Below are 57671 nucleotides of genomic sequence, written 5' to 3'. Positions count from 1 at the left end.
TTGGCAATAAATTATAAAGCTTCTATCAGGCTTTATTTAGCTTTTTAGATTCTATAAATAACTTTTTAAAATTGTCTTAGAAACTCGTTCCATTAAAAACTTGCTCTAGGCAAAGTTGGTATTGTTATAGTTCGTATCTCACCACTTAAAGATTCTAAAAACTCAATAATTTTTGCTATGTCTTTATTCGAGAGATTAATGCCTATTTGTATTCTCCCCATTTCTTTAATCGCATCATCAAGGTTACTAAATCCACCATTATGAAAATATGGTGCAGTTGCAGTGATATTACGCAGTGTTGGGACTTTCAGCATTTTATTAGAATCTGTGCCAAACTTCCCTAAATCACTGAATTTATATTTACCTATAACTTCAAAAGGCTGCATTGTCCCACCAAGATTTACGCCATTATGACATGTTACACAGCCCTTTTCAATAAACATATCAAGCCCTTCAGCTTCACTAATGCTAAGGGCTTTTAGATTCCCATTCAAAAAATCATCAAAGCGAGTAACTACATTTAAACTCATAATAAAACCAGCCAAAGTCTGTGCGATAAGATTCTCATCAACCTTTACTTTCGTGCCATACGCCCTTATGAAATATCGCATATACTCTTTTGAGTTGGTGATACCTTGAATGATTTTTTGCATATTGCCTTTCATTTCATTATCTGCCTTTAGTGCATGTAAAGTCGCCCTAGCAGTAATATTTTTTGATAAAAATTTACTTGTGTTTGTATCTAGTTTATCATGTCTTTTTATTTGTCCTTTGTAGTAGGCAGCATCATTAAAAAGCATGTTATAAATTGTCGGGACATTTAAATGATGGGGGTTATTTTGACTTTTATCAAGTGTGCTTGTGCCTTGCATAGCGATATTATGGCAGGTGTTGCATGAGCGCATACCATCATTACTTAAACGCGGATCAAAGTAGAGAATCTTACCTAACTCAAGTTGTGCCTCTGAAAAGCTAAAATCTGACTTTTTATCAAACATACCTTTTTGCAATGTAGCTAATTCAGCACCCTCACTCACAGGCTTTAATCCCGCTGAATGTGCCTTTTTGGCGATGGCTTCTATCTTTGCCCCTATGTCTTCAAAGCCATAAACAAGCTGTGTAAATACAAAAAAGCTACTGCATATAATAATGCCAAAAAGCATAACTTTTGATCGCACTTGAGATATAAGACTACATAGATTCTGCTTGTTTTTTTTCATAACTACCCTTTTTGTAATTTTTACATAGTCGTCTTTGCATGACACACTTTTTATCACAATAAAACAAAAATTGTTATTATACATTAATGTTATGTAGAATCTTAAAGGCTTAAGCAATCATCGCATATACAATTCACACTCAATAATTCTATCCTTTTTAAGATTATGTTTAAACTTTGGATTCCAATACAGAGAAATTAAAAGGATGCACTATAACCAATTTGAGATATGAATCTATCAAGACTTTGCCTTGCTGCTTCAATGATTGCATTTGATCTATTGTTATAGGTGATTGTTGGGCTACCAAGTGAGGCAGCATAGTCATAATAACCTTGATTTGCAAAGTTAAATGCTTTTCCATTATGATTAAAGCTAAAGGAAATATTGAGAAACACGCGATAAAAAGTCGCAATGCCTTGTGTATTTGTGCCAATGATTGTATCTTGTATATTTTCTACATTAACCTTAAGGATAGAATCTGCCTCGCTCTTATTCGCTATCCTTGAATGAAAACGCGAAACAATCGCCTCATTTACTAAGTCTTTAATCTTTACAGATTCTTCTGGATTCTCTAGATTGACAATGAGTTCTACATAGACTTTCTCACCTAAGGCTTTATTTGCATAATATGACATGGGTTTATAGCCGCAACCACTCACATATATGGCAAAAAATATAAAAAAGATTCTATAAAATAGCATGAATTTACCTAATTATGTATTCAAAAAATGAAGTTGTATTATAGCTAAAAATTATATGTAAAAAATCCCCAATATAAAATCTAAGGCATAGAATCTAACTTGTTTTATCCTATGTGTTGTGATACAATTAATTTATAGAAGAACTATAAGGAATAACATGTTAGGAGATTTGGGCTTAGATATTTATATGATTTTATTTTGTGCGGCTTTTTGTGCTGGATTTATAGATTCTATTGCGGGGGGTGGGGGTATGATTACTATCCCTGCTTTATTTCTTGCTGGGATTCCACCGCATCAAGCCTTAGGGGTGAATAAACTGCAAAGCTGTTTTGGTAGCTTTTCAGCGACTATGCACTTTTATAAAAAAGGACATATAGTTCTTAAAGATAATATTACCCCTGTTATTTGCGTATTTTTATGTGCGGCTGGTGGGACGCTGCTCGTGCAGTTTTTAGAAGCACAATTTTTAGCGAAATGTATCCCCTTTTTGCTGATTGTCTTTGCACTCTATTTTCTGTTTTCTCCAAAGATTACAGAAGAACAAAGTCATGTCCGCTACACTCATGCTTTGCTTTATTTTGTGCTTGGGGCGATTGGCTTTTATGATGGCTTTTTTGGTCCGGGGACTGGCTCATTTTTAATGCTTGCTTTAATCATGCTGGGTGGATATGGACTGAAAAACGCATTAGCTCATGCAAAGCTTTTTAATTTCACTTCAAACCTTGCCTCTATGCTTGTATTTGCCATAGGCGGACAGATTCTATGGGTGCTTGGCTTTCTTATGGGTGCTGGGCAGTTTATCGGTGCAAATCTTGGGTCTAGACTTGCACTTCGCTATGGTATAAAGATAGTCAAACCCCTTGTTGTTGGTGTATCACTTATTGTGTGTGTAAAGTTGCTTTATGATGAGTATTTTTAGAATCTTGTGTGAGTGAAGTATGTCTATTGAGATTCCAAAGCTAAAGCATTTTTTTCCACGCAGTGTGAATATAAAGAGTGATAAAACCTTTATATATGGACCACCACAAAGCGGTAAAACTACATTTGCTTTGTGGTATGCACAAAAGTTTCAGCATGTTTTCTACATGGATTTAGCTACATTATTTTCACAAACTCTTATAGCAAATACAAAAAAAGCCCTATACAATGTAAGTCAAAAGTTAGAATTACTCATTGTTGATAATATCACTCTAGATTCAATAAAATATTGTGATGATATAGCTGTATCTTGTCCTTGTATCTACATAGGTGATATACAGGCATGTCCTAGTGATTTTAGCCCATCGCCTTTGTTACCATTAAGCTTTGAAGAATATCTAAGTATGGATTCTAAGAATCTAAATATTGATGTTTTACTATCAAACTTCATTAAAGAAGGCAATAGTATAGAAATGCTTTCACTCCCAGATTATAAAAAGAGAGAATATAAATGGCGTTCAATGCAGTTTGGCTTAAAAGATGAAGCCAAAGCGTTAAGCTATATGTTAGCCTTGCAATCCTTAAAGACAAGCACCTATGGAATCTATACGCATTTAAAGCAGCATATAAAAATCTCAAAGGACAGAATCTATCCTTTAATGCAAAGTTTGCAAACAAATCATATCGTGCATATTTGCAAGCATATTGATACGCAAAATACGAATAAGAAATATAAACTTTATTTCTATGATTTTACGCTAAGTGAATTTGCAGATTCTAAACATTTTGTGCGAGTGTATGAAAATATGGTATTTTTAGAGTTGGTGTCAATGGGCTTTAAGCTGCAATATAGCCATCATTGTGATTTTATAGATACAACGCAAAATATGATCTTTTTGTGTATGCCATTTGCAAGTATAGAATCTATCGCAAAAAAAATACAGCTTATACGAAAGAGAGAGAAAGAATGTGGTGAGTATTTGATATATATTATTACAATGAGTAGCAATCATAGCTTTGATAGTAAAGCAATCGCACTTGATTTTGCGAGTCTCTCACCGCTTTTGCGTCTTGTTTAGCATTGTAAATAAGATTGGGTTTAACTTTTTGTATAATAGCCTTGAAAATTTATATTATAGGGAGCATATTATGATATTACTGAGTGGTCCATGCGTTATAGAAAATGAAGCAAATATTTATCGCATCGCAAAAGAGCTTGAGTTCGCACACAATGACACAGAGATTGACTTTTACTTTAAGGCAAGTTTTGATAAGGCAAATCGCACTAGCCTTGATGGCTTTAGAGGTCCGGGGCTTGAAAAGGGCTTATTGTTACTAGAGAAGGTAAAAAAGGATTTTGGCTATAAAATCATCACAGATATACATGAAAGCATGCAGGCAGAGCCCATCGCTGAAGTGGCAGATATTATCCAGATTCCAGCGTTTTTATGTAGGCAGACAGATTTGATTGTCGCGGTGGCAAAGACTAAGGCGATTATTAATATCAAAAAAGGGCAGTTTATGAATCCTAGCGATATGCGTTATAGCGTGCTTAAGGCATTAAAGACTAGAGATTCTAATATCAGTGATTCTGGCTTTATGCAGGATTCTTATAACTTAAGCAGTAAGCATAAAATATGGCTTACAGAAAGGGGCAGCACCTTTGGCTATGGGAATCTTGTGGTAGATATGCGATCGCTTGTAATTATGCGTCAATTTGCCCCAGTTATCTTTGATGCGACACATAGTGTGCAAATGCCCGGCGGACTTGGTGGTAAAAGCGGTGGTGATAGTAGCTATGTGCCTTATCTTGCTCGTGCTGCAAGTAGCGTTGGCGTTGATGGCTATTTTATGGAAACACATTTTAATCCACAAGAAGCCCTAAGCGATGGTCCAAATATGATTGAGCTTGGTAAGCTAAAAGCACTCATACCGATATTAAAAGAACTTGATGTGATAGCAGAGAAGAAGTTGTAAAAGTTTATAGATTCTACTTTATTGGGGTGATGTGGGGGGGGGGGGGTGGAATGCAAAAAATAGAACGAGATTCTAAATAGTCACTGCAAAACACCGCTTTAATAAAAATAGAACCTAGATTTTAATCTCGCAAGGCATTATCCAAACGGCAAAAATTCTCTACAATGCAATCTTTTATTATAAACATGTTATATCCATCTTCATAGAGATACTCCAACTCAAAGTTTTGCGTATCAAGTGTTGTTTTTACGATATACATGCCTAAGCCAAAACCTTGTGAGAGTGGATTTTTAATGTCTTTAAAATAAGGTTTAAAATATTCATTTACATCAAGTTTTAACTTTTCGCCTTTATTTTTTATAACTAAGTCTTTAGCTCTAGATTCTATAATCACTTTAGAATCTATGCTATATTTTATGCCATTATCAAGCAAGTTCTTAATACATAATGTAAATAAATGAAAATCCACTTTCACCAAGTCATCATGGTGCAAAAACACTATATTGTCATTATTATTAGAATCAATAAGTAGCATTTGCATAGCTTCTTTTACAATCTCTTGCAGGGGAATCTCTATCTTTTTTGTCATATAATTCTTACTTGCTAGCTGCTCGATTTTTGCAAACTCATCAATAAGTGAATTAAGCCTTTCAAACACGCCACACAATCTCTGCTTTTGTTTAGAATCCATAACCATTTCCGCTACAATTCGCCCTTTTGTAATCGGTGTCTTAAGCTCGTGCATAATAGATCGTAAAAAAAGCGTCCTTGCTTCACCCACTGCTTTTAGCTTCTCAACAGAATGGTTAAATTCACGCACCAATTCACCTATTTCATCTTGATTTTTAGAACCCCAAACAATAGGTCGAATCTCATTTTCATTTGCCATAATCGCTATTTCATTTTTAATATGGCTAAGTGGCATTAGTCGCTTCATAAGTGTAATATAAATAATGACTAAAATAAGCGCGCCCATAAAGGTTAGCATGTGATATTTAGACCAATTAAATGCAATAGGATCTTGATAGACAACAAAATTATCCATAGTCCGCAAGGCAATAAATATATCATTCCCATCTTGTATAACACTCACGCTAAAGCTGCCCGGATGTGGTGCTGGCTCTTGTGCTATTCTCTCTTGCATATACTCTGTTATAGGCACTTCATAAAAATTCTCTTCTTCAAGAAAGCTTTTTATACCCTCCATACTTGCATTATATTGACGCATTTTACCAATGGCTGCAACGATGATATTATACTGCTTTATACTCTCTATACCCGGCTGCACCTTGACATAAAAAAGTGAGACTGCTAGGAAACTAGCAAACGCAATGGCAAATAAAATACTGATTTGGATAAATATAGATGTGCTTCTCCACATATCTAACCTTTAGAATCTAAGTTGAATTACACTGCTTAAAACATGGCATGAAGTGATAAAATAATTTGCAAAATGTGATTATAATGTTAAAAACTCCAATAAAGGAATATAGCCATGATAAAATCTCTAAAAAGTGCGAATGTTTCTAAAAATGCAAATATATATAAAAATGCTAGTATTATTGCGTGTGTAGCCGGTGGTGTAAGCACAACCTTAGCTTATTGTAACAATAAAAAAGAAAAAGGGAAAGAAGTCGCCATGAAACAAGCGATTTTTCATGGGACATTAAATGCGTGCAAGGAAGGTCTAACCTATATCCTAACCACACAAATAAATAAAAGCACAACCAATGTGATGATACAACATAGTGGCAATAAAGCCTTATATCTTATGAAAAATTTTGGCACAACAGCTTTTAAGCTTGGCACACAAATCGCAATGAACTCTGCAAACGACATTTTAAAATGGCAAAAAGGCGAAACAACAAAAAAGGAATGCCTGCAATCTATCAAAAAGAATGCTTGTGGCATTATAGGTGGATTTGTGGTAGCGCGTGGATTCTCTATTGTTTGTGGTGCGGTGATACCGGGTGTTGGTGTATTAGCTGGGGGTATTGCGGGTGCATATATTGGCGAATATGTAGGAAGAAAGATTGCGGAGAGAGTTTGAGATATATATCCCATAATACTTGTTTGCATATTACTTAATATAAAAGATTATTTGTTGGTTTGCATTTTATCCCTGTTTTTATTTTGTGGATTCTGTCTAAACAATTAAATCATAGAAGTAAAACACTACTCAATCCACCTTTCTACAAAAGTTTTAACTTTTTTAATGTGAGAGTGTTTATCTCTACTCATATCATAAACTAAATATTTTATCTTGTATTTAGCCATAATATGATTGATATGCTTTGGGCAGTAAAGATACATAACTATTCCCTCTTTTATACATAAATAGCGAACAATAGAATCTATAATAAGATTATTGTAGAAATAGAATCTAAAACAATCATTTTCTATTGCCATTTTTTTAAGAAAAAAGAAATAATATTGTATCTTGTCCTTACATAGTTTTAAATCATAGCTTTCATTTTTATATAAAGAAGAATCTCTATATGCCTGCGTTACCTTTGTTATCATACCACAAAGTTTCTTTCCCCCAAGCAAAATAGTTTTTGAAACATTGTTAATATATGAGCCACAATAATATTTTACATATTCCTTGAATGATTGAATAATAGCGAGTTCCACCATAATATCATCTTTTAAAATGACAATTTTTTCACCTAAAACAAACATAACACTTTCTTTAAAAATTTCTTGCAAATGGGCTTGCATCATATCAAAAACTTGCTCCTTAGAAAATTTACTAAGCAAAATCAAATCAATATCAGAGTATAAACTCATATCCAACCGCCCAAGCGATCCATACGATATGAGTTTATTAAAACCATTCTTTTTTAATATATTTATCATTTCGCCTGTGTAATGATATTGTTTTAGCGGTAATTTGCTGATTGCCTCCATAAAATCATCTTGTTCTATCGTGTGCCAACCAAGTGCTATCCTATCCCACATTTCATAAAGTTTGCCACTTTTTAAGGTTGTATCAAGCAATCTAATCGTGTCTGCAATCTTTGTGGATTCTGCAAAATGATTATTGCTTTCAAAAATTTTTCTTTTTGCTTCTATTCTCTCTAAACATATTTGTAATGGTGCATTTATATACAAAACAACGCAGCTATTATCTCTCATTTTCTTTAGAATCTCTTTAGCAGCATATCCAAATCCACATAGCTCTACAATAGCATTTTCTGTTTCTAGTATTGTTTTAGCAAAATATCTTGCAATTTTTATCTCACTTTTTTCACTGCCATCACCATATTTCTTACGAAAATCATCAATACGCAAAATTTCATACTTGCCTAATTGACACATTATCTTATAAATAAATTCTGTAAAAGTGCTTTTTCCAGCATTGATATTACCCAAAATAAAAAATCTCATACCAATCCCCTTATATCAAACTCAAACTTTTCTCCACGCCAAGCAAAGCATAATAAATACTCTTCACGCCAGAAAAACACACCTTCAAGCATATACACCCACTCTATCTCACTCATATTTTTTTGTAATAAATAACAAAGTGTTAGCATAATAAGCCCATCGTGGCTTACATATATATCAAGCTCTTTTTTCTTAGAATCTTTTGCTTGTAGCAACTCACTATTTAAGATTCTATGCCCCATATCATCACAAAGTCCCATATATTCTAGTAGCAAATATACGCTTTTTTCCACAGGATATACACCATCTATATGTTCTCTATCAAGCATTTTTTGTAAGAGTAGCTTTATATTCTTATTATAATATTCATAAATATTATGCCATTTGAGAGGATCCAAAACCCACATAGCTTTCAATACATTATGCGTGCTAGTCTCTGCATTAATGCCATAGCCTTTTTGTATATGATTAAGCGTTTCTACACACCGCTTAGATTCACTAGAGACAAGATTACACAATATAAATTCATCTCGTAATCCCCTGCCAAACTCTTCTGCCATTATCTTGCCCTCTCTTGTAAGTCCCCAGTGAAAACCTGCCTCTATCTGTATCATTTCTCCATTATGCTCCACTTTTTCCCCTTCAACACCGGGGCGAATTGAATGTCGCACAAATAGCTTTGCTCTTACTCCACTAGGGATTAAGGCTACACTATCATTCATACTTGCATATATGCTTCTCATTTTTGCTCCTTTCTTATTTCCATAGCACTCATAATGCCCTGAAGTTTTGTAACGCCAACTATTTTTAATCCACTCTTACTTACAATACTTTCATACTCCATCAAACTCCGCTCCATTCCACCCAAGAAATTAAGCAAATGCACTTTAACTTCAATATCTTGCTTTTTCTCATCTTGCAAGGATTCTATAATATATAGCCGACTTTCTTTTGTCATAGAATTTGCGACATTTTGTAGAATCTTAATCGCCTTGCAATCATCATAATCGTGCAAAATCCTACTCATTATAAACACATCTGCTTGAATAGAAAATGGCACAAAAAAGTCAATCTCTATAAAAACACCACTTTTATTCATACGCAAATCTGTTTTATCCGCATAAATAGCGTGTATATTTGGATATTTTTTCACAATAGAATCTAACAAAGCACCACTACCGCAACCTATATCACACACGACTTCATTATTTAATATAGGCATAAAATCGCTATAATCACTCGCATAAAAATGCGCCATAGCTGAAAAAAGCTCCTGCTGCTTAGAATCTTTATGCAACATATCAAAATATCCTGCATTAAAAATACTGCTAAACATTTCTTTATTTTCTCTAAGACTTTCTGGAAGTTTATGTGCTACTAAATAAGGCAAATCAAGCCAATATAAAAAGACCTTTTTAAGCCTTAAAGCTTCTTGTCCTTTTGCTGTGAGAATATAGCTGGATTGTGTGCTTTTATAGATAAAGCCATTTTGTAAAAGCCAATCTATAAGCAAAGTCTGGCTATACCCCTGTGTTTTAAAATCTTTATTAGAATCTTTATCTTGCAAAGATTCTAAAACACCAAGCTCAAACACACTACGCAATATCTGTAATGACATAAAACTAAAAGCAAGTTCTGAAAAATATCTTTGATATGCCACGCTTGTTTTATCTTTAGTCTCACTGGTTTCTATATTCTTGTCATATTGAGTGCGTAAGCACGAAATATCTTTTATAGAATCTAGATTCTGTTTAGATTCTATATCCCATTTTTCGCACCCTAAATCTTGCACCCACCCATTTGGATTAGATTCTAAAACCTCTAAAGAATAATCTTTTTCATTAAGAATACATTGCTTTCCATACATAGTAGTAGCAAATGCCCTGCCATTATAAAAAGGCTCTAGCTTTGTGAATCTGTCCGCATATAATGCCTTGCCGTTTTTGTCAATATGAAAATACCCAAGACTATCTTTAGCGACTGCCACACCCTTATGATAAGGCTCTAGGGATTCAAATAACTTTCCGTGTAAAAATGTGCCATCTTTACAAATATGTGTTGCCTTGCCATTCTCTAGCATTGCTACTGCTATGTTATAAACAAAATCTCCCACATAGCTAAATCTATGCCCATAAAGTGCCTTGCCTTGTGCGTCAATATGAAAATATAAGCCACTTTTATCCCTAACAACGCACGCTCCATTGACAAAGTTTCCACACCAAGCAAAGCGATTATTATATGCTGAATCACCGCTGTCATTGATATGATAGAATCCACTCTCATCACTCACTGCCGCTAAATCTTCATAGAATCCAAAGGCTTTGAAAAAGCTTTTTTGAAATACACCCTTTCCTTGTGTATCTATAAAAAATGCTTCTTCCTTGCCATCTTTTTCTATAAAAACAGGGGCAATTCCATCTTGAAATCTAGTCGTTTTGTGATAGCTTAACACCTTTTTATACCGCTCTTTATAAAGTGGCACTCCATTGCAAATATGATGTGTTTCACAAAGACTTAAGCAAATATCTTTAAGATTTATTTTTTGAGTAAGCATTGTTTGCATACCTCCTTTGTTTGATAGCTTTTTACAAGATTTTGATATTGTGTAGATTCTAAGACTTGCAAAAGTGTGGAATTTTTAATATTGCCAAAGTCGCCAAGCTCTTTTCTTAAATTATCCGGCGCACAACATACGCTTATATCGCCTTTATAATTTATCCATAGCTCTTTGCCTAAAAAAGGGCATTGCTTTTGCGTTGTAGAATCTATGCTTTCATCACCAAATGGCATAAAGTTTTCTAGTCTAATTTTATCTCTATAAGGCACAAGGGATTCTACAAGGGCATTCCACTTTTTCTTATAAGATTCATCTGTATGCAGGGCTTCAGATTCTAACTCTTTATGCGTTATCCATAATTGATGCCCTTTAATGCGATTAATCCCTTTTTTAATCGCATATTCAATGAGCGGAATGATAGAATCTAAATTACTTCGCATAAAAGTCATCTGCAAGGTAATGCTTACATTTTTATTATACATATCTCGCAATAGGCAAAATCTCTCTATACGCTTTATTGTAGATTCTGTATCGCTTTTATACATAATAGACTCATTTATTTTAGAATCTAAGCTATTAAATGAAATCTTAATATCACTTAAGACCGCCAAAAGCTTTTCTTTAATATATGTTTCATCATATCGTTTGCTAAAAAGTTGTGAGCCATTTGTTGTGAGATTTAGCTTTATATCATTATCTTTGCAAAACTCTACAATGTTTTCAAAATATTTATAAAGCGTTGGCTCTCCCATTGTCGTTGGGATAATCTCTTTTACTCCCGCATTTTTTGCCCCTTTTAAAGCAATCTCTAATAACTCCAAAGGCATATCAGGGCGAGTCTTTTTATAATCTTTGTTATAAATACTATGTGTATCACACATCTTGCATTTGAAGTTACAAGTATCTGGATTTGTGTCAATTGTTATTCTATGTAGTTTCATTTTGTCTCCTTTAAAAGTTTTGTATAAATAGAAAATATTGTTTGATGGTCTTGCTGGATAGAATCTACACTATCCCTATTATCTGGCAGGGCATTTAAAATGCTGGGATTTTGTATGATTTTTTCTAACACATTTTTTAGAGATTCTGCATTTCCTGCCTTAAAGCAAAGTCCCTTGTCTCCATCAATTAGCTCAAGCATACCGCCAATATCCGCACTCACAACGGCTACACCTGCTAAAAATGCTTCTTGTATCACAAGTGGCGAGTTTTCAAGCCAAATGGAAGGCACAATTAAGACATCAATCTCTTGTAAGATTCTATCAATTTCCCCATTATCATACCCACCCATAAATTCCACAAAGCTCTCTTGTAAAAATCGCTTACTACTGCCTATATTCCCATAGATTCTAAGCTTTTGTTCTGGATAATTTTGAGTAAGCATTTTAAAAGATTCTAATAAGATTTTTATGCCTTTAGTTGGGATAATCCGCCCCATATATCCAAACCTTATTTTATCCTTTAGTCCAAAAACCCTTTTTTTATAAGTGATACTTGCTTTATCAAAGCCATATTTTTGATAGATAATCTTATCTTCTTGTATGCCATTTTTGATAAAATAATCCCTAAGTGTGTGTGAGGGCGATATAAACATATCTATGCTTTCTCTTATCCCTTTGAGATTTTCTAAGGCTTCTCTCACTTCAGATTCCATAGTGGTATATGGCGAACACGCCTTGCATTTCTCTACGCTAGGACCATCACATAGCAAAAGACTAGAATCTATCAGTTGCCCTCTCACACAATAAAGCCAAAAATCGTGCAAAGTAAAAACGACTGGCTTTTGATATTCTTTTGCAATTTTTACAAGGTTTATTGAGAGATGAGCCAAATGTCCAAAATGCACAATATCTGGCTTCACTTGCTCCAAATACTCCCTAAATGCACTCTCAATCCCTTCATCATAAAACTTATCCTTATATGTATAATCCTTTTTCTTATTTACCCTACGGATAGATAAATGATTATCTTGTGCTACATTGGAATCTTTTACAAACTCCCCATTCACATAGCTTTCATCATAAATTGTGTAAGGCTCATCAAACTCATTTTCAACCCGTGTAAAAACAAATACTTTATGCCCTTCTTTTACAAGTTCTTTACATAGTGTGAAAGAATACACTTCACTTCCTGCCATAAAATCTGGCGGAAACCCGTGTATAACCTTTAGAATCCTAAATTTTGTATCTAGCATACCAACTCCTTTTGTGTGTGTTTTAAAACTACTCTATTTGCTTGACATAATCTCGCATAAAGACTTAAGCCCTGTGTAATATCTTTAAATCTCATATTAAAAAATTTCATTGCCTTTGTATTATCTCCTAGGAAATTTTCCACTTCAAAATTTCGTCTAGACTTATAATCCACCTTTGCCTTTGTTTGCCACTCATTTTCTAGCAATAATACAAGATCTTTTAATCTCACACCTTTAGCGCTTGATAGGATAAACCGCTCACAAATTCTTGTATGAGATAATAAATCTAAGGCTTTTTTAATACAAGAAATCACATCACCGATATACACAAAGTCTAGAATTTGCTCTCCACCATAAATGCAAATCTCTTGTCCAGCCATTAGCTTTGCACTAAAGTTTGGTATCACTCTGCTAGGCTTATCAAAGTAGCCCCCATAGACATTACTAAGCTGAAAAATTATGCAGGGATTATGATTGGTTTTTGCGTAATCTTCTATAATCTGCTGTGATTTAAGCTTACTTTTTCCATATTGATTGATAGGTTGCATTGCTGCATTTTCATTTACCATTTGCCCCTTTGTATCACCATAAACCTCTCGACTGCTTGTAAAGATAATCCCTGCATTTTTTGATATAGATTTACTCAAAGTTTTAAGTAACATCTCACTACCATAGACATTTACCCTATTGCATTCATCTTTATTAGATTCTGCTTCAGCCACACTTGAGATAGCACATAAATGTATAATGCAATTAAACTTTGTCGCGTTTAAAACACTAAATAGCAACTCTTCATCGCAAATATCACCTTTTACCGCTTTTATATGTGAGCTATGTAAAAACTTTGTCTTCTCATATCCATACATCTCACACACACTTCCTATACTCTTTTTATCAAAAATTACAATTTCATTCTCACTTTCTAACGACTGAATGAGATTTAATCCTATAAATCCTAGCCCACCTGTAATGAGAATCTTCATTGACACACCTTTCTTAACTCATAATATTCATTGCTTTCACACAAAAGCATTCTCCCAACTTTTTGTGTCCCATATACAACAACTCTTTTGCCTTTCTCTTTCAAAAAAGTAAGCAAAGGAGTAAAGTCATTATCATCGCTCACTATCACAAGGCAATCAAACTCTCTGTAATGCTCTTTTGCATACTTGCAAATTCGCATATCTGCGATATTTTTTTGCGTATCTATTCTTCCATTTCTACTATAATTTGTGATTCCATACTCACGATAGGTTTGCTGAAGTCTCTTAGATGCAAATCCAAAGGCTGCTTTTAGCACGACATTGCCGTGTCTTAACACACGCTCCATACTTGTTGTAATGCGTTGCCGTGTTTGAGCAGCATTATTTTCACTATCAAATACAATAGCCACTCTTGGTCTTTTAACCGCCATTTATTCTCCTTTCTTTAAAAATACAGCGTAATTCTAGTGCGTTTATTAAGTGATGCAAAGGAATATATTTTCCATACATAAGACCCCACCGCTACAATGCTTTCTGTGTTTTTGAAAAGAAAACATTCTACATTTACCAATGTTTATAAAAGCAAAATTGTAAAATTTTTTCCATTTTATTGTTTTAACCATTCTATTTAGATAGAATTTTGTAAATTTTATTCCAAAAATTGAATTTAAAATTTCAAAAAATTTAAAAATAAGGAAAAATATTCAATGTCTATCAAGCAAACTAGGCAAATATGGTATAGATTCTATATTGAGCCATATTTTGATAAAGGTGATATAAAAAGGCTTAAAGAAGCGATTGTTTCTTATCTTACAAAAGATATTGCAGGTAAAGATAAGACCAGTGGCGTAAAGAAGCAATTTGACACTTTTAAACAAATCCAAGAAGAATATTTTAAAGTTATTCTACCTTTTATGCTTTCAAATGAAAAGTTAGATAATTTTGTGCAAAATTATCTAAACATAGGGATTCATCATCGCAGAAATTTTAGCAACGCTCAAAATATGATACGCGCCAATATCACTCAGCTTGATATTCTAAGCTATAAAGAAGATAGCTTTTATCGCCACTTTGTAGAGTTAGCAAAAATAGACCAAGAGATAAACAAGCTAAATAACAATGCAGATGAAAAACAAGTGCAAGAGATAAGAGACAAATTAGATTCAATAAAGAAGCTATCATTTAAGGATTTTGAGAATACAAAAGAGATTCTACAAGAATACATAAAAGATATAGAATCAAAAAAAGAAACTTATTGAAGCAAAATACATCGCATCTTGGCATATCGCATATATTCGCCTTATTAGCTATGGTGAAAAATACTTAAAAGATGAAACAAAGGAAGCAAAGGATAAAAAGGCAAGAGATGAAGCAGAGAAAGTAGGGAACGAAGAAAAAGCAATAAAAGATTATGAAGATATTTGCCGACAAGTGGATAGCGGTATAGATGAACTTAAAGAATTAGAATCTTGGGATTACGATATAGCAATGCTTTATCTCGCATTGCAAGGATATAAAATTATCGGGGCTAGATTGCATTTTTTAGATAGTCCAAAGGACGACTTGCAAGAAAAATATCAACAAGCCTTTAAAGATTTAGATTCTATATGCAAGGGCAATAACAGCCGAGATAATGAAATTACAAATAAGATACAACCCCACTTAAAGCATCCACACATAAAAGCTTATATAGAATATTATCACTTTTTATATATACAAAGAAAATTTGAGTTAGCCGCACAAGAAAATAATCTAAAAGAGTTTAAACAATATCTTTATGAAGCACAAAATCTCATTGACCAACTTCTTATAGACAACACACAGCATATCTATCTTTTCACAAAAATGAAAAAGCATAAAGCCAATATTATGAATCTCATTTGGCATATAGAGCTAAAAGAGATAGGCAGACAGCTAGAAGACCCATTTAATATTGAGCTTAAAGATAATGCAGACAACAAAGGTGCATACGACATTCTCTCAAAGAGCAATAAACTATATAAACATATAGAATCTATGCTTAAAACAAACACAAATCCTTACCTAAAGAATCCAAAAAACACTTAAACATAAAACCACAAAAGAAAAACAAGAATACCAAACGATTTATAAAATAAGCAAAATATAATATTTGAAAACCAAGAATCTTATTTTTACATAGCAATGCAATATCAACAAGCATTCCAAAATGATTTGGCGTTTCATTGCTAAATTTTAGATTCTATTAATGTTTAACAGCGGATAAATCTAGCATTATGGAATCTAGAAAAGATTTTTCTATATAATCCAAAACAAAATTTCTTAAAAAATGAAAAAATCTAGCTTTTAACTATATTGGTTTCAATAATCTCAAGCTATGTTTTATTGGATTTAGAAATCAATAGCAAAAAATGGTTACAACAACAAATCTAGTGTTGTAAATTTCATAAAACCGGTAGATTCAATGTGAAATATTTAAGGTAAAAATGGCTAACCCTATAATACATCACGCCCCAAATCCCCATAGATTCTATAGAATCTAGCCCTGCCATCATAACACAGGCTTTAAAAATAAATTAAACTTTATCTAACCTATCGCTTTAAGCCATTAACGGTTTGTAGCATGGAATCTGCTGTTTGAATGCTTTTTGAGTTTGCTTCATACGCTCTTTGCCCTGTGATTAGATCAGTCATTTCAGATACTAAACGCACATTGCTTAACTCTAAAAATCCTGCACGAATCTGTCCTAAACCATCTTGTCCAGCTATGCCCTCTATTGGCTCACCACTTGCATTTGTATTCATATAGAGATTATCGCCTAAGCCATGCAAACCAGCTGGATTCACAAAATTTACAAGCTGAATCTGCCCTAAAACTTCCGCCTGTCCGTTGTTACCAAGTGTAACACTCACAGTGCCATCTGCACCGATATTTATGCTTTGTGCTTCTGGTGGCACGGTGATTTGTGGCTGGACTAGATAGCCCTCTGAAGTAACGATATTACCTTGATCATCAAGCTTAAAATTCCCACTTCTTGTATAAGCAATATTGCCATCTGGAAGCTGTATGGGGAAAAATCCTTTACCCATAATCGCTACATCAAGCGGATTTTCTGTCTCTTTTGGACTGCCTTGAGAATAGATTCTATTAATCGCTCCCGTTCTCACACCTACACCCACTTCAATGCCTGTTGGCGTTAGTGTTGTCTCGCTTGTCTGTGTGCCTGCAAACTGCAATGTTTGGTAAAACAAGTCGTTAAACTCCGCTCTTTGTCGCTTAAAGCCCACTGTATTCACATTCGCAATGTTGTTTGAAGTCGTGTCGATTTGTAACTGCTGCCCTAACATTCCTGTTGTCGCAGTATAGAGTGATCTCATCATGCTAACTATCCTTAGTTTGAATTTGAGATAGTAAAAGCAAAAGGTATGCCAACTTTAGAATCTACGCACGATTTACTTCATAATTCACATATATTGATTCTTAAACTCCACATAGCGAATAGCTGAATTTGCGATTTCTTCTATCTCTTCTTCACTAAGTTCTCGCACAAATTTCGCTGGATTCCCAAGAATGAGTGATTTTGGTGGAAACTTTTTACCTTTTGTAACGACTGCTCCCGCCCCAACAATAGAATCTCTCCCAATCCTAGCACCATCCATCACAATGCTACCCATGCCAATAAGGCAATTATCCTCAATATGACACGCATGGATAACGCAGCTGTGTCCTATGGTAACATTATCGCCAATAATCGCGGGATAACCGCTTTCAGCCTCGCCCTTTTCTCTATGCCATACATGTATCATGGTTAAATCTTGTATATTCGTATTTTTACCTATTTTGATATAATTCACATCGCCACGCAACACGCAATTATACCAAATTGACGCATTATCGCCAATGCTTACCTCGCCAATAACCTTTGCCCCATCACATATCAACACTTCTTTACCGATACTAGGCGTAATCCCATTAAATTTTATCAACATGCTTTATCCTTTCCTTGCGTTTTTTATAGATTATAGCATTATTTTAGAGCAATGTTATTTTTATGGAATCTTAATAGATAGATTCGAGTGTGGATAATAAAAGATTCTAAAATTTAGCAATGTCATGCTAAAAATATTTATCTAACTGCAAATATTTGTCATGTTTAAGTCTTTGAGTGAAGTATCTAAAAATATAAAATCTAAACTCATCAAAGCTTAAATTCTAAAATACAGAATCTGGGCTAGGTTTTTTGCTTTTTTCAAAGTTTGCATTGAATGAAGCTATTGATTATACTTGCAAAAATGATAGGAATTAAGAATCTAGAAGTTTAGCTTTATTATAAAGCTAAAATTAGAGAAGATAACAAAATAAAAAGAGTGAATAAGGCTTAATCGTATAGATATAAATTAAGCCTTGTTTAGTGAAGTTTGTAGGTAAGGTTATTTTCCTGTTGTTGCTGAATCGAGCCCCATTAGTAAATCAGCAAAGCCACTTTCAATCATAGGGCAAGTTTTCATTATGCTGTCTTCCACTTCTTCATAATCTATTTTTTTAGCTAAAGCATTTGTATCTTTAGTATCTAGCTTTTTAAAACTAGCACATGCTTTTTTCATTACTTGTATCGCATTATTGGTATAATACTTATCTTTTGTTTTAGACTTCTCATCGTCTTTATCTCTGTGTGGTTCTGCCTTTTCAAGCCATGCACTTACTTCTTTTATTTCTGTGATAAAGTTTTTACAGCTTTGCGTATTGCATGCACTAATCAATGTGTTTGCTTGTTTTGCCATATTCTTATAAATTCTAATATCGTTTTCATCAGCAAACGCCATAGAAGCTACACCAATGCTTAACAAACCAGCCAATATCAACTTTTTCATACCTTATCCTTTATGTAGAAATATATCTTTAGTCTTTATGCCTTAATATAAAAGTAGCTACAAAGCTAAAAGATTGCGAAATAAAAGCATAAAATATTCCTTATTATAGAATCTAAAATGTTATAGAATCTAGCAAGATAGTTATATCTTAAGGGGCATTTTAGTTTCCATATAGCTTTAAAAGTGGCTGATAATGCTCTATGCGTCTATCGCGGAAAAAGGGCCAGATATCTCGCACAGCTTTTGTGCGTTCATAATCGATAAAAGCGTATAGAATCTCATCTTTATCATTACTTGCCTGTGTTAGAATCTCGCCTTGCGGACCGCATACAAAGCTATTGCCAAAAAAGCGGATGCCCTCACCTTCTGCCTGAAGATTAGGCTCAAAGCCTACGCGATTAATGCTTGCAAGGGGGAGTCCATTAGCAATAGCATGTCCCCTTTGTATTGTCTGCCATGCTTCAAGCTGCCGCTTTTTCTCCGCTTCACAATCTGCATCAAACCAGCCAATCGCCGTGGGATAAATCAGCATATCCGCACCATTTAACGCCATAATCCTTGCTGCCTCTGGAAACCACTGATCCCAGCACACAAGCACGCCAAGATTCCCAACACTCGTTTTAATGGGATTAAAGCCTAGATCGCCGGGCGTAAAGTAGAATTTCTCATAAAACTGCGGGTCATCTGGAATGTGCATTTTCCTATATTTTCCCGCTATGCTGCCATCTTTTTCAAACACAACCGCTGTGTTGTGATAAAGCCCCCTTGCCCTTTGCTCAAAAAGCGAGGTAACAAGCACAACGCCGCATTCCTTAGCGATAGTGCTAAAAAATGCAACATTTTCATCAAAGTCCTGTGCGAATGAGAGATATTTCGTCTCTTCGCTTTGACAGAAATACTGCGTTGTGTGAAGCTCTTGCAATAGAATCAGTTCTGCGTTTTTACTTGCTTCAATGATTGCTTGTTTTGTCTTTTCTTTCATTTTCTTTGAGAGTTCTTTTTGCCATGATTCTAGATTTTCACCTATGCCCAAGTGGGCTGTGGGGTTTTTAGAATCTAGATTCTGTGAAAATTCGCCCTTGTCTATGCAATTTGATTTAGAATCTAGTCCCCCATCGCATTTACTCTTCACTAAATCAAACACATAGCTTTGCTGCACTAATGCTACTCTTACTCCATCTTGCTTTATTTGTGGCATATTCTGTCCTTTATGAAAATCTGTTATTCTTCATCATAGTCTAAATCTGGGTTTTCATAATCGTCATCATCATATTGTGCGTAATCCATATCTATGTCATAATCATCATCATAATCTAGTGAATCTTCATCCATTTCAGATTCTGTATCAAAGTTATCGAGTTCATCATCATATATTCCCATGCTATTTTCCTTTTTTCATGTTAATTTGCAGACACATTATACCCCTTAAAGTATTAACAAAAAGCCTTTATTAGTCTAAAAAAATTCTAAAAATTTAGGAATTATTTTTGCTTGTAATACGCAACGCATTCTGTGCAATATTTTTCTAAAGAGGACGAGAAAATGATTGATACCAAACTGAATAACAACTTAGGCTTATATAATGCCAATACGCACTATATCAAGCGAGAGGTTAGCACGCAAAATAGCATTGCAGCAAAGCATAATGAGAAGCAACTCTTAGAATCTAATGGCTTTGAGACAAAAAGGCAGACTTATGGATTAGCTATTTTAGAGTTAATGAGCGATCAAGAGTATCAAGCGTGGCTAAGGGCTACGGCGGGCATGACAGAGACAGAGAAAATGCTAGCAGTCCAAAAGCTATATCCATTAGCTGATATTGAAAAGCTGAAAAACTCAAAAAACTTGCACCCGCAAGAAAAAAAGATATTTGATGATTCTATGCAAAATAAAAGTGACAATATCAGCACAGAACCTTTTATCATTAATGCAAATCGTCTCAATGGTATGCGTGTGTTTAACGCTCATACAGACTTTATACAGCGATACAAAAACGCTTTTGAAAACCTGCATCTTAATGTTGATATGAATGGTTAGTGTTTAGAAACTTTGGAAGTTTGTAGTATATGAGATTCTGGATATGCAAGATTCTCAAACTATGTAGGTTTTTGCCAAAATAGCTTTATAACCTGTGTAAATGAAACATGATTTCATGATTCATTTACCATGATTTACAAAATATGTGCTAAACAAATAGGGCATTGCACTAGTTTATTTTTATATATTCCCTAGTGCTTACCCTAAGTTATTAAGGTTTATTGCAACCTAAGATACGCTTAGAATCTATAGGCATATTTCATCATGATGTTATGTGAAACAAGCACACTTGGTGCGTAAAGTTGGGTTTTAACTATTGCTGTACCTGTTGTTGTGCTAACTCTTTCTATTGTTGTAAAATCAAACATTGAGTTTAAAATAGCACTCAACTCTAAAATATTGTTTGTATTAATATTATACTGCACACCAAAGTTTCCAAACATTGCAAAGTAGTTGTCTGGATTAGTTTCTGTTCTTGTGTTACTTTTGTAGGTAGAACCTATTAGCATATCGCCCAAACCAAAGCCTATAAATATGCCAAGTTTATCAGTTGGACGATAGATTAAATCCACATTGCCATTGAAGATCATGCGACTGCTAGATCTTACGCTATTTGTAGTTGAGTTTATTGGCAATGCAGTTGTAATCATATTTACATAAGCTCTAACGCCTAGATTATCCATAAAGTTAAACTCTAATCCACCCCATAAACCAGTTTGAAGTGATGTTATAGATAAGACTATGGCGCTACCATTAATCGTTGTGCTTGCAGTTTCGGTCAATGTCCCAACCATAAAGCCAACAAAAGGTTTCATGCCTTTTAAATCTGTTGCATTTTCAGCAGGATTATTTGCCAAAGCTACACTACTACATACTAAAGCACTACATACAATAGACAATGATATTTTTCTCATTATTTTCCTTTAATTAATTTATTTGTGCTTACACACATTAAGGCGGGATTTTACAAAAAAAAAAAAAACAAGTCAAGGCATTTTAAAAAATACTATATATTGTTATGTTATATTTTCTGCAACAACCTTTTTTTGTCAAAATGTGTTAGAATAAGCGTTTTATAGATTACACAGAAAGGAACAATATGAAAAAGTTTGATATTGTAAGCACAAGTAATGCACCGCAGGCGATAGGACCATATTCACAGGCTATTGTTGCAAATAGTTTGATTTTTACTTCTGGGCAGATTCCATTGTTACCAAATGGGGAATTTTTGGATTCTGACATAGAAGCACAGACACATCAAGTTTGCAAGAACTTAAAAGCAGTATTAGAAGCGGCTGGAAGTAGCTTAGAGAATGTAATAAAAACAAATGTGTATCTTAGTGATATGTCGTATTTTACGCAATTTAATGAAGTGTATGCCACATATTTTTCACATAAGCCTGCTCGTAGCACGGTTGCTGTTAAAGAATTGCCAAAGGGCAGTAAAATAGAGATTGAATGTATTGCGTTGAAGTCATAGAATATGCGTAGAAACATGCAAGAGTGATAGAATCCATTAAAATATGCAATTTAACTTTATATGTTTGCGGCGTGGCTTTATGGAGTCTTATTGCCAAAATTTGTTTTAACATGGTGTTAATGTGTTAAGGTCTAGTGTTGTTTTCATGTAAGGCTTGTATATGTCTAACGATGGTTTTAGAGTGTCAAGCCTAGATATTATTACAATAGATAGGGTTATGCTAGATTGTTAGTTCGTTATGTATGCAATAAAATTCGGTGTTAAGCCCTGCTTAATAGCGATAATAAAGACTTTCATTAGCGGACAAAAACAATCTTAGAGCGGCTCCTTACGCGTTCAAAATAATCGCTTAGAATCTTTTCTTGGTTATTTGCTATGAGTTTTTGTGCGATATAGTTTTTTGCTTTTTCAAAATCTACTTGTTCGTTTGATATTTTTCCCTTAATATAAAACGCAACGAAATCGCCATTATCAGATTCAAATACCTGTGTAAAAGACTTTGCGTTGGTTGCTAGAAAAATATCAGCTACCTGCGTTGGCAAACTCTCTATTTCTAGCTTCTCTTCAGTGTGTGCTATAGAATCTGGTATAGTGCTATCTATGCCTTGCTGCATAAAAGATTCTAGAATCTCTTTATTGCGACTTACAAATTTTACACCCACAACTTCTTTGGGGATAACAAACTCGTCTAAATGCTCGTTGTAGTATTTACGCAGCTCATCTTCTTGCCCGACATTGCTAGAAAAGAGTATCTTTCGCATAAGTTCTTGTGCTAGCATTTGCTCTTTTAGCTTTGTGCGATATTCTACTAAGCTCATACCCTCTCGCATAATAGCCGCATAGAATTGGTCTAAATTCATGCCATTTTGCTGTGCGATTTGTGCTATTTGTGAATCTAGCTGTATATCATTTATTTCAATTTTTAAACGCTTAATTTCAGCTTCTTTTAGCTTCTCTGTTACAAGTATATCTGTGGCTCGAAGTCTGTCTGTATGCAATGCGTTTTCTACTTGTTTAATCGCATGTAGCGTAATCGGCTCACCATTCACAAAAAGTGCGATACCACCGACAATATTCTTGCTGACAGAATCTAGGCTAGAAGCTGGACTTTGAGAGCTAGATTCTGCATATATAAAAGTGCTACAACATAGAAGCGTGAATATAAAAATTTTCTTAATCATTAATATCCTTAAAATGGAATTTTATATTGTGGAGTTGCTTAATATGTGCTAAGTTACTGCGTGGATTCTAACATAGAAACAAGCAAATATTGTTAAGAAAGGTTAAGTTTTTTAAATAAAAGTTAAATATTTTTGCGTAATTAAACTTTTTTTAAACTCTAAAAGGATAGAATGCAACAATCTCATGGTTAATCGCCAAAATGATACACAAACCCAAAACCTTAGAATACAAAAGGAGCTATAAGACATGCGTGAAATACAATGTGAAACAATCTCAGAAGCCGTTAAAGAGCTTTGCATTAAAGCTTGTTGCATACAGACACCAGATATAAAAAATGCTTTTAAGAAAGCACAAGAAGTTGAGACTTCTGCTATTGGTAAGAATATTTTAGGCACATTAATAAAAAATGGCGAAATCGCACAAACAAATATGATGCCTATCTGTCAAGACACTGGTATGACTGTGGTTTTTGCAGAGATTGGGCAGGATGTGCATATTGTTGGTGGTTTATTTAGCGATGCGATAAATGAAGGGGTAAGACGCGGGTATAAAGATGGTTATTTGAGAAAATCTGTTGTCAATGAGCCTGTTTTTGAACGCAAGAATACAACCGATAACTCGCCTGCGGTTTTGCATACAGAAATGGTTATGGGCGATAAGATTAAAATCACGGTTGCACCAAAGGGTTTTGGCAGTGAGAATAAAAGTTTATTAAAAATGTTTGTGCCAGCAGATGGACTTGAGGGTGTGAAAAGTTTGTTTTTAGAGGCTGTTAAACTTGCTGGACCAAATGCGTGTCCGCCTATGGTGCTTGGTGTAGGCATTGGTGGGACTATGGAAAAGGCTGCGATTTTAGCAAAAAAGGCTGCTATCCGCTCAATAGATTCTAAGAATCCGCATCCAAAATATGCCGCATTAGAAGAAGAGTTATTGGAGCTTGCAAATAAAACAGGTGTTGGACCGCAAGGGCTAGGTGGCAATACTACCGCATTTGGTGTAAATATTGAATGGTATCCAACGCATATTGCGGGTATGCCTGTCGCAATTAATGTGAATTGTCATGCAGCACGGCATTATAGCGTTGAGTTGTAAGATTGTGAATCTATTTGTTGTGTTGTGCGTAGCTACTGGATTGCACTAGAGAGGTTGTTTTAGGCAGAATGGGTATTTAAATGGCAATTAAAGATAAAATGGACTTTATGTATTGTTGCAGGAAAAATCCATTTATTAAAGATTCTCTTATGAAAAGTTTTTTTGTGCCGATGGTGTATGATTTGGGAATGTTCTTTGCATTATTGATTATAAATATGTTATTCTAAAATATCTTGGGTTAAGGAGTAATGAAATGTTGTTGCAGTGGAATGATAAATATAGTGTTAAAAATTATTTGATTGATGAGCAACATAAAAAGCTATTTGAGCTTGCGAATATGGCGGATAATATGATTGGGAAGCAGACTGACCCAGCTGAGATTAAAAAAATGCTTGTCGCCTTGTTTGATTATATGAAAACTCACTTTAGAGATGAAGAAGTCTATATGGAAAGCATACAATATCCCTCTCTTGAGTTACATAAAGAAAGACATAAACAGATTGTGTTTGAGATGACAAATCTTGTAAAAAATATGAAATATGATTTTAAACAACAACTTGTGATTATCATGGAGCAATGGCTTTTAAAGCATATTTTGCAAGAAGATATGGAGTATGCAAAACATTGTGAAGAAATGAATGAAAAGCGATCCATGCAAAAAGCAGCAACACCAGCTGCAAGTAGTGAAGATAATGCGTTGTTAAAACAAGCTGAAATGACTTCAGGGAAAAAGCAAGAAACAAAAAAAGGTATCATGCATATGTATAGCTGTTTGTGCGGGAAGACTTATAATATTAAGCCAGATATACATGCAAAAATACAGGCGGGAGATGGTGTAAAATGTCAGGATTGCACCACATTTATTAAGTATATTACAGACATTGAAGTTTAAGTGTGTTTTTGGATTCTAAAGGATAGTGTGTGCTACCTAAGTGGAGTAAAGAATATAGTGTTCATAACTTTATGATTGATGAACAACATAAAAAGCTATTTGAGCTTGCGAATATAGCAGATAATATGATTGGCAAACAGACAAATCCACTAGAGATTAAGCAGGTTTTGGTTGCTTTATTTGACTATATGAAGACTCATTTTAGAGATGAGGAAGCCTATATGGAAAGCATACAATTTCCAGCATTAGAAACGCATAGAGAACACCACAAAGAGATTGTGTCTGAGATGACCTTGCTTATAAAAAATATGAAATATGACTTTAAGCAGCAACTTGCCATAATTACTGAGCAATGGCTTGTTAGGCATATATTGCAAGAAGATATGCGTATTGGAGAATATCAGCAAGAAATGCTAGAAAAGAAAAGGGCGAAGGAAAACAAAGAGTTAGAATCTGAAAACAATATATTAGAAGATGCGTTTGTAGAATCCGAGCATTCAGCCCAGAGTAAGCCAGAAAATAATCCTACTCTAAATAGCACAAAGGCAATTCAAAAAGATAGCGTGTTGCATATTTATAGCTGCATGTGCGGTAAGGTGTATAACATTTCAGATCCTATCCATGCACAGATACAACAAGGCAAAAAGATATATTGCAAACATTGCAATACAAATATTACTTACATTAATGATATGAAAGTGTAGGTAATACAACTTATTTTAAGGAGATATTATGTCAGAAATTAGATTGCAAGCCCCATTTACTAGAGAAGAAGGCAAGAAGTTACGAGCAGGTGATACGGTATTAATATCTGGGACTATCATTGCAGCAAGAGATGCTGCACATAAGGCACTTACAGAAGCGTTGGCGCGAGGCGAAAAGCTGCCAGTTGATTTGGTAAATCAAACTATTTACTATTTAGGACCAAGCCCTGCAAAGCCCGGTAATGCTATCGGATCTGCAGGACCTACGACAAGTGGCAGAATGGATAAATATACGCCTACAATAATAGAGCAGGGCATAAGCGGTATGATTGGCAAAGGCTATCGTAATCAAGCAGTTATTGATTCTATGAAAAAGCATGGTGTTGTTTATATGGTTGCGGTTGGCGGTGCTGCTGCTTTGATCTCTAAATGTATTCAAAAATATGAAGTCCTTGCGTATGAAGAGCTTGGACCAGAAGCAGTTGCAAGACTGACTATTGTTGATTTTCCAGCTATTGTTGCCATTGATAGTGATGGTAATAATTTTTATGAGCAAGGGCAATCTGCGTATAAGCAAATATAGGAATTTACATTTTGCGTTTTTGCGTTGCAATGTTATGCAACGATGATAATATTATAGTTGCAACTTTTACTTTTAAGGTATTAACTTTTTTATACTAGAATACAGCCCTATATAATCACAAGGAGCGTTTATGCAGTTTTTACAATTGGGTCTCATTTTTGTCGTTTTGATTTGTCTTACCATTATTATCTTTAAGATACTTGGTTTCGTGTTGCCGCTTATTTTATGGCTTATGGGGATTGTTTGCGTTGGTGCTATCATTGCCCTATTTGGTGTGCTTTTTTACAATCTCATGAAGAAATAGCGTATTGTGTTTTTTATAAAATTATTTGAATGCTAATGAATGGGGTGGTTGCCCTTTTATTTTAGTCATGTTTGCATGTGTTACTGGTGATAAAATCTTTATTTAAATATGATTGGTATGTAGAATTTGTGGATAATAGTCCCTTGCATTCTATTGCTTTTACTATATTAAATCTCTTTTTATATGTCGATTGTGCTGGATTTGCTTGTAGTCTAATCATACTGACTTAATGTTTAATTAATTTTTTTGTCTTATTGGGTAGAATCAGTTGCATAATTACATTTATTGTGTTGAAAAAGGAAAAAGATGACGCATGAACAAATCGCAAATGAGTTAAGAATGCTTTGTGCTGATATGGTGCAAGAAGCAAATAGTGGGCATCCGGGTGCACCTATGGGACTTGCTGATATTGCAGTTGTGTTAGCAAATCATATTAATATTTATCCGCAAGAAGCAAATTGGATTAATCGCGATAGGTTAGTATTTAGCGGTGGACATGCGAGTGCCTTGCTTTATGCGTTATTGCATTTGTGGGGTTATGATATAGATACGCAGGATTTGCGTAATTTTCGCAAACTTCATTCAAAAACGCCCGGTCATCCAGAATATAAACACACACATGGTGTAGAGATTACGACAGGTCCATTAGGGCAGGGTGTGGCAAATGCGGTAGGTTTTGCTATGGCGGCAAAACGCGCAAAGGCTATGCTTGGTAGCGATGTGATTAATCATAAGGTGTATTGCTTTTGTGGTGATGGTGATTTAGAAGAGGGCATTAGCTATGAGGCTTGCTCTCTTGCTGGACATCATGGACTTGATAATTTGATTCTCATCTATGATAGCAATAACATCAGTATTGAAGGCGATATAAGTATCGCTTTTAGTGAAGATATTGGGGCGAGATTTAGGGCGCAAGGCTTTTTTGTGATAGAGATTTGCGGACATGATTATGCACAGGTTAATAACGCATTACTAGAAGCAAAACAATCATGTAAGCCAACATTAATCATAGCAAAGACGAAAATTGCAAAAAATGCGATCGGCTTAGAGGGTAGTCATCACGCGCATGGTGCGCCTTTAGGACATGAAGTCATACTTGAGAGTAAGAAGCAAATGGGCTTTAGTAGCGAAACTTTTCGCATAAGTGAAGAGAGTAGAACCCATTTTAAAGAGACTGCAATAAGGGGAGAGAAAGCTTATCAAGCATGGCTCACTACCTTGCAAAAAAACGGACAAGAAAAGAATCTTGAAATGCTATTAAAAAAAGATTTTAGCAATGTTTCATTTCCCATGTTTAATAGCTTAGATTCTAACCACGCAAACGATCTGCAAAAACAAGAGGGTAGGGCAGGGCTATCCTATCAAAACGCAATAGCTACAAGGGCTAGTAATGGCAAGATTCTAAATGCTATTGCACAGGCAAATATGGGCTTTATCGGTGGGAGTGCAGATCTTGCTCCAAGCAATAATACGACATTAAAAGATTCTAAAGATTTTCCACATGGCAACAATATGCACTTTGGTGTGCGAGAACATGCTATGGGTGCGATAAGTAACGCCTTTGCAAATTATGGAATCTTTACGCCGTTTTGTGCGACTTTCTTTGTATTTAGCGATTATTTATCGCCTAGCATTCGTGTGGCAAGTCTTATGAAAGCACAGGTTTTTTACATTTTTACACATGATTCTATCGGTGTTGGTGAAGATGGAGCGACACATCAGCCAATAGAGCAGTTAAGCCATTTACGCGCTATGCCAAATCTATTGAATTGGCGTGTAGCCGATGCGAATGAAAATGCTTTAGCATGGCAGGTCGCGCTCACCTTGCAAACGCCACAAAGCTTTATCCTAACAAGACAGAATCTTCCCTTAATACAATCAGATTCTATGAATCTAGAGAATGTAGCAAAAGGGGCTTATATCATCTCGCATTCTTTATTGCTGACGGATTTTACGCAATCAAAAAGCAATACGCATAAGATTACATTACTAGCAAGTGGGAGTGAAGTGCATTTAGCCATTAAAGCACAAGAAAAGCTAGAGAGTGAAGGCATTGCAACACAGGTTGTATCCATGCCTTGCTTTGAGTTGTTTTTGCAGCAGGGTAGGGCGTATAGCCTAAGTCTTTTTGGAGATTCTAAAGTCTTTGCTATTGAAGCACAAAGGGGATTGGAACTATACAGATTTGCTGATAGTGTGCTAAGTATGGAATCTTTTGGGGCGAGTGGCAAGGGTGATTTATTATTTGAGCATTTTGGCTTTAGTGTTGAGAATATTTGTAATAATGTGAAGTCTTTATTTTAAATATTACTCTGTGCGTATGGACTTGATAGTCTATAAAATTATGATTTTATGCGATTAATTGCAACTATATAAAAGATAAAATGTAGTTTCTATTCTCACAAAATACAATATTTACTCTCTGTTTTGTCATTTTGATATATTAATTTGTTACATTTTTACCACATATTTTCAATTTTTTATACTTTTTCATAATTTTATTATATTGCTTAAGTATGTTATAAGGGGGGGGGGGGGTAGAATACATCGTGCTTGTGAAAAGTAGCTTTGTAATGTGGGACATTGGGATTTTACTTTAAAGTAGCTTTTAGGTGATTGCAATTAATGCAAATGAATTTGCAAGTAAATGCAAAAAGATTGTAAAACTTTAAACAAACACTCTCAATAAGCACTATTTAGCTATCTAGTCCAAGCATATATAAATATGGGAACTCTAACAGGGGAGGGTATACCAACCCTAGAGTAACCCACAACACATTCTAAAATAAGGAGCAGCACATGTTATATCACATTGCAAACAAAGGACATAGAGTTACCTTAGCAGCACTAACAGCCGCATTATTGGTAGCTTTATTCAGCACTAAGGCACAAGCAGAGTATACTTTTAAGAACTCAGACAGGACTATAGAGGCGAGGATTCATGGCATTAATGGGAGCTGGGGGGGGGGGGGATTATATATGTCCTGTCCAACTAAGTGGGCTGGACAGGACACATTCCAACTATTACAGTGTCTACCTTAAACTTAAGGATATGAAGGACGGACACGAAACTAGCATTGCAGACCTAGGGGCAGATGTCTTATTGGATTCTGAAACCCTTAAACTTAAAAAACTAAGTGCTGGACTTCATGACAAGGCTTATGAGGAGGTTATAAGTCAGCAGTAGAAAAGACGGGACTAATGCTACTAGACGGCTGTGCTAAAGGCTGGGATTGTTACAAGGTCATGGGGGGGGGGGGCGAGGAATGTAAAGCAACAGTCAAATATTCCCCACAAGAGTTAATCAAAAGAGCAGAACACTACCTAAAGTAACATAATCAAAACTCAATATTGGAGACATTATACATGACACAAAACACGACAATCAAACTCAAACACAACAAGTATATGTCTCCAAACCTACATTAAGATTTTCTAGTGAAATTCAACTTAAATTTATCGCTTAAAAGCCTTAGCTACAATCTCACCCCGTGTTTCTAATACCTTGTGCGATACCAATGATTGTGCCATGGATTTGTTCCATAAGGCGATGACGCAGGTCTTCATATTGGGCTTGTTTATATTTCCTTACAAGCTCGATTTGCAAAAGGCTTAAAGCTTTAATATTTGGCATACGCGTAAGGATAGTCTCTCTTACTTCCTTATTGCTATCTAAAAGCTCGTTTTCATTACGCGTGATGAGTAGCCACTCAAGTGTTTCATTATATTCATTATGGATTTTACTCCAAATACTTTGCTTTAATCCAAAGTCTTGCACAAAGTCATTATACATTTCTGCTATCTCCATATCAACTTTAATGAAGCCTTGCACGATATTATCAATCGTAGTTTTAAAAAATACAGAATCTTTATAGCAATCTTGCAGCAACTGCTTATCGCCTATTCCCTTTAACGCACTACCTAAGCCATACCATGCTGGGATAATGGATCTATTTTGCGTCCATGCAAATACCCAAGGGATAGCACGCAAGTCTTCTACTCTCTGTGTGTCTTTTCTCTTGCTGGGGCGAGAGCCTAAGTTTAGATTCTGTATAAATTCTATCGGTGTAGCTTGTTTAAAATAGCTTACAAAATTTGGCGTTTCATACACTAAATCTCTATAAGTGCGATATGAGATTCTAGAAAGCTCTTCTAGCTTTGGTAGATAGGGATCTACATCGCATTTAATCTGTATATTTTTATCAACGAGAACAGAATCTAGATTCTTTGTATTTTGCACCCCACCATTTGAGTTAGGATTAAGATTCGCACAAAAGTTATCATGCACCGCTTTTTTCAAAAGACTTGCTAGAGTAAGGGCAAAGCTTCTAATAGCTACGCGTGGATTAAGATAGCGAGATGAGATGATCTCACCTTGTTCTGTTGTCTTCAAAGTTGTGCCGATACTACCGCGTGGAAATGCTAAAAGTGCGCTTTCAAGCTGTCCGCCACCACGACTAATGCTACCACCTTTGCCATGGAAAAGCATGAAGTGAATGCCTAGTCTTTGTTCTAATTTCACAAGGTTTGAAATCGCTTTATAAAGAGAATAATTAGAAGTAAAGATTCCACCATCTTTACTAGAATCAGAGTAGCCTATCATAATCTGTTGTGCGTTGCCAGAATCTTTTAGATATTGTCTGTAATGCTCGTTTTTACTTAGCACTTCTAGAATCTCTTGTGCGTTTTCTAAGTCTTCTATGGTCTCAAATAGCGGTGTGATAAAGATTCCAGACTTGCCATCTTTTATGATACATTCACCATTATCAGTTGTTTTTACCTTGCCTTTTTGCCATAATCCACTGCAGTATGCAAGATATAGCACAGCAAGTAAATCACTAGCGGTTGTTGTCATGGATACAATCACACTTTTTAAAATATCCTTGCTGATTGCCTTTTTCGCCCATAAGATTCTTAAAAACGCATTGAGTGTATGGCGAGTTTGAGAGCTTACTTCCCATAAAATGCTATTTAGATTTAGCGGCGGCTCACTTAAGACTTTATTGAGAATCTCAATTTTTTTTGACTCATGTCTGTGTATAAAATCACTATCAGTATAGCCAAGAAGACATAGGACTTCAGAAACTGCATTCATATACATATCCCTATGCTCTCTAAAGTCAAGCTGCATGAGATGGAAACCACCAAGCAATACAAGATTTCTTAAACTCTTTAGTCGCTTTGCAGCAATAGAATCCAGTGAAGCAATAAGCATATCAATATCTTCTAAAAGTTCTTTTGGATTTTGATAGGTAAAATCTACTTCGCCTACTGCATTGACTTTTAATAAATGATTCTGTAACTTCAATTTAATGAGATTAAGCTTTGCGCGGAATGGCTCTCTTTCATGAAGCTTTAATGATGTTTGATTGAGATAGCTCTTTTCTTTTTGTAACGATTTTTGTAATTCTTTACTTGGAGTGCAAAAATCAACAGATAATGATAGCTCTCTTATGAGTTTATTAATCTCTTTTATATAGGTTTGTATGATTAATTCATGTTGCATTTTCATAACGCGTGTCATCATCTCATTACTTACAAAAGGATTGCCATCTCTATCGCCACCTATCCAGCTACCAAGCTTTATGGGGGATATTTTTAGCGGCTTATTTAGCCTATTTGAGACTTGATTTAGCACCCTTAAGGCACTAGGTAAAATGCTATTTTCAATGATAAATAAAAGATTATCAAGCTCAAAAATTACTTCAAGCTTTTCACTACGCACCAAATGGCTTTTCCACAAAAGGTGTAACCTATACTTAATACTTTCTCTACTTTGGGCTATCTCCCTATCTTTGTAGGGGATTTGCTCACTTGGCATATATGAGAACTGCTCTATTTTTTCCAGCTCTCTTGTAATCTCTTGATGGGCTTCAAGGAATGTGCGGCGGCGAGATTCTGTTGGGTGTGCGGTAAATACAGGATAGAATCTAATAGATTCTAATACTCTATCGCAATCAATTCTATCAAAGCCTTCTTCTTCAAGATTCTTATACGCAGTAGCAATGCTTCTTGATACACTTGCGATTTTTGCTTGTTCTTGCTCTTCATAGATATTTAAGATGATATTATGCAGAGAACATGCTTTGATAACGCCCATTAAATGCTGACTCTCACTTATTTCATGGAAAAGATCTTTAATCTTTGTGGAATCTGTATTTTTATCTCTTAGAGAATTGAAAAGCATGAGAAATGTTTCTTTGACTTCTGGGCTATTTTCTTCAATGACTTCAAGCAGAATTGTTTTTAAAAATTCATATTTGCATAATTCTTGTTGCATTTTGTCCCCTTTTCTCGTGAATTTATGATATTATATACTCAATTTTTATTTTTTAAGATGAAATTTTAAAGGAATGTAACATGGCATTACAAGTATATTACGATAAAGATTGCGATTTAGGGCTAATTCAGGGCAAAAAGGTAGCCGTCATTGGCTTTGGGAGTCAGGGGCACGCACACGCGGAAAACTTGCGAGATTCAGGTGTAGAAGTTATCATCGGGCTGTATAAAGGCGGCTCTAGCTGGGCTAAGGCAGAGGCAAAGGGCTTTAGGGTGCTAGAAGTAGCTGCGGCGACAAAAGAAGCTGATGTGATTATGATCCTAATCCCCGATGAGTTGCAAGCTGATGTGTTTGCTAAAGATATTAAGCCAAATTTGAGTGAAGATAAAATCATCGCCTTTGGACACGGCTTTAATATCCACTTTGGACAGATTCAAGCTCCAAAAGGTGTAGGCGTGATAATGGTTGCCCCTAAAGCTCCCGGACACACGGTGAGAAGCGAGTTTGTAAAAGGTGGTGGAATCCCAGATCTAATCGCCGTGGAGCAAGATACAAGCAGGGGCGATGCAAAGGCGATTGCCCTAAGCTATGCAAGTGCGATTGGCGGTGGCAGAAGTGGCATTATAGAAACAACTTTCAAAGATGAGACAGAAACCGATCTCTTTGGCGAACAAGCCGTGCTTTGCGGTGGCGTTACAAGCCTTGTAAAAGCGGGGTTTGAAACGCTCGTAGAAGCGGGATACCCTGAAGAGATGGCGTATTTTGAGTGTTTGCACGAGCTAAAGTTGATTGTGGATTTAATCTATGAGGGCGGACTTGCAAATATGCGATACTCTATCTCAAATACCGCAGAATACGGCGATATGGTAAGTGGTCCAAGAGTGATAAATGCAGAATCTAAAAAGGCAATGAAAGAGATTCTAAAAGATATACAAGAGGGACGCTTTGCAAAAGACTTTATTTTGGAGCGAAAGGCTGGATATGCTAGAATGAATGCGGAAAGAAAGAATCTAAACGCTCACAAAATTGAAAAAGTCGGCGGCAGACTAAGGGCGATGATGCCTTGGATTGGCGCAAATAAACTTGTGGATAAGGATAAAAACTAGATAGATCTGTTTTTATAGCAAAACGCACATTGTTTAGTGTGATATGCATTGAGTGTTGCACAAGTGCGTATCAACTATAATTGAGCTTTAATTTTGTCTTTGGTGTATAGACTATCAAGAATGTTTCATTGTCGTATCTTATACAAACTTCTAACATATATCTTTTAAATTTTTGCTTCTTTGTTTTTTGGCAATTTCGATTATAAGGATTACGCCTTAAAATCCACATCCACTCAGCTTTGATGCAGAATGCGATTTTTATTCAAATAAGCTAGGTGTAGAGCGCAAGGAGTGCAAAATGGTTCTAAAATAGCTTGTTATATTGAGTGTAAGCAGACATCCAATATAAAATCTAGGCAAAATCTAAATTCCAAAATAAATTCAAATATTTTTTCTCTTTTTACAAAAGCTCGCACAAGCAAAGAACTCTTGCCTACACTTGCAAAAAAAATGATAGAATTCCGGATTCCAAGATAATAAAGACAAAGTTGTAGAATCTTATTGTGAAGCGATTATAGAAAAACATAGAGAGCGAATAGAAAGCAAAGGCTTTAAGATTGTTAAGACAAGCAAGGATACAAAATGGGTAGGTGAAACAGATTGTGATTAAGCTTAAAATCGTGGTAAATATTATTTTGGCTTTGGCATGCAATGTTCTAGTCCCAGTATTAAAAGCAAATATACCTGTTTTTGTGTGCGACTTTTTGGCAAATATACAGACGCAAGGAATCCCCCCCCCCCCCCATTAATACAAAAGCCACAGAGTTTTTAGGTATTAAAATGAATGAATAGTGGCTTAAAATCGGCATACAGACAAAAAGGAAATGCTAGAAAATGAGCTAAAAAAAGGTTTTTAGAAGCTAGAATTTCATGCTTATATTGATAAACTTGTCTTTAAAGCACTTTAATTTATACAAATTCCTACCCCAATAATCTACTGCCGTGTAAAATCCATATCTCCAAAGCCAGTGATTTTTAAATGTGCAATGGTTTTCTCATCATTAAATGGATCATCAATACCCATAAATGTTATACGCAATTGCGGTTGCTTTGGGCTTCTATTTACACCTTGTGGGTCAAGTAGATTGAGTGTAAAGCTATTTAGTCTATAATCCTTATAAAGTATAAATTGATAGGGATAGTTATCATAACGCATAAGGACTACAAGCCCTTGATTACGATATAAAGTCCAACGCAAAGTAAAGTTTTTTGTGGCACTCATACTTTGGGAATCTTTTGATGCACTAATGGTTGCATATACTACTTCATCTTTTTTCAGATCTAGGTCAATCTCTGTTGTCGGCATAATGCCTTTTGTATGGCTTATCGTGTAGCAACATAGCATTATTAATACAATAAAAAGGCTTTTTACATACTTTTTACGGGTCAATAGCATATTGACTACCATCATATAGTCTTTATAGTATCTATTCATTTTCACTGAGAATCTTTGCCATAGATTCAATAGCTAGGCTATTTTTCTTTTCTAAGAATCTTTTCTTAAACTCTGCATCATGGTGGATATTATAGAAAAACTCACGAAGATTTGTAGGCTTTTCTTCCGCTTCAAATGCCATTTCATATAGAGCTAATTCTTCTAATAATCGCTCTATTTCTTTACTAGCAAGTGTGCGACTAGCATTAAAAATAACTTCTTTCCATTTATCGACTGGGCTGCCTTCAAAAACTTCCATGTTGTCAAGTGGATTTTCCCACATGTTTTATCCTTTCTGTTTAGATTAGGGTATTTTTACATATTTTTTGTTTTTATGCAAGGTTTGGAGTTATTTTAAAACCATACAGAGATATTATTGTTGCATTTTGTCTTGCCTTTGCATAATATTCACAATATGTTTTAAGTCATAATCTTTTATTTTTTGCTCCATTGCATTGAGATATGTTTCTATGTTTTCTGCGGTAAGAATATTTGTGTTATTTTTTATGGAATCTAGCTGCATAGAACTTAGGCTTGTGTGATAATGTGTGCCATCGATGAAATTTCCTAGATTATCCGCATAGGCTAAGTCATCAAAGCCATATATTTTCATATTGCTATACCTTGTGCTTTCTACAACAAAATATTTCATAACTTCTCTCCATACATAAAACTCACTTGCTGGCTGTATCCTATATATTAGCCTTGTGTGTGTTGGCATGATAAAGTGAAATGTCGTGTTTGGATTATCCCTTACAAGTGAAAAAATATTGTTTTCAAGATAGTTAATATGTGGTTTCATATCTATATGTTTGGGGTTTATCTCCCATGTTTTTTGTGCTGATTCTAATATTTTAGAATCTAGCTTTTCGTTGCGATTATTCTCTAGCCATTTTATCTCCCCTTGTTCTCTATCAAGGGATATATCATTTTGTCGCATGATTTGCTTATAGCTATCTCTATCGCCAATACATTTTGGACTATTTGACCAAGTTAATGCACAACCTATAAAGTTTAAATCTAGATATAACTTCATATTATTTAGCATTCTATCATCATAAAGATAGTTAAAGCTATCTGTATTGCTATTATGTATAACCTCAATCCAATCAAGTGAGATAATCATTTGCGCTATCTCTTTTTTCTTAAAAGCATACTCTAGCACCACAGCCTTATCGTGCATACTAGAGCCACTCATAGACATATTAACCCAACTTCCGCCAAGCTTTTCTTCTGCTTCCTTATAAGACATGCCAAACATCATTGATGAACCCATAATTATAGAATCAAACTCATAAAAATCCATCAATGCCTTATTCTGCATTCTTGAATGCACTCTTAACTCAAAAAATTTCGTATCTCTAAAATATGGCTTATGCCACACCTGTCCTGCATCATACAAATATAACATTATCCCAATAAACATAATAAAAGGCAGGGGTAAAAGCACTACACCTAAGCAAAATCTTTTATAACTCATCTATTTCCTAAAAGTTAAAATATAAGAATGGCTCATAAGGCTTTAAACCAAGCATTATGATAGGAATATATAGAACAAACATTGTGATAATAAAAGTCAATACATTTGCCTTAAATCTTTGTGTATATTCAATACTATTTTTACAAGCTAAACATAAAATAAAAGCTAACACAAGATATATAATCGTATCATTTCTGCCTTGTATCGCATTTAAAAAATGCGGGATTAATCTCGCATTATAAGGCAACTCCACCCACACAATACCAAACATTCCCTTAAGTAGATTTAACGCCCCCTCTACATTTTCAGCTCTAAAAAACACCCAAGTAATATTGATAAAGTTAAAAGTAATAAACCAGCATAGAATCTTGTATTATCTAGATACCCTGCGTGCTATGGCACTATTTGCTAAGGCTTACACTTGGGATAGTGCAGCAGATTCGTTAGAAGGGATATATGATTGGGCTACTACTAGATTTGGTGATAATAAAACAGAAACAAAGCTTAGAGATATTAATCTATTAGACCAAAAGAATAATGCTAGTATGCAGGTTGTTGGTCGTGGGGCAGAAGCTGATGAGCTTGTAAGAATGTTTAGGATTACTGAAGGGCAGTTAGCAGTAAGCCAAGAGGCTTTTAAGATATACAGACATGAAACAAAGGAAGCTTTACTAGACTACATAAAAGCAGATTCTAAAGATAAAGATAAGAAATGGGAAACTTATCAAAAGTCTTTAAGTAAAGTAAAAGAAGCTTATGATAAATCTCCTGCTAAAGCGTTTGCAAATAATGAGTTAATCTCTAAAGCTATGACAATGAAAAATCAGCATGATTATGGCAGATTTGTATTAAATCTCTTTAAAAACCCTGATGAGAATAGAGAATTAGCACAACAATATATAAATGATTTAGCAGATATATTAAGGCTTGATGATAACTTTAAAGATATAGATGAAGTGGCAATCACAAAAAAAGGGGAAGTTGTTGTAAAAAGGGGTGATTTATACGAGTTGGTAGGCGGTGAAGGTGCTTTAGAAAGTATATTGCACGGAATGCACGATAGCTTGAATGAAATCACTGCTGGTATTTTAACAGGTATGGCAGTTGGCACTAGAACTTATCAAAAAACTAAAAATCCTACTGCTGCACTTGGTGCTGGAATAGTTGGCACTGCGTTTGGCTCTGCTGGTGGTGCTATTGTAGATGAGCATGTAAATGCTATTAAAACAGGGTTTATAAACAAAGACTATGGATTAAAAAGGGCAAATGAAGCATTATTGCTTAGTGCGGTAGCTGATGTTGTTTTGTTAGGTGCTGGGAAAGCTATAAAAACGATTAAAAATGCTAACCTTGATGGCTTAAGTGGAATTGGCAATAAGATTGTAAATGAAACTCAAAAGTTAGCAAATGGCAATGTAAATGCAGTTACAAACTTCCTAGCTAAAAATGCACTTGATAATAACGAGAGAGAGGCTATAAAAGAAGCCGCACAAAAAGAGTTTTTAAATGGAAAAAGTCTTGCTGATTATAAGAGTGATTCAAGCATTCCTAAGCTAGAGAGGCTTAAAAACGCTTGGCAGTATGAAAAGTTTATCAATAAAGAGAGTATGACAAAAGGTAAAGACAAGCTAGAAGCCTTAAGTAAAGAGTTTGAAAGCTTTCAAACTACAAGTATGGAATCTAATCGTCCTATTATGAGTTTAATGCAGGATATGTTTGAGGGCAAGGCTACTTTTGTAATGCGTTGTCTTGCGGACACTTTTAAGGGATTCTTCGCAAAAGTCTGCGGTCATTACCAATTAGGTAACTCCCTTGACTTTTGCTAGAAAACCCTTAAAATTGCCTCGCAATACTGCCGCACAGAGAGTTGGCTTTGTGTCATTTTGACCTTGAGCGAAGCGAAAGGGAAAAATCTCTACTTGCATAAAGGCTAGTTTGCTAACGCTCAACATGACAAGGATAGCATGACAAGGTATTAAACCTTGCAAAACGACAAAACCATATTCTAGCAATTGCATTATGGCTTTTTGCAGGTGTGGGCAAATTGCTTGTGCAATGTGCGTGATTTTTTTAAAATTTTGACTAGGAGTTACCTTTTTGGTAATGACTAGTCAAAATTTTAAAAACTTGCAAAATGTATAATCAAGTGCGAATATTATATTATTAAGAAGCATTCCACATGTAACAAACGCAGGGCAGACTATAAACGCAATGCTACAAAAGCTAGAAGCAAGGGGTATTAAAAGCTTTGATGATGATATGCTTGAGTTCATAGAGCCAAATCTAAATATTGATGATTTACTCAATATCCGCAAATACTACAATGATATATTAAGAAGTAAAGATTTTAAAAATGCAAGTTTCAAACATTTACAAGCCATTAATAAAGAGATAGATTCAGCAGTAGAGAATGCCTTGCAAGATATAGCACAGCAAAGTGGCATTAATACAGCAAAGCTTTTAAAGAATTATAAAGATATAAACAAAGAGTATGCAGACTATGCGAAGTTTAAAGAGAGTGATTTCTATAAAGATAGTGTAAAGACTAAAAAGAGAGAAAAAGACTTAAGCGAAGATAACTTTAATAAAGCTATACTCAAACAAGCACAAAGAGAAGAAGGCTTTAATAACAAAGTCTTTAATCGCATTGCAAATAATACTGATACAAACTTACAAGCCCAAGCTATAAAAGAACTCATACAAAGAAATATAGCCAATGGGAATGGACAATTTAGGGCGGTTAAATGGCAGGAATTAATACAAGATTTAGAGAAGATAGAACATAGCATTACAGATGAAGGCTTAAAGAATCTAGTCTCAAATCTCAAACAAGCACAAAGGCTATATAATGGCGATAATGAGTTTTTACAAGCAATACAGCGAAGTGTAGGAAGCAAACCTGCAAATGTATTAATAAGCAGTGCTAATGGATTATTTGGTAGAACGCTTTTATTATTCTATAACTTCGTGCATAAGATAATGGCTAGATTTGCAGGGGCTTTAAGTGAAAATCTAGCACATCAAAGCTTAGAAGACCAACTAAGCCTTTATAGAAAGGTAAAGATTCTATGCGGAAGTATTGCAAGGCAATTTTAAGGGTTATCGAGTGAAAGGCGAAGGGAGTGTATTAAGCATACATGACCAAGCCTTGAGCGAAGATTCCCTTAAAAGTGTCCGCAAGACAACGCATTTAATTTAAAGAGATACAAAAGACTTTATATATGTCAGCATAGATTCTATCTCTAAGAACTTGCCAAAAGAGGATAAAGAAACAAGCAAGGTATTAAAAGAGTTAGAATACTGGAAAACACAATTTGACAAAGATGATATAGCAAGTTTCTACACCATAAAAGACGCACAAGAAACTCAAATTGCAATCACAGCCAATAAACAAGAATTACAAGAGAGAAAAGAAGTTATAGATAATGCTTTGAGTGAAGCTAGAAAAGATATAGAGACTATACAAAGAGAAGTTATAGAATCTAATCCTAACTTCATGCCTACTAGACAAATAGATGACTTTGACAATGAAGCAACTTATAAAATGGAAGTAGAGTTTGATAAACTCGGTATGCAAGAGTTTCAAAGAAAAATAGAGAGTGGGGAAATACAGCTAGATAAACCTACTCAAAAGACACTAGAGAATGCCTATTCACAATATAATCATTTATTACAAAAAAGAGAACTGCTAGAGAAAGACTTGCAAAGCTTTAAAGCCTTTGATGATAACAATATCTTAAAGACAAATAGCACTCTTATAGCACAAACACAAAGGGTATTACATCAAATACAAGATGATATTAGCTTTACCAAAGAAGCTATAAAAGATATAGAGAGTGAATTAAGCACAAGTAATAAAGCTTTAATACCTTTAAATACTCATGCAGAGACTAAAAAAGAAATCCATGCTTTTAGTAATCTTTTAGTCCCAACACAAACACAAACGAAACCAAGCTTTGCTACAAACTTAATGAAACAAGATACACAAGGCTTAATCCCTTATAACAACACACAAGCAAATAATGCTTTAATCCCTTATAACACACCACAAGACACTAAACTACTAGCATATAATGAAACAAAGCTATTAGAGTATAAAGAGACACTACACGCCTTGCAAAAGCTAGACAAAAGCTTTAAAGACTTTATGAGTATGCCTTTTAGCATTATTGTAGATTCTAAAGGCAATGCACTGCCTTTAACTTCTCAAGCTATAAAGAACTTTATATTTCATAATCTCTATAAAGAGTTTATGAGTGCCACAAAAGCATTAAATAAGCCTTTAGCACAGCTAGACTTTAAACCTTTAAGTAATGAGATAAAAGCACTGCCTTATAAAGCTAATACTAACCTAAAAGCACATTTAAGAGATATTAATGCAAAGACAAATGACTTTTTAGATTCTATGCAGGAGTTTAAAAACACTACAAAAGAGATAAAGCTATTGCCATATAATAAGCCTAGTGAAAATAAAGCAGTAGAAGTGGATAGGTTTAGGAATGTGTTGGGGGAAATATCAAAAACAAGAGAATATCAAGTTATCACAGATAAAAAGGCTTTTATAGAAAATCTTAATGTTTTAAAGTCGGTGGCAGAGCCTATACCGCCAACACTAGACATACATGCTTTCTTAAAAACTTTAGATAATGTAGAAAATAAAGAAAACTTTATCGAGCATTTATCGACTAGACAAGATTCACAGGCAAGACTAGCATATTTAAATCTTGTTGAACCCACACTAAAAAGGGCAGATATTGAACTCACTTTTTTACCAAATAAAAAAGAGTATATTAAATCATTTAAAGATAAGGATAACAATCTATTATATCTACTTGTAACAAAGAATAATGATAAAACTTTAATAACAGGGATTCCAAACGCAAATGAAAGATATGTAAAGAATGAGATAAACAAGGCGGACATTATCCATTCTTTCGTTCCGCTGAACAGACAAACAACCGAAGTTGTGAATGGACTATCAACACAGAATCCTACCACAAAACAAGAAATAAGTAAAGATATAGAGTCTAAAAGCACACAAGAAAAAGAAAAAAAAGAAAGAATGCACAGGGGTGTTTATAGTGTCTATTACGATGACATAATGATTGATTTTCGAAAAAAATACGACCCTGATGATGATTTGTGGTTTATGAAACATGCAAAACTTGAATACAGCGATAATGGAGAAGAAGTTTATGCAGCACTTAAACACCTTAATGAAGTTAGAGATAATGTATCAATCAAATATGATGATTATGTAGCTGCAACAGAACAAGTCAAAAACTCTCTCAATCGTGCTGCTTTAGACATTATTGATGATTTTAAAGCTTGTGATGAAGCACTTGAAGCAATAGAAAAAATACAAACTAAATTGCTTGATGACTATCCATTCACACAATCACAAAAGCATAGATAAGCCAAAAGAGAAAACACAAATCGAAACACTAGCTAATATGCCACACCACCCTGATGATATTAAGCAAATTGAAAATCTTCAAGCAGAAAGGCAAAGTCTATATGATGAATTAGCCGAGATATTTGATAGAGGTGAGAGACAATATTTTTTAAATGGTGTTGGCACATGGTATCACACAGAAGAAGATGCGCTAAAAAGATTCAATGAAATAAAGCAGGATTTAAGAGAGGGCAAAGGAATACGAGATGTCTCAAGTAACACTTTTAATAAAAATGAATATGTTACGAAAGTGAGACAAGCTGATGTTTTAAACATAGAGATAGACTACTTACAAATACCAAGAGGCTTAAGGGAAAAATATCCTAAAGTTGATAAATGGCTTATGGGCGTTTTGGATAATTATACGAGAAAACCTGAAGTATTTAAAGAAAGATTTGGTGATGTAGAAAGTTTTTTTGAAGATGCCGCTAGTTCAAGTATAGAAAAAGCATTAAATCTTTATCCTGTTAATATGATTGGGGGTATTGGAAAGAAAATGGGATATGACTATGCAGTTAAAGACAAAACATTCAAAAAAAGACTTGGAGAATTAGAATATCACAGAGAGCAAATAGAAGCACTTTTAGATATAACACCAATAGCAGAGTTTGGAAAAAACTATGCGGAGTTTTACAGAAAAGGACAAGAAGCTATTCAAAAGCTTATGGCAGAAAAAGAAGGACAAGTGGCAGGGGCATTTTATCGTAAAGAATTAGGCGATATTAATTTAGTTTGGGGACAAGTTAAAGGAAAAGGTAAAAATACAAAGGGCTATGGACTTGCTAAGATTATTGAGAAGCATTTAAACGCAGGGGATTTTGAAGCATTCGGTAAGGGCGAGGCTGGACTTATAAACGCTATGAGTGAGATTATACAAGATGGCAAGGTTATTACTCAAAATGGTGTAGATAGTATTATATTGCGTAAAAATGGAGAAGAATATAGAATTGGTATCTCTAAAGGTTGGGATAATGTGGGCGAAAATAAGTGGATTATCACAAGCTAAAAATAATAAATACAAGGAAGGTGTCGAGACTTCCTACCACGACACTTTTACTTCTAAAGAACCTTTAGAAAACCTTGCTACCAACATTATACCACAACAAACCCTAGAATCTACCATGCAAAAGTTTAATTACGATGAGAAAAAGGCAAAAGATTTACTAGAATGGCATAAAGATTCTAGCCCTTTAACAAAAGATGAAAATGGACTGCCTAAAGTGTTTTATCATGGCACAACACTAAGCAGTATGAAAAGATTGCATAATAAAGAACTTAAAAAACCTTTTGAAGTCTTTAATACTAAAGATAATTCAGTTTCTAATTTTAGCATAGGCAATTGGTTTTCCAATGATAAAAACCTTGCTAAAAACTATGCAGATGATGATGAAGGAAACTTTATATATGAAGTATTTTTAAATATCAAAAAGCCCTTTATTATGGAAAAAGAGCTTACACAAGAAAAAATAAAAGAGATTGATAAAATTTTTAAATTCACTAAAAAAGATAAAGAAAGGGGATTAAGGGCAATAGAAAATCTAAAACAAGCAAAAGCAGAGTTAAAAGAAAGCGGCTTTGAGTTTTTGCAATATGACAGAGAAAGCGTTAAGATAAGGCATATAGAAAGTGGTAAAGAGTTTAGCACACCGCTTTATAATCTAAAAAAGGAAAATTTGCATGAGAGCATAAGAGCTTACGAGGCAGATTTAAAACATAATCCTAATTTAGATGAGAGTTTGCAAGAGTTAAAAGAGCTTGATTCTCTCTTAAAAAAAGATTCGCCCACATTATATGAAGCTGGGTTTGAAAAAGAATTTTTTAAAAATGAAACCGAGCTTTATATCCTAGCCGCTGCAAGAGAGAATGAGAAATTACAGGAAGTAGTGGGCGGACACTATGGTGTATATGGCGGTTATGGAAGAATGTATCAAACAGCTAGAATCTATCCATTGCAACAATTTTATAAAAAAGCAGGATATGATGGCATATTGTTTAATGATAGGGAAATAGTAGCATTTGATTCTAACCAAATAAAACATATTGACAATAAAGGAAGCTATACAGATACAAAAGGCAATATCACAAAGACTAAACCAAAAAATAAAGAATCTACACATACCTACTTTAATGAAAATAGCCCTAATATCATGTATGCTAATCCAAGTCATTTGGGAAGTGGAATAATAAGTGGCACTGCAGCAGGAATTGAGACTGATGAGAATGGAAACATTGTAGGATTTAATCCTGCTAAGTTTGCCGCTGGATTCTTAGGTGGGGCGGTAGGAAGTAAGGCGGTAGCAAAAGGCTTAGAATGGAGAGCAAACAAAGTAGCTAAGAGTTATCCAAATATAGCTAAAGACAATCCAGCTTTAATGAGTGAAATAGCTAAAAGAGATTTGCAAACTTATGCAATGACAAATACACATAATGCCTTAACACGCTTTTTAAATAACAATAAGCTTTTAGATGTAAATCCACAGCTATTCGCAGGGGAAAAGGCTTTAGTAAATGAAGCCTATGCACCACACAAAGCAAGGCTAGAGAGGGCAAAAGAGTTAGAATCTAGTGGGGCAGATGAAATAGAGATATGGGAAAAAACAGGCTGGTATAAAGACAAGGATAAAAAATGGAAGTTTGAGATAAGCCAAAGTGGCGGGGAGCTAAAGCTAAAATACACACCAGAAGACAAGGAAGAGGATTGGTTGATTTATAATATAGGAGTAGAAAAAAGGCTTGTAGATTTTTTAAAAGATGATGAGCTTTTTAAAGCTTATCCGCAGTTGCAAGATATAAAAATAAAGACATTTACACACCAAGAAAGCGCGGAAAGTCCAAGCGTAGTAGGCAGATATAAACAAGACAAAAAAGCGATAAAACTTAATGCAGACAATATAGATACAGATGTAGAAAAAGCAAAAAGCACTCTCTACCACGAAATCCAACACGAATTCCAAGATATAGAGGGCTTTGCTTATGGGGAAAAATTAGAAACACTTAGCAAGGATAATTACAGGCTAAGGCACGGCGAAGTGGAAGCAAGGAATATTCAAGAGAGAATGAAAAGGTATATTGACGCCAAAACGCAATCAAAAGCGAATGAAAGATATATTGTAGATAAATTTGGCAAAGAGGGGGAAAAATTTAACAAGCTTGAGGACAGAGTTATGAATGCGATGATGAAAGGAGTAAATGACGACCTTAGTGAAGCGGAGCGAAAATTTTATGATGATTTTTGGGAGAAAAATATAAAGGGCGGAGCTTTAGGGAATGCACCAAGCTTTTATACATACCCACATCCACACAAAACTATGGATACACCTTTAAAAGATACCATAGCAGAAAGCACAATGCAAGGGGAAGCGTTAAGCAAGGAGCTAGAATCTAGCTTTTTAGATTCTAATGGCAGGATAGATTATAAGGCGTTGGAATCTTATGCAATGCCTTTACCTAAACCTACGGACATACAAACTTTTAGCCAAAATCTACTAAACTCAAAAAACGCTACACCAAACAAGGCTAAAAATAGAGTAGCATATAAAACACCAGCAGGAGTGGTAAATATCTATATCCCTTATGCGTATAGACATTTTGGTAAGCAAGGTAATAAAAAAGAGAATAGATTTAACATTACAGGTGCTTTAATCCGCATCTTATTTGCTTTTTTATATAAGGAAGATTCTAATGCATAAAACCATTTATTAGCAAGATTAGTTATTTTTAATTCCCACGATTATAACAATCATGATTGGCACAGAAATCACTCCGCAAATAATCCAAAGAATTTGAAATGGCTCACCTGCATACCAATAATACGCTTGTTCAAGTCCTTTAACAAACGCTATAAAAGGTAATACAAGAATAGCGACTGCTGTGCCAGCACCAAGCGCAGCAATAAGAAGCGCCAATACGACAAAAAATACAATTAAACCAGCCAATATAGCAAAAATAACAGTAATAGACCACAACATATTTTTATCCTTTCCTACAAATTAAAGTTTCTTTAATAAGCTATCGAGTATTTTTCTTATAGCTGGATTTTTAACAAATGGCAAAGCATAATCACTAATCATTTGCTTTGCAGTATCTTTATTTTCTTTTGCAAGATCTGTAGCAAATTCCCAAGTGGATTTCCACCACGATTTCTCATAATCTTTTTTACCATCATCTGTGCCTTTTTCTTTATTATCTTGTCCTATATACACAAGACGCTTTATAGGTGGGGTTTTCTTTGTGATAAAGTAGAGTAGCTTAGTAATATTATATGGCATCTCTTGTAGTTTATTCTCTTTCTTTAATCCCGCAGAGTAGTATATAGGCTCTACATCTACGCCTGTATCCTTTTTCACCCGCTCTTGTATATCATTGACTTTAGAATCTAAATATTGTATTTGCTCATCGGTTAATTTTCGTCCATTTTCTACAAAATCCACTCTATCAATAACACAATCACATTTATTTAATGCAATAAGGATTCTATCTTTATTTGGCATATTAGGGATTATCACTTTATTGATAAGCTTATATGCGGTTTCTAAATCTTTATTTGTCGCATCAAGGATAACTAGCACTAAATCAATTAAAGCATTGCCATCTTTATCTTTTTCTTGAAGTTTTGCGATTATATTATCTTTATGCTTTTTATCTTTTTCTTCGCCCTCACCAAGTCCTGGTGAATCCCAAAGTGTAATATTGTTGCTAATAACAAATTTTTCTATATTTTGTGTTTGTGGTTTTGAATCTGTGCCAATCTTTACAAAATTCTTACCATTTTTAAAGATAGCGGCAATTGTAGAGCTTTTGCCAACACCCGTAGCACCTACAACAAGGATATTAAGCTTTACTTTTAATTGCCCCATAATCTTTGTTGCCAATGCTATCTTTTGCTCTTCTTCTAAATCATCGCTAATAGTTTCCAAGCTTTCCATTATTTCTTTATGATTTGTTTCCAATTCTTCAATCTCTTTTCTATGTAAATGTCTTTGTCGTAAAAATGCTATTTGCAATGTTGCTGGTGTAGTTACGCGATAGGCTGGTCCCATTAAATCAGACATTAACCATAGCGTTGTCGCACCTGTTAAGATAGGATTTATAAGCCCAACTACTTTACCAATACCTAAAGTCGCACCAAAACTTGCAAATGCTGCTGCACCAGCTGCTGTTGTCATACCAAATGTTTGCATGGCCGCAGAAGTTACAATGGTTGATAGCTGATACATATAGAGCCCATTTGTGCTTTCTGGCTTTACTTCTTTCATTGCTTCCTCTAACTTTTTTGGATCTTCTTTTGCAAGAGATTCTGTAAGGTCTTTAAACATTTTAGTAATTAAAGCTTTCTCAATTGCGATAATATTACTATCTTTAGAGTAATCAACCTTTTGTTTATCGCATACATCACATAGAATCTCTTTATACAAAACACCGCCACCCCTTATTTTATTTACAATTGTGTGTCCGCCAAATGTTTGTAATTCTTCTATAATGTCATCTATATATTCATGATGATTTGGATAATGCTTTTTATAGGAATCTTTACCTGTAAGACTCTCTGCATGCCGCGTTTTACCATCAGTATCTTTTGTTAGCAACTCCACTAATACATCCAACTCTTCACTTGGAATCTCTCTCAAAAATTCCAAATCACTATCTTTCTTGTAAGCCATGATAATCCTTTGTGAAAAATACTAAATGTAATAATTTAGTAAAATCATTTTACAAAAAAAAAAAAAGAAATATAAACATGAAAAATAAAAGTATTTTTTTGTAATTTTTGGGGCAAGTGAGTTGTAGCTGCAAAAATGCGTTTTACACTTGACAAAAAAAGTCCTGTAACATGCACTAAAATATGCTGCAAAAGACATGCAAAACTCTATATAGCCGCTTAGTTTTTCAATGCAGAGATATTAAGATTTATAGGTTTTAGATTATAATATCTAAAAACATAAGGAAATAACAATGAATACTACCGCCTTACTCATACTCTATAACCCATATTATCAAAATGATGTCATAGAATCTCATCTTGAGATTCTAAAACTACATGGAAAAGTCTCGTTTGGTAAAATAAAATCAAAAATGAGAAATCCACAACTAGAAATCATGCAAAATAGCAATGCAAACACAAAATCTAGCCACAACGATACTACAACCCACAGCAAAGATTCCATAAAACACACGCAACATACGGCAATAAACACAATAGAATCTACACAAACAGATTCCATGCAAATACTGATAAATCAAACAAGCACACAGAATCCACTGCAACTTTTTCTTACTGATTATGCAAACCTTTATGTTTGCAAGGTTGTCTCTATATCTAAGGATAAAAATGTCCCTGCTCCTGCATATTATGATGAAAAGGGGCTTTGTGTAGAGTTTTGGTTTGAAATAAGTGATATGCAAGAACTTGTAAGAAATAATTTTGCAAATGTGAGAGATATGTTTTTGGCAAATTTTAAGACATTGCATAACAATCGCACTTTTGCACTCTATGGCAACGACTATACTTATCCACTTGCAATCACGATGAAAAAGCATAGGGATTATTTTGCTACATTTCATGCAAATAAACAGCCTATTCTACATTATCACAATATGTTTAAAACAGAAGAGCAAATTCAAATGCGTAACAATTTGATTGACTTCATCTTTGGTGAAAATTTGATTTATGATTTACTAACAGATTCTGCTGAAAACCTTATTAACGCTGAGCTAGAATACCATGCAAATAAAGGCAATCCACTCTACGACTGCACTGGCATTGTGATGCTATATAGTAAAACTATGGAGCAAGAGATAGGGCGATTTTGCAAGAAATTATTTAAAAACCTAGATATATTTGAAACAAGTCAAAATCAAAATAGCATAGGCGATTACACATACAAAGTGCAAGGGATAGAATCTAGTATAAAAGAATGGCTAGATTCCAAAGCTTTAATAATGCCAAATTTAGGCACATTAAATCACCTTTTAAATACCTTTAGGCAAAATATCTATAACTTTGCAAAGCATGGTATAAAAGATTCTAAAAATATTGGCTTGATGTATTTTATAGCCGAGTTGCAACAATTTATTAGAATCTTGCAGCCCATTAGAAATACCACAGCACACGCTACAAAAGCAAACTTAAAAAATGTCCTAACTTTACGCAAACAGATTTTAGGTATAGGAAGCGATAGCATTTTGGTTAAAATGATGGTTATATATTTGGCATTATTATAGTTAAAGCTGAAATCAGTCCAAAGAAGTATGGAGCTACTCTTTTATTTGTTTAATATGCTAAAAAACCATCAAACAACAAAACTCACTAAAAAACATAGGGACTTGGCAATCAAACACTATCTAAGATATTTCCTAGCAATGATTTATTCATAAATAATCCCTTGCTTTTAAGGAATAGCATGGCAAATCAGTCTTATTGACTTACTTGCATTACTATCAGCTGAATAAAAGCTAGATAAGGGATCTCATTATAGTGATCTTTCATGCTTGAATAAAAATGAATTTCACAAAAAAAGATAATATTTTCGATCTACTTCTTACTTTTTAGCTTTGCCTTGCTTGCTTCTCGCCTTAGTCTCCCTGCTTCAAATCGTCTTTTTTCTTCTTCAGTTTCTGGTGTGAGTGGTGGGACCTTTGTTGGTTTGCCATTAGAATCTAGGGCTACCATTGTAAAGTAAGAGCTATTGCAATGAGTTAGTGTCCGCTTAGCAATATCCTCTGCTACTACGCGGATTCCAACTTCCACACTTGTTGTGCCAGCGTAATTGATCGATGCAAGAAAATGGATAAGATTCCCAATTTTTATCGGGCTTTTAAACAGCACTCTATCGACACTAAGCGTTACCACACCGATACCACAATATCGTGTCGCACACGCATACGCAACGCCATCTAGCATTTTTAATAAATCGCCCCCATGCATTACACCATTAAAATTCACATGTTCGGGTGTCGCCAAAATCGACATTCTTAAAGTTTTATTATCAAAAACAGATTCCATATTTCTCTCCATTGAGTTAAACTGAAAGTAGCATTATAATGTTATAATGTAGGTTTTTAATTTGAGATATGAAGGAAAATTATGAAGATACTTTTTACAGGTGGTTGTGGCTACATTGGCTCACATTGTGCGCTTCATTTTTTACAGCATACGGAAGCTGAAATTATTATTGTAGATAATCTTTCAACAGGATTTTTGAAAAACTATGAATATTTAAAACATCAGTTTGGTGATAGAGTGCGGCTTGTGCGTGAAGATTTGGCAAATTGTGAAGAGGTTTTTAAACAATATAAAATTGATACAGTGTTACATTTTGGTGCATTTATCAGTGTAGCACAATCTGTGGAAGATCCTATTCTTTACTATACAAATAATACTTCTAAAACGCTGCAATTACTCTCATATTGTGCGAAATATAAGGTGAAAAACTTTATCTTTTCAAGCACAGCGGCAGTCTATGGTGAGCCAAATGAAGAGCATATCCCCGTTACAGAATCATGCCCCTTAAAGCCCATTAACCCTTATGGTTGGAGTAAGCTTATGGTGGAGACTATGTTGCAAGACATAGCAGAATCTGCAAAGATCAATTATGTTATTTTGCGATATTTTAATGTAGCAGGGGCAAATATGCTAAATGACTATACAGCAGATAGGGCATTAGGACAGCGTGTTAAGAACGCTACTCATCTTATCAAGGTGGCATGTGAATGTGCGGTAGGTAAGAGAGAGGGTATGAGTATTTATGGGACAAATTATCATACGCAAGATGGCACTTGCATAAGGGATTATATCCATGTTGATGATTTGTCTATGGCACACATTGAAGCTTATAAATTGTTACAAAATGCAGTAGGACCGCTTGGAGAGATATTTAATGTAGGTTATGGAATGGGCTTTAGTGTCAAGGAAGTGATTGAGTGTGTAAAAGAAGTCAGTAAAAATAATTTTAAAGTCTATACCACAGGCAGACGCGCAGGCGATCCAGCGATACTTATCGCAGATAATGCAAAGATTCTAAAAAATACAGAATGGAATCCACAATATAATAATCTCGCAAAGATTGTTGAGAGTGCATACAAGTGGGAGCTTTTTCTTAAAATGCAAGAGCAGGAGAAGTAAGGGGGGGGGGGGTGAAAATTTGGCTTAAATTTGGGATGAAGTGCAAATATAATTGTAGAATCCAATAATTAAAGAGCCATATATCAAAAGATATTCTGTAGTTTATTGGTGGTTTCATTGTAATTGTAGTCCTACCTTACGCACATATGATGGAAAGTTTCACTTTGATTTCATACTCTGTTGGGCGTAAGGGAGTTGCTCAAAATTAGCTTCCAAAAACATTATCACTCTTGTAGCCCCAGATAAGATTCCTGCTCGGAGGCTAAAATAGAAGTGTATTTACCAAATATTTTGTTTTACTAAATGGCGGCAACAATGGGTATTACATAGTTTATTTCATCTTGTTTAATCAAATAAACCTATTCTACGCCCCCCCCCCCCTTACGCCTTTGCCTCAACAAAGACTTCTTTGGAAAGATTAAGCCTTGCAAATAGCATATCATCTCTAGTTGGTGCGGCATTCTCTGTGGTAAGCAATCTATCACCATAAAAGACTGAATTAGCTCCTGCAAAAAAGCATAAAGCCTGCAAGGAATCATCCATTTGCGCTCTACCTGCTGATAAACGAATATAGGATTTTGGCATAAGAATGCGTGCTAGGGCGATAATCCTTACAAAGTCAAAGCAATCAAGCGTTTCGCCATTTTCTAGCGGTGTGCCCGGAATCCTTACAAGCTGATTAATCGGTATAGATTCTGGTGGCGTGGGGAGATTCGCAAGTAAAACTAACATATTGATTCTATCTTCATTGCTTTCACCTAAACCTAAAATCCCGCCGACACAGATTTTAAGCCCTGCATCACGCACATTTTTGATGGTATTTAGTCTATCCTCAAAAGTCCGCGTAGTAATGACATTGCTATAATATTCCTTTGAAGTATCAATGTTATGATTATAGAAATCTAGTCCAGAATCTTTTAGCTTTTGTGCTTGATTTTCATTCAATAAACCCAAAGTTACGCATGTCTCCATACCTAAATCTTTCACCTCGCCTATCACCTCGCAAAGCACCTCAAGGTCTTTATCGCTAGGGCTTCTGCCAGATGCCCCCATGCAAAAACGAGAGCTTCCTTTCTCTTTTGCTGCCTTTGCGTATTTTAGAATCTGTTCTTTATCTAGCATGCTTTCTTTTTTCGTGCCTGTGTTGTAATGGGCTGATTGCGCACAATATGAGCAGTTTTCCGTGCAAGCCCCCGTTTTTACGCTTAAAAGTGTGCTTGTTTGCAGTGAGTTTGGATTGAAGTTTTCTCTATGCAGAGTGTGTGCTTTATAGAGTAATTCCATAAATGGCAATTCAAAAATTTTATGTGCTTCTTCGTAAGTCATTGTTTATCCCTTGAAATTAGTATAAGGCTTTTATTATCTTTTATTTGTGTTAATAAGGCAAATTTTTTAGTGGCATAGCAACTCAATCGTTACAAAAAGTAAGACTTTATGATATTGATATGCTTGGGGCGGAGTTTAGAATTTAATTTAATCAACTCTAGCATTATAGGTTGCGTCAATAATATAGCAGGTATTCCTACACCTTGCATGCAAGTGGCTTTAATGCTTCCAACTGTAAGAGCTTTTAAAAAATATAATGATGATTATCCCATAATGCAAGTTTTAGTTAGCGGCAATGTCTTTAGTGATAGAGGTTTCTCTCTTATTGCTGCACTTAAGCCTAATTCATTCAGGATTAATTCCCCCCCCCCCCCCCAAATCCTAGTAGTTACTAATACACAGAGTAAAAATATTTTAGAATCAAAAATAGCTTATCGTAAGCCTACTTTTATTATCTGCTATAAAATAGATACCTTGCAAAAAACTCCCTCAATATCTATCAATGCAAGATTAATAGCAAAGAAATCAAAAATAACAAAGTATTGCAAGAAAATGATTATAATGATTATAAGGATAAAGATTTTATAAATAAAACATTCTGTATAGTATTTGACAATCACAAAAGGGCATATAGAGATAATAAAGAAGCTACGCAGAATAAAGACTATGGATATGGTCATTTTAAACTACTAGATAATACATATAAGGAATATATATAAGATAGCATATTCTTTAGAGAAATACGGCTTATGTCATCTTACTGCAATAAACTTATGATAAAATTTGGAAATGAATATAAATGAGGATATGCAGAGTAGTTTTAATAGCTACAGTGCTTTATCAAATGTATATGTGAGATAATTATGCAAGATGATAAAAAGCACAACACACAATTACAATTGATAAAGTATTACAGATAAATAGCTATAAAGAATAAAAGATTCTATTGCAAGATTTTTACAATCAGCACAAAACAATAAAAGAAATATAACAATCATTGCCCCTACTGACTTTATCGCAGAGAGATTATATAAGGAATTTAGTGAATATATGGATACTTGCACCATAGAAACCATTTGCTTTTATCCAATTAAACCAGAACATTTAATTTCAAATGACTGCAAAGCAAAAAGAAAGATATGGTAGGAAAAACTAAATATTGCATATATGAATGTAATGAGAATCCACTAGAAGTATTTATAAACAAGGTGACAAAAGAGGCAAATAGGGTAAAAGAAAATAAACAGAAGGAAGTAGGAAAGTCAAATTTTTATATGAATTTGCAAGTGCCTTAGTCTCACCTCTATTGCAGGTTAGCTCTGGCAGGAGTAGGGATTTATATAATATACATTCTGTGAAAGCTAATCAAAAAAATAAGTAATATGGCTTCTTTGAGAACATAGAGCAGCTTGACTACACGAACGCATATATAACAATAGGTTTAATGATGTAGATGATACAGATTCTATAGGGATAAAATATATAAAAGAGTTTTTATTGATGTGATAGAGGGAATAACAAACTATATATAAAGCATATATTACAGATGAATACACCATGAGAGATAAATTGAAAGACATAAAAACAAAGCTTATGAATGCTAGAAATGAAATTCTAAAAAATCTAAGCACACAGAGCAAAATAAATAAGATGATGAGACAAGGGCTGATTTACTTGTTGCATTAAAGTTTGGGATAGTCATTATTAGTATGTGTGTTTATCTCTTGGTAGCGGTGCTACATTCATTTTCTTGCTTTAAGCTTAGGTTCTACTTCAGCTATAAGAGAGATTTATGATATAGCAAAAGAATTGCATGAGATAGGACACAATAGACATTACAGTGCACTTGCATTGCCCAACTTACCGCATTTTTGAGGATATTAGCGAGATCTTGCTATATGTTTGCTAGAATCTCATGTCTTTATGCTATTTGATAGCAGTGGTAATTTTATAGATTTAAGCGGCATTGATGCTGATTTTTTTATACAAAAAAGTCTTTCAATCTTACGCCAGACTTTAATTAAATCTTACAAGGAAAATATCATGGACATATACAAAATATTATAAATATACTCGCTAAAAAAGTCATTTACGATAAATAATAATAGTGAATATTTATATATGTGTATATCCCCATTAAATAAAGATTCTGAAGAAAGCCCATCTTATACCCCATTTAACAAGCTTACAAACTCATATACAAATCTTGTTTATATATCATATAAAAACTTTACATCAAGAATATTAGCAGCTGATATAAAAAGAAAAATATCGCAACACAATCTAGTAAAAACTATCTTATACTCACACAACCACCAAATAAGGAAAAAGCAAGTAGTATGGAGCACAGGCACTAAGTGGGTTAGACATAAAAATACAAGGCAGACCAGAACTACCTAAGCTAACAATGCAAAATAAAACGCAAGATTATAATGCATATAAACATGATGATATGGATTTAAACAATATTTTTTTATGCTTACCTCCATTTGTAAAAATAGATCAAACAAAAAATTGGGGTGGGGTGGGGGGGGGGGGGGAATACAAAAGGAAATAAAGCTTTATCAAATGATGATAGAATATATATATATATATATATAAGTTTATGTTGCAAAATGAAAATACAGAATCCATAAAAGCACTGCAAGAAACTTTTATTAAAGAGCATTTAAGTATTATAGGTTTTTATTTGATTCTATAAAATTCCAAATATATACCAAAAGCGATGATATTGTTTCTGGTGGAGAAAAATATGTCTATACGCCAGAAAATACCTTTTTAAAAGCATTGCGTTTGTATTATTTAGAGCAAGATAGCGTGGAGCTTAAAAAAAAGGGGGGGGGGGTCTTGCAGAATTTTATGCAAAAAGCTAGCAACATAGAGCAAACACTGCAGGGAAAAAAGACGCAAGTTTTAGTTCAGTGCAACAGACAACAAACAATTCCCATTTATTTGAAAGATAAAATTCAAGAGGCTATGAAAGCATATAAAGAAAATGAGTGCAATGAATCTAAATTGTGTTAGGAAATTTCATGGGCAATACAACACTATATCCATTTTCAAATGATATAAATAAGATTAGCTTTGCTTTTATAAGCAATAGCATAAAAGAGCAATATATAGGCTTTAGTAATAAAAATCTCAATGACGCTTTGTTGCTTATTATGCAATCCATTGGAGAAAATATACCAACAAATCTATTGCCTAGCACAAAAATATTTTTCACTAATACGCAAAGTAAAACACTAGAAGCATTAGAGATATCACTAAATAATAAAAAAAAGATTCCATAAAAGCCTCAAATAATATAAAGAGAAATAAACAAATAAATGACTTATTAAAAAAATAGATTTACAGAAATTAAGTCAAAATAGTTTAATCAAACAAGATATGGAGGGCAATAAACTAACCCTAAGCAAAGAAGGCAATAATATCAAAATACGCATTATAAATAATAATATTATAAAGCAACCGACATATATCACAATATCACCGGATAGCATCAAAGCAAAAAAAGTACATATCAAAAACTATTGACAATGATATAAATAAAGCAGTATCAACAGCCATTACACTTGCTTTAGCAGATGCTTCGCTCGCTAAGATTACAGAATCTAAACTTTTGTATTTCAAAATACTAATTTTTTAGGTATAATAGCGAGTTTTATTAAGATTAGAATTTGGATTAGATTCTCTAACTACTATTTATTCGTGATAGTTAAATTATAGGCAAGGAGTTTTTGTGAAGCTATTTACAAAGCATTTTCCTTATGTGCAACATAATTGCAAAAGTTATGCAAATATGGTTGTTTGGGGTATAGGTGCAAATGTTGGTCATTGCATAAAAACTTTTGAGCAACTTTTTTCTTGCTTATATAAACACCCAAAGATTCAGATTCACAGCACAGCATACATTTATAAGAATCCACCTTTTGGATATATAAAACAGCCAGATTTTTACAATACAAGTATTATATTTAGCACATCTTTATGTGTGAGATCGCTTTTTTCTCTTATGTTTTATCTTGAAAGAAAGTTTGGTAGAGAAAGGGTGCGTTTAATGAAAAATGGGGAGCGTAGCTTGGATATTGATTTAATTTTTTATGCGAAAAAGAAGGTAAATTTAGCTCACATGTATCTACCACATAGAGATTATGCTAATAGGCAAAGTGTGTTGCAACCACTTACTTTTCAATTAGGTTTATTTAAATGAAGCTTTATACTTATTCAGGAGAGACACCACCAGAGGCTTTGAAAAAAGCACAGAGTATGCACGGAGATGAAGCATTAATCATTGATAGTAAAGAAATAAGAAAAAAAACTCTAACAGAGCCGGGCTTATATGAAGTCGTAGTCGCAGTCCAAGACGATGCAGCCCCAGTGCCACAGCCAGAAGTAGTTGC

Annotated in this window: 59 protein-coding genes (1 of these 59 cut by a window edge); 32 read left to right on the top strand and 27 right to left on the bottom strand. The window is 34.4% G+C overall.

Translation table 11 applies throughout. The annotated features are described in order from the left end of the window. Positions 1-92: 92 nt before the first annotated feature. Both XJ32_RS00770 and lptE read right to left on the bottom strand, forming a co-directional pair. Positions 93-1220, bottom strand: coding sequence for a cytochrome-c peroxidase (locus tag XJ32_RS00770; RefSeq protein WP_077388008.1), 1128 nt, complete (start codon positions 1218-1220; stop codon positions 93-95). A gap of 197 nt (positions 1221-1417) precedes the next feature. After that, positions 1418-1921 (bottom strand): LPS assembly lipoprotein LptE, encoded by a 504-nt coding sequence (gene lptE, locus XJ32_RS00765; RefSeq protein WP_004088720.1) that lies wholly within the window; start codon positions 1919-1921, stop codon positions 1418-1420. A 157-nt stretch (positions 1922-2078) separates the two neighbouring features. Between lptE and XJ32_RS00760 the strand changes: the two genes are divergently transcribed. The 3 genes from XJ32_RS00760 (at position 2079) to kdsA (ending at position 4816) form a co-directional block, all read left to right on the top strand. Then, on the top strand, positions 2079-2840 hold the full coding sequence (locus XJ32_RS00760) for a TSUP family transporter (protein ID WP_077388007.1): 762 nt from the start codon (positions 2079-2081) through the stop codon (positions 2838-2840). 19 nt (positions 2841-2859) lie between these two features. Continuing rightward, positions 2860-3918 (top strand): ATP-binding protein, encoded by a 1059-nt coding sequence (locus XJ32_RS00755; RefSeq protein WP_077388006.1) that lies wholly within the window; start codon positions 2860-2862, stop codon positions 3916-3918. A gap of 70 nt (positions 3919-3988) precedes the next feature. Continuing rightward, a complete protein-coding gene (gene kdsA / locus XJ32_RS00750) occupies positions 3989-4816 on the top strand; it encodes a 3-deoxy-8-phosphooctulonate synthase (protein ID WP_077388005.1) in 828 nt (275 codons plus the stop codon). Between the two features lie 121 nt (positions 4817-4937). Here the strand turns inward: kdsA and XJ32_RS00745 are convergent, their stop codons facing one another. Further along, positions 4938-6197: an ArsS family sensor histidine kinase gene (locus XJ32_RS00745; RefSeq protein ID WP_077388004.1), complete on the bottom strand. Its 1260-nt coding sequence runs from the start codon at positions 6195-6197 to the stop codon at positions 4938-4940. A gap of 114 nt (positions 6198-6311) precedes the next feature. Between XJ32_RS00745 and XJ32_RS00740 the strand changes: the two genes are divergently transcribed. Next, complete coding sequence (locus tag XJ32_RS00740; protein ID WP_077388003.1) at positions 6312-6866, top strand: hypothetical protein; 555 nt, start codon at positions 6312-6314, stop codon at positions 6864-6866. Positions 6867-6991: 125 nt separating this feature from the next. Here XJ32_RS00740 and XJ32_RS00735 read toward each other — a convergent pair whose 3' ends face one another. From XJ32_RS00735 to XJ32_RS00705, 7 genes are read right to left on the bottom strand one after another with little or no spacing between them, the layout of a single operon-like run. Further along, on the bottom strand, positions 6992-8206 hold the full coding sequence (locus XJ32_RS00735; RefSeq protein ID WP_077388002.1) for a hypothetical protein: 1215 nt from the start codon (positions 8204-8206) through the stop codon (positions 6992-6994). Further along, positions 8203-8949, bottom strand: coding sequence for a histidine phosphatase family protein (locus XJ32_RS00730; protein WP_077388001.1), 747 nt, complete (start codon positions 8947-8949; stop codon positions 8203-8205). The genes XJ32_RS00735 and XJ32_RS00730 overlap by 4 nt, the downstream gene beginning before the upstream one ends. After that, a complete protein-coding gene (locus XJ32_RS00725) occupies positions 8946-10769 on the bottom strand; it encodes a methyltransferase (protein ID WP_077388000.1) in 1824 nt (607 codons plus the stop codon). Before XJ32_RS00725 ends, XJ32_RS00730 begins: the two co-directional genes overlap by 4 nt. Beyond that, positions 10742-11704: a radical SAM protein gene (locus XJ32_RS00720; protein WP_077387999.1), complete on the bottom strand. Its 963-nt coding sequence runs from the start codon at positions 11702-11704 to the stop codon at positions 10742-10744. Before XJ32_RS00720 ends, XJ32_RS00725 begins: the two co-directional genes overlap by 28 nt. Further along, positions 11701-12957, bottom strand: a complete 1257-nt coding sequence (locus tag XJ32_RS00715; RefSeq protein ID WP_077387998.1) for a glycosyltransferase family 4 protein — start codon at positions 12955-12957, stop codon at positions 11701-11703. The genes XJ32_RS00720 and XJ32_RS00715 overlap by 4 nt, the downstream gene beginning before the upstream one ends. After that, positions 12951-13940, bottom strand: coding sequence for an NAD-dependent epimerase/dehydratase family protein (locus tag XJ32_RS00710; protein WP_077387997.1), 990 nt, complete (start codon positions 13938-13940; stop codon positions 12951-12953). Before XJ32_RS00710 ends, XJ32_RS00715 begins: the two co-directional genes overlap by 7 nt. Beyond that, on the bottom strand, positions 13937-14371 hold the full coding sequence (locus XJ32_RS00705; RefSeq protein WP_077387996.1) for an NYN domain-containing protein: 435 nt from the start codon (positions 14369-14371) through the stop codon (positions 13937-13939). The genes XJ32_RS00710 and XJ32_RS00705 overlap by 4 nt, the downstream gene beginning before the upstream one ends. Positions 14372-14647: 276 nt before the next feature. Here XJ32_RS00705 and XJ32_RS00700 point away from each other — a divergent pair, with 276 nt between their 5' ends. Together XJ32_RS00700 and XJ32_RS00695 are read left to right on the top strand one after the other, a co-directional pair. After that, on the top strand, positions 14648-15199 hold the full coding sequence (locus XJ32_RS00700) for a hypothetical protein (protein WP_077387995.1): 552 nt from the start codon (positions 14648-14650) through the stop codon (positions 15197-15199). Positions 15200-15371: 172 nt separating this feature from the next. After that, entirely contained in the window at positions 15372-16007 is a 636-nt protein-coding gene (locus XJ32_RS00695; protein WP_077387994.1) for a hypothetical protein, read from the top strand. Between the two features lie 504 nt (positions 16008-16511). Here XJ32_RS00695 and flgG read toward each other — a convergent pair. From flgG to XJ32_RS12140, 5 genes are all read right to left on the bottom strand, one after another. Further along, positions 16512-17300, bottom strand: coding sequence for a flagellar basal-body rod protein FlgG (gene flgG, locus XJ32_RS00690; RefSeq protein ID WP_004086933.1), 789 nt, complete (start codon positions 17298-17300; stop codon positions 16512-16514). An 84-nt stretch (positions 17301-17384) separates the two neighbouring features. After that, the gene (locus tag XJ32_RS00685; RefSeq protein ID WP_005219806.1) at positions 17385-17909 is read right to left on the bottom strand and encodes a gamma carbonic anhydrase family protein; all 525 of its coding nucleotides are present in this window, start codon (positions 17907-17909) and stop codon (positions 17385-17387) included. 441 nt (positions 17910-18350) lie between these two features. Beyond that, positions 18351-18791 carry a hypothetical protein gene (locus XJ32_RS00680; protein WP_077387993.1) on the bottom strand — a complete coding sequence of 147 codons (441 nt, stop codon included), beginning with the start codon at positions 18789-18791 and terminating at the stop codon, positions 18351-18353. A 160-nt stretch (positions 18792-18951) separates the two neighbouring features. Further along, positions 18952-19989, bottom strand: a complete 1038-nt coding sequence (locus XJ32_RS00675; RefSeq protein WP_302475941.1) for a carbon-nitrogen hydrolase — start codon at positions 19987-19989, stop codon at positions 18952-18954. Positions 19990-20012: 23 nt separating this feature from the next. Then, positions 20013-20171: a hypothetical protein gene (locus XJ32_RS12140; protein WP_005218513.1), complete on the bottom strand. Its 159-nt coding sequence runs from the start codon at positions 20169-20171 to the stop codon at positions 20013-20015. Positions 20172-20333: 162 nt separating this feature from the next. Here XJ32_RS12140 and XJ32_RS00670 point away from each other — a divergent pair, with 162 nt between their 5' ends. Next, positions 20334-20828, top strand: a complete 495-nt coding sequence (locus tag XJ32_RS00670; protein ID WP_077387992.1) for an HP1233 family protein — start codon at positions 20334-20336, stop codon at positions 20826-20828. 239 nt (positions 20829-21067) lie between these two features. On the opposite strand, the gene XJ32_RS00665 is transcribed toward XJ32_RS00670, so the two are convergent. Further along, complete coding sequence (locus tag XJ32_RS00665; RefSeq protein ID WP_077387991.1) at positions 21068-21742, bottom strand: oligogalacturonate-specific porin KdgM family protein; 675 nt, start codon at positions 21740-21742, stop codon at positions 21068-21070. A gap of 185 nt (positions 21743-21927) precedes the next feature. On the opposite strand from XJ32_RS00665, the gene XJ32_RS00660 reads away from it, so the two are divergent. Continuing rightward, positions 21928-22308: a RidA family protein gene (locus tag XJ32_RS00660; protein ID WP_005218530.1), complete on the top strand. Its 381-nt coding sequence runs from the start codon at positions 21928-21930 to the stop codon at positions 22306-22308. Between the two features lie 296 nt (positions 22309-22604). Here XJ32_RS00660 and XJ32_RS00655 read toward each other — a convergent pair whose 3' ends face one another. Continuing rightward, complete coding sequence (locus XJ32_RS00655) at positions 22605-23489, bottom strand: peptidylprolyl isomerase (protein WP_005218529.1); 885 nt, start codon at positions 23487-23489, stop codon at positions 22605-22607. 247 nt (positions 23490-23736) lie between these two features. Between XJ32_RS00655 and XJ32_RS00650 the strand changes: the two genes are divergently transcribed. The 8 genes from XJ32_RS00650 (at position 23737) to XJ32_RS13105 (ending at position 30398) form a co-directional block, all read left to right on the top strand. Further along, positions 23737-24582, top strand: a complete 846-nt coding sequence (locus XJ32_RS00650; protein ID WP_004087083.1) for a fumarate hydratase — start codon at positions 23737-23739, stop codon at positions 24580-24582. Positions 24583-24835: 253 nt separating this feature from the next. Next, positions 24836-25474: a bacteriohemerythrin gene (locus XJ32_RS00645; RefSeq protein WP_004087082.1), complete on the top strand. Its 639-nt coding sequence runs from the start codon at positions 24836-24838 to the stop codon at positions 25472-25474. Between the two features lie 29 nt (positions 25475-25503). After that, positions 25504-26178, top strand: a complete 675-nt coding sequence (locus XJ32_RS00640) for a bacteriohemerythrin (RefSeq protein WP_004087081.1) — start codon at positions 25504-25506, stop codon at positions 26176-26178. A gap of 28 nt (positions 26179-26206) precedes the next feature. Next, complete coding sequence (locus XJ32_RS00635; protein WP_004087080.1) at positions 26207-26761, top strand: Fe-S-containing hydro-lyase; 555 nt, start codon at positions 26207-26209, stop codon at positions 26759-26761. Between the two features lie 130 nt (positions 26762-26891). After that, positions 26892-27065, top strand: coding sequence for a hypothetical protein (locus XJ32_RS11615; protein WP_004087079.1), 174 nt, complete (start codon positions 26892-26894; stop codon positions 27063-27065). Positions 27066-27371: 306 nt separating this feature from the next. After that, on the top strand, positions 27372-29369 hold the full coding sequence (gene tkt, locus XJ32_RS00630; RefSeq protein ID WP_077387990.1) for a transketolase: 1998 nt from the start codon (positions 27372-27374) through the stop codon (positions 29367-29369). Positions 29370-30117: 748 nt separating this feature from the next. Beyond that, entirely contained in the window at positions 30118-30252 is a 135-nt protein-coding gene (locus XJ32_RS13110) for a hypothetical protein (RefSeq protein ID WP_302475940.1), read from the top strand. 14 nt (positions 30253-30266) lie between these two features. Then, positions 30267-30398: a hypothetical protein gene (locus tag XJ32_RS13105; RefSeq protein ID WP_302475939.1), complete on the top strand. Its 132-nt coding sequence runs from the start codon at positions 30267-30269 to the stop codon at positions 30396-30398. Positions 30399-30549: 151 nt separating this feature from the next. Here XJ32_RS13105 and XJ32_RS00620 read toward each other — a convergent pair whose 3' ends face one another. Beyond that, positions 30550-33345: a phosphoenolpyruvate carboxylase gene (locus XJ32_RS00620; RefSeq protein ID WP_077387988.1), complete on the bottom strand. Its 2796-nt coding sequence runs from the start codon at positions 33343-33345 to the stop codon at positions 30550-30552. 80 nt (positions 33346-33425) lie between these two features. On the opposite strand from XJ32_RS00620, the gene ilvC reads away from it, so the two are divergent. Together ilvC and XJ32_RS11610 are read left to right on the top strand one after the other, a co-directional pair. Further along, positions 33426-34451 (top strand): ketol-acid reductoisomerase, encoded by a 1026-nt coding sequence (gene ilvC / locus XJ32_RS00615; RefSeq protein ID WP_077387987.1) that lies wholly within the window; start codon positions 33426-33428, stop codon positions 34449-34451. 590 nt (positions 34452-35041) lie between these two features. Next, positions 35042-35200: a hypothetical protein gene (locus tag XJ32_RS11610; RefSeq protein WP_155761413.1), complete on the top strand. Its 159-nt coding sequence runs from the start codon at positions 35042-35044 to the stop codon at positions 35198-35200. Between the two features lie 185 nt (positions 35201-35385). On the opposite strand, the gene XJ32_RS00605 is transcribed toward XJ32_RS11610, so the two are convergent. The 4 genes from XJ32_RS00605 to XJ32_RS00590 all read right to left on the bottom strand — a co-directional run bounded on the left by XJ32_RS00605 (position 35386) and on the right by XJ32_RS00590 (position 37637). Then, positions 35386-35886 carry a hypothetical protein gene (locus XJ32_RS00605; RefSeq protein ID WP_077390005.1) on the bottom strand — a complete coding sequence of 167 codons (501 nt, stop codon included), beginning with the start codon at positions 35884-35886 and terminating at the stop codon, positions 35386-35388. Beyond that, positions 35879-36169 carry a DUF2018 family protein gene (locus tag XJ32_RS00600; protein WP_004088200.1) on the bottom strand — a complete coding sequence of 97 codons (291 nt, stop codon included), beginning with the start codon at positions 36167-36169 and terminating at the stop codon, positions 35879-35881. The genes XJ32_RS00605 and XJ32_RS00600 overlap by 8 nt, the downstream gene beginning before the upstream one ends. 90 nt (positions 36170-36259) lie before the next feature. After that, positions 36260-37366, bottom strand: a complete 1107-nt coding sequence (locus tag XJ32_RS00595; protein WP_077387985.1) for a hypothetical protein — start codon at positions 37364-37366, stop codon at positions 36260-36262. Between the two features lie 7 nt (positions 37367-37373). After that, positions 37374-37637 carry a hypothetical protein gene (locus XJ32_RS00590; RefSeq protein WP_077387984.1) on the bottom strand — a complete coding sequence of 88 codons (264 nt, stop codon included), beginning with the start codon at positions 37635-37637 and terminating at the stop codon, positions 37374-37376. A gap of 61 nt (positions 37638-37698) precedes the next feature. Here XJ32_RS00590 and XJ32_RS12450 point away from each other — a divergent pair, with 61 nt between their 5' ends. Then, positions 37699-39192, top strand: a complete 1494-nt coding sequence (locus XJ32_RS12450) for a hypothetical protein (protein ID WP_217332054.1) — start codon at positions 37699-37701, stop codon at positions 39190-39192. On the opposite strand, the gene XJ32_RS12445 is transcribed toward XJ32_RS12450, so the two are convergent. Continuing rightward, positions 39166-39384, bottom strand: a complete 219-nt coding sequence (locus tag XJ32_RS12445) for a hypothetical protein (RefSeq protein WP_217332053.1) — start codon at positions 39382-39384, stop codon at positions 39166-39168. The genes XJ32_RS12450 and XJ32_RS12445 overlap by 27 nt on opposite strands. A 193-nt stretch (positions 39385-39577) precedes the next feature. On the opposite strand from XJ32_RS12445, the gene XJ32_RS00585 reads away from it, so the two are divergent. From XJ32_RS00585 to XJ32_RS12135, 4 genes are all read left to right on the top strand, one after another. Beyond that, on the top strand, positions 39578-40462 hold the full coding sequence (locus XJ32_RS00585; protein ID WP_077387983.1) for a hypothetical protein: 885 nt from the start codon (positions 39578-39580) through the stop codon (positions 40460-40462). A gap of 154 nt (positions 40463-40616) precedes the next feature. After that, a complete protein-coding gene (locus XJ32_RS00580; protein WP_077387982.1) occupies positions 40617-42782 on the top strand; it encodes a hypothetical protein in 2166 nt (721 codons plus the stop codon). Further along, a complete protein-coding gene (locus tag XJ32_RS00575) occupies positions 42745-43827 on the top strand; it encodes a putative barnase/colicin E5 family endoribonuclease (protein WP_077387981.1) in 1083 nt (360 codons plus the stop codon). The genes XJ32_RS00580 and XJ32_RS00575 overlap by 38 nt, the downstream gene beginning before the upstream one ends. Then, a complete protein-coding gene (locus XJ32_RS12135) occupies positions 43793-46510 on the top strand; it encodes an LPD23 domain-containing protein (RefSeq protein WP_167619976.1) in 2718 nt (905 codons plus the stop codon). The genes XJ32_RS00575 and XJ32_RS12135 overlap by 35 nt, the downstream gene beginning before the upstream one ends. Positions 46511-46528: 18 nt before the next feature. On the opposite strand, the gene XJ32_RS00565 is transcribed toward XJ32_RS12135, so the two are convergent. After that, on the bottom strand, positions 46529-46789 hold the full coding sequence (locus XJ32_RS00565; RefSeq protein WP_077387980.1) for a hypothetical protein: 261 nt from the start codon (positions 46787-46789) through the stop codon (positions 46529-46531). Between the two features lie 21 nt (positions 46790-46810). Further along, positions 46811-48481, bottom strand: coding sequence for a DUF3944 domain-containing protein (locus tag XJ32_RS00560; protein WP_077387979.1), 1671 nt, complete (start codon positions 48479-48481; stop codon positions 46811-46813). 292 nt (positions 48482-48773) lie between these two features. Here XJ32_RS00560 and XJ32_RS00555 point away from each other — a divergent pair, with 292 nt between their 5' ends. Beyond that, positions 48774-50042 carry an HP0729 family protein gene (locus XJ32_RS00555; protein ID WP_254422400.1) on the top strand — a complete coding sequence of 423 codons (1269 nt, stop codon included), beginning with the start codon at positions 48774-48776 and terminating at the stop codon, positions 50040-50042. 310 nt (positions 50043-50352) lie between these two features. Here the strand turns inward: XJ32_RS00555 and XJ32_RS00550 are convergent, their stop codons facing one another. Continuing rightward, entirely contained in the window at positions 50353-50823 is a 471-nt protein-coding gene (locus tag XJ32_RS00550) for an acyl-CoA thioesterase (protein WP_077387978.1), read from the bottom strand. 81 nt (positions 50824-50904) lie between these two features. Here XJ32_RS00550 and galE point away from each other — a divergent pair, with 81 nt between their 5' ends. Next, complete coding sequence (gene galE / locus XJ32_RS00545; protein ID WP_004088025.1) at positions 50905-51942, top strand: UDP-glucose 4-epimerase GalE; 1038 nt, start codon at positions 50905-50907, stop codon at positions 51940-51942. A 381-nt stretch (positions 51943-52323) separates the two neighbouring features. On the opposite strand, the gene bioB is transcribed toward galE, so the two are convergent. Beyond that, entirely contained in the window at positions 52324-53268 is a 945-nt protein-coding gene (gene bioB / locus XJ32_RS00540) for a biotin synthase BioB (protein WP_077387977.1), read from the bottom strand. 108 nt (positions 53269-53376) lie between these two features. Here bioB and XJ32_RS00535 point away from each other — a divergent pair, with 108 nt between their 5' ends. The 7 genes from XJ32_RS00535 to flhF form a co-directional block, all read left to right on the top strand. Then, on the top strand, positions 53377-53856 hold the full coding sequence (locus tag XJ32_RS00535) for a hypothetical protein (protein ID WP_077387976.1): 480 nt from the start codon (positions 53377-53379) through the stop codon (positions 53854-53856). 551 nt (positions 53857-54407) lie between these two features. Next, positions 54408-54563: a hypothetical protein gene (locus tag XJ32_RS11605; RefSeq protein ID WP_155761412.1), complete on the top strand. Its 156-nt coding sequence runs from the start codon at positions 54408-54410 to the stop codon at positions 54561-54563. Between the two features lie 1112 nt (positions 54564-55675). Beyond that, the gene (locus XJ32_RS11600) at positions 55676-55825 is read left to right on the top strand and encodes a hypothetical protein (RefSeq protein ID WP_155761411.1); all 150 of its coding nucleotides are present in this window, start codon (positions 55676-55678) and stop codon (positions 55823-55825) included. A 236-nt stretch (positions 55826-56061) separates the two neighbouring features. Next, entirely contained in the window at positions 56062-56292 is a 231-nt protein-coding gene (locus XJ32_RS00530) for a hypothetical protein (RefSeq protein ID WP_077387975.1), read from the top strand. Between the two features lie 8 nt (positions 56293-56300). After that, positions 56301-56561 (top strand): hypothetical protein, encoded by a 261-nt coding sequence (locus XJ32_RS00525; protein WP_077387974.1) that lies wholly within the window; start codon positions 56301-56303, stop codon positions 56559-56561. Between the two features lie 449 nt (positions 56562-57010). Then, positions 57011-57481, top strand: coding sequence for a 2-amino-4-hydroxy-6-hydroxymethyldihydropteridine diphosphokinase (folK, locus tag XJ32_RS00520; protein ID WP_077387973.1), 471 nt, complete (start codon positions 57011-57013; stop codon positions 57479-57481). Next, positions 57478-57671: the start of a flagellar biosynthesis GTPase FlhF gene (gene flhF / locus XJ32_RS00515; protein ID WP_034565430.1), read on the top strand. The gene runs 1255 nt beyond the window's last position; only the first 194 of its 1449 coding nucleotides appear in the window; the start codon lies at positions 57478-57480; the stop codon falls past the right edge of the window. The genes folK and flhF overlap by 4 nt, the downstream gene beginning before the upstream one ends.

The sequence above is a fragment of the Helicobacter bilis genome (assembly GCF_001999985.1).
Classification (GTDB): domain Bacteria; phylum Campylobacterota; class Campylobacteria; order Campylobacterales; family Helicobacteraceae; genus Helicobacter_A; species Helicobacter_A rappini.
The sequence above is the reverse complement of the archived record's forward strand: the minus strand, read 5'-3'. Positions and strand labels throughout refer to the sequence as shown.

What these genes read in the sequence shown, in the direction of transcription:
- XJ32_RS00770 (WP_077388008.1), bottom strand. Translation starts at nt 1,220, where the DNA reads ATGAAAAAAAACAAGCAGAATCTATGTAGTCTTATATCTCAAGTGCGA.
- lptE (WP_004088720.1), bottom strand. Translation starts at nt 1,921, where the DNA reads ATGCTATTTTATAGAATCTTTTTTATATTTTTTGCCATATATGTGAGT.
- XJ32_RS00760 (WP_077388007.1), top strand. Translation starts at nt 2,079, where the DNA reads ATGTTAGGAGATTTGGGCTTAGATATTTATATGATTTTATTTTGTGCG.
- XJ32_RS00755 (WP_077388006.1), top strand. Translation starts at nt 2,860, where the DNA reads ATGTCTATTGAGATTCCAAAGCTAAAGCATTTTTTTCCACGCAGTGTG.
- kdsA (WP_077388005.1), top strand. Translation starts at nt 3,989, where the DNA reads ATGATATTACTGAGTGGTCCATGCGTTATAGAAAATGAAGCAAATATT.
- XJ32_RS00745 (WP_077388004.1), bottom strand. Translation starts at nt 6,197, where the DNA reads ATGTGGAGAAGCACATCTATATTTATCCAAATCAGTATTTTATTTGCC.
- XJ32_RS00740 (WP_077388003.1), top strand. Translation starts at nt 6,312, where the DNA reads ATGATAAAATCTCTAAAAAGTGCGAATGTTTCTAAAAATGCAAATATA.
- XJ32_RS00735 (WP_077388002.1), bottom strand. Translation starts at nt 8,206, where the DNA reads ATGAGATTTTTTATTTTGGGTAATATCAATGCTGGAAAAAGCACTTTT.
- XJ32_RS00730 (WP_077388001.1), bottom strand. Translation starts at nt 8,949, where the DNA reads ATGAGAAGCATATATGCAAGTATGAATGATAGTGTAGCCTTAATCCCT.
- XJ32_RS00725 (WP_077388000.1), bottom strand. Translation starts at nt 10,769, where the DNA reads ATGCAAACAATGCTTACTCAAAAAATAAATCTTAAAGATATTTGCTTA.
- XJ32_RS00720 (WP_077387999.1), bottom strand. Translation starts at nt 11,704, where the DNA reads ATGAAACTACATAGAATAACAATTGACACAAATCCAGATACTTGTAAC.
- XJ32_RS00715 (WP_077387998.1), bottom strand. Translation starts at nt 12,957, where the DNA reads ATGCTAGATACAAAATTTAGGATTCTAAAGGTTATACACGGGTTTCCG.
- XJ32_RS00710 (WP_077387997.1), bottom strand. Translation starts at nt 13,940, where the DNA reads ATGAAGATTCTCATTACAGGTGGGCTAGGATTTATAGGATTAAATCTC.
- XJ32_RS00705 (WP_077387996.1), bottom strand. Translation starts at nt 14,371, where the DNA reads ATGGCGGTTAAAAGACCAAGAGTGGCTATTGTATTTGATAGTGAAAAT.
- XJ32_RS00700 (WP_077387995.1), top strand. Translation starts at nt 14,648, where the DNA reads ATGTCTATCAAGCAAACTAGGCAAATATGGTATAGATTCTATATTGAG.
- flgG (WP_004086933.1), bottom strand. Translation starts at nt 17,300, where the DNA reads ATGATGAGATCACTCTATACTGCGACAACAGGAATGTTAGGGCAGCAG.
- XJ32_RS00685 (WP_005219806.1), bottom strand. Translation starts at nt 17,909, where the DNA reads ATGTTGATAAAATTTAATGGGATTACGCCTAGTATCGGTAAAGAAGTG.
- XJ32_RS00680 (WP_077387993.1), bottom strand. Translation starts at nt 18,791, where the DNA reads ATGAAAAAGTTGATATTGGCTGGTTTGTTAAGCATTGGTGTAGCTTCT.
- XJ32_RS00675 (WP_302475941.1), bottom strand. Translation starts at nt 19,989, where the DNA reads ATGCCACAAATAAAGCAAGATGGAGTAAGAGTAGCATTAGTGCAGCAA.
- XJ32_RS12140 (WP_005218513.1), bottom strand. Translation starts at nt 20,171, where the DNA reads ATGGGAATATATGATGATGAACTCGATAACTTTGATACAGAATCTGAA.
- XJ32_RS00670 (WP_077387992.1), top strand. Translation starts at nt 20,334, where the DNA reads ATGATTGATACCAAACTGAATAACAACTTAGGCTTATATAATGCCAAT.
- XJ32_RS00665 (WP_077387991.1), bottom strand. Translation starts at nt 21,742, where the DNA reads ATGAGAAAAATATCATTGTCTATTGTATGTAGTGCTTTAGTATGTAGT.
- XJ32_RS00660 (WP_005218530.1), top strand. Translation starts at nt 21,928, where the DNA reads ATGAAAAAGTTTGATATTGTAAGCACAAGTAATGCACCGCAGGCGATA.
- XJ32_RS00655 (WP_005218529.1), bottom strand. Translation starts at nt 23,489, where the DNA reads ATGATTAAGAAAATTTTTATATTCACGCTTCTATGTTGTAGCACTTTT.
- XJ32_RS00650 (WP_004087083.1), top strand. Translation starts at nt 23,737, where the DNA reads ATGCGTGAAATACAATGTGAAACAATCTCAGAAGCCGTTAAAGAGCTT.
- XJ32_RS00645 (WP_004087082.1), top strand. Translation starts at nt 24,836, where the DNA reads ATGTTGTTGCAGTGGAATGATAAATATAGTGTTAAAAATTATTTGATT.
- XJ32_RS00635 (WP_004087080.1), top strand. Translation starts at nt 26,207, where the DNA reads ATGTCAGAAATTAGATTGCAAGCCCCATTTACTAGAGAAGAAGGCAAG.
- XJ32_RS11615 (WP_004087079.1), top strand. Translation starts at nt 26,892, where the DNA reads ATGCAGTTTTTACAATTGGGTCTCATTTTTGTCGTTTTGATTTGTCTT.
- tkt (WP_077387990.1), top strand. Translation starts at nt 27,372, where the DNA reads ATGACGCATGAACAAATCGCAAATGAGTTAAGAATGCTTTGTGCTGAT.
- XJ32_RS13110 (WP_302475940.1), top strand. Translation starts at nt 30,118, where the DNA reads ATGAAGGACGGACACGAAACTAGCATTGCAGACCTAGGGGCAGATGTC.
- XJ32_RS13105 (WP_302475939.1), top strand. Translation starts at nt 30,267, where the DNA reads ATGCTACTAGACGGCTGTGCTAAAGGCTGGGATTGTTACAAGGTCATG.
- XJ32_RS00620 (WP_077387988.1), bottom strand. Translation starts at nt 33,345, where the DNA reads ATGCAACAAGAATTATGCAAATATGAATTTTTAAAAACAATTCTGCTT.
- ilvC (WP_077387987.1), top strand. Translation starts at nt 33,426, where the DNA reads ATGGCATTACAAGTATATTACGATAAAGATTGCGATTTAGGGCTAATT.
- XJ32_RS00605 (WP_077390005.1), bottom strand. Translation starts at nt 35,886, where the DNA reads ATGAATAGATACTATAAAGACTATATGATGGTAGTCAATATGCTATTG.
- XJ32_RS00600 (WP_004088200.1), bottom strand. Translation starts at nt 36,169, where the DNA reads ATGTGGGAAAATCCACTTGACAACATGGAAGTTTTTGAAGGCAGCCCA.
- XJ32_RS00595 (WP_077387985.1), bottom strand. Translation starts at nt 37,366, where the DNA reads ATGAGTTATAAAAGATTTTGCTTAGGTGTAGTGCTTTTACCCCTGCCT.
- XJ32_RS00590 (WP_077387984.1), bottom strand. Translation starts at nt 37,637, where the DNA reads ATGTTTGGTATTGTGTGGGTGGAGTTGCCTTATAATGCGAGATTAATC.
- XJ32_RS12445 (WP_217332053.1), bottom strand. Translation starts at nt 39,384, where the DNA reads ATGCAATTGCTAGAATATGGTTTTGTCGTTTTGCAAGGTTTAATACCT.
- XJ32_RS00585 (WP_077387983.1), top strand. Translation starts at nt 39,578, where the DNA reads ATGCTACAAAAGCTAGAAGCAAGGGGTATTAAAAGCTTTGATGATGAT.
- XJ32_RS00575 (WP_077387981.1), top strand. Translation starts at nt 42,745, where the DNA reads ATGACTATCCATTCACACAATCACAAAAGCATAGATAAGCCAAAAGAG.
- XJ32_RS12135 (WP_167619976.1), top strand. Translation starts at nt 43,793, where the DNA reads ATGTGGGCGAAAATAAGTGGATTATCACAAGCTAAAAATAATAAATAC.
- XJ32_RS00565 (WP_077387980.1), bottom strand. Translation starts at nt 46,789, where the DNA reads ATGTTGTGGTCTATTACTGTTATTTTTGCTATATTGGCTGGTTTAATT.
- XJ32_RS00560 (WP_077387979.1), bottom strand. Translation starts at nt 48,481, where the DNA reads ATGGCTTACAAGAAAGATAGTGATTTGGAATTTTTGAGAGAGATTCCA.
- XJ32_RS00555 (WP_254422400.1), top strand. Translation starts at nt 48,774, where the DNA reads ATGAATACTACCGCCTTACTCATACTCTATAACCCATATTATCAAAAT.
- XJ32_RS00550 (WP_077387978.1), bottom strand. Translation starts at nt 50,823, where the DNA reads ATGGAATCTGTTTTTGATAATAAAACTTTAAGAATGTCGATTTTGGCG.
- galE (WP_004088025.1), top strand. Translation starts at nt 50,905, where the DNA reads ATGAAGATACTTTTTACAGGTGGTTGTGGCTACATTGGCTCACATTGT.
- bioB (WP_077387977.1), bottom strand. Translation starts at nt 53,268, where the DNA reads ATGACTTACGAAGAAGCACATAAAATTTTTGAATTGCCATTTATGGAA.
- XJ32_RS00535 (WP_077387976.1), top strand. Translation starts at nt 53,377, where the DNA reads ATGATATTGATATGCTTGGGGCGGAGTTTAGAATTTAATTTAATCAAC.
- XJ32_RS11605 (WP_155761412.1), top strand. Translation starts at nt 54,408, where the DNA reads ATGGTAGGAAAAACTAAATATTGCATATATGAATGTAATGAGAATCCA.
- XJ32_RS11600 (WP_155761411.1), top strand. Translation starts at nt 55,676, where the DNA reads ATGCAAAATAAAACGCAAGATTATAATGCATATAAACATGATGATATG.
- XJ32_RS00525 (WP_077387974.1), top strand. Translation starts at nt 56,301, where the DNA reads ATGGGCAATACAACACTATATCCATTTTCAAATGATATAAATAAGATT.